This is a genomic window from Corynebacterium sp. (assembly GCF_030532965.1).
Classification (GTDB): domain Bacteria; phylum Actinomycetota; class Actinomycetes; order Mycobacteriales; family Mycobacteriaceae; genus Corynebacterium.
Genome location: NZ_JAUNKC010000027.1, coordinates 1 through 45,606, shown reverse-complemented (window position 1 = coordinate 45,606; position 45,606 = coordinate 1). Strand labels below are relative to the sequence as shown.

The 45,606-nt window shown below is 55.5% G+C and carries 53 protein-coding genes and 1 other RNA gene; 45 read left to right on the top strand and 9 right to left on the bottom strand.

Going from position 1 to position 45,606, the window contains the following annotated elements:
* Positions 1–114 precede the first annotated feature (114 nt).
* The 8 genes from Q4D85_RS11475 (at position 115) to Q4D85_RS11440 (ending at position 7,937) form a co-directional block, all read left to right on the top strand.
* Positions 115–960, top strand: a complete 846-nt coding sequence (locus Q4D85_RS11475) for a DUF4261 domain-containing protein (protein WP_303200559.1) — start codon at positions 115–117, stop codon at positions 958–960.
* 127 nt (positions 961–1,087) lie between these two features.
* Positions 1,088–2,050, top strand: coding sequence for a sugar-binding transcriptional regulator (locus Q4D85_RS11470; RefSeq protein ID WP_303200556.1), 963 nt, complete (start codon positions 1,088–1,090; stop codon positions 2,048–2,050).
* Between the two features lie 83 nt (positions 2,051–2,133).
* The gene (gene deoC / locus Q4D85_RS11465; RefSeq protein WP_303200554.1) at positions 2,134–2,784 is read left to right on the top strand and encodes a deoxyribose-phosphate aldolase; all 651 of its coding nucleotides are present in this window, start codon (positions 2,134–2,136) and stop codon (positions 2,782–2,784) included.
* Positions 2,785–2,786: 2 nt separating this feature from the next.
* Positions 2,787–4,148: an L-fucose:H+ symporter permease gene (fucP, locus tag Q4D85_RS11460; protein WP_303200552.1), complete on the top strand. Its 1,362-nt coding sequence runs from the start codon at positions 2,787–2,789 to the stop codon at positions 4,146–4,148.
* A complete protein-coding gene (locus tag Q4D85_RS11455; RefSeq protein WP_303200551.1) occupies positions 4,141–5,139 on the top strand; it encodes an aldose 1-epimerase family protein in 999 nt (332 codons plus the stop codon). The genes fucP and Q4D85_RS11455 overlap by 8 nt, the downstream gene beginning before the upstream one ends.
* 5 nt (positions 5,140–5,144) lie before the next feature.
* Positions 5,145–6,047: a ribokinase gene (gene rbsK / locus Q4D85_RS11450; protein ID WP_303200550.1), complete on the top strand. Its 903-nt coding sequence runs from the start codon at positions 5,145–5,147 to the stop codon at positions 6,045–6,047.
* Between the two features lie 689 nt (positions 6,048–6,736).
* Positions 6,737–7,405: a DUF4375 domain-containing protein gene (locus tag Q4D85_RS11445; RefSeq protein WP_303200549.1), complete on the top strand. Its 669-nt coding sequence runs from the start codon at positions 6,737–6,739 to the stop codon at positions 7,403–7,405.
* 10 nt (positions 7,406–7,415) lie between these two features.
* Positions 7,416–7,937, top strand: a complete 522-nt coding sequence (locus Q4D85_RS11440; protein WP_303200548.1) for a DUF4240 domain-containing protein — start codon at positions 7,416–7,418, stop codon at positions 7,935–7,937.
* Positions 7,938–8,029: 92 nt separating this feature from the next.
* Here the strand turns inward: Q4D85_RS11440 and Q4D85_RS11435 are convergent, their stop codons facing one another.
* The 3 genes from Q4D85_RS11435 to Q4D85_RS11425 form a co-directional block, all read right to left on the bottom strand.
* Positions 8,030–8,662 (bottom strand): hypothetical protein, encoded by a 633-nt coding sequence (locus tag Q4D85_RS11435; RefSeq protein WP_303200547.1) that lies wholly within the window; start codon positions 8,660–8,662, stop codon positions 8,030–8,032.
* Positions 8,663–8,782: 120 nt separating this feature from the next.
* Complete coding sequence (locus Q4D85_RS11430) at positions 8,783–8,974, bottom strand: hypothetical protein (RefSeq protein WP_303200546.1); 192 nt, start codon at positions 8,972–8,974, stop codon at positions 8,783–8,785.
* Between the two features lie 182 nt (positions 8,975–9,156).
* Positions 9,157–9,735 carry a DM13 domain-containing protein gene (locus Q4D85_RS11425; RefSeq protein WP_303200544.1) on the bottom strand — a complete coding sequence of 193 codons (579 nt, stop codon included), beginning with the start codon at positions 9,733–9,735 and terminating at the stop codon, positions 9,157–9,159.
* A 403-nt stretch (positions 9,736–10,138) separates the two neighbouring features.
* On the opposite strand from Q4D85_RS11425, the gene Q4D85_RS11420 reads away from it, so the two are divergent.
* The 7 genes from Q4D85_RS11420 (at position 10,139) to Q4D85_RS11390 (ending at position 16,586) form a co-directional block, all read left to right on the top strand.
* Positions 10,139–11,620: a methylmalonyl-CoA carboxytransferase subunit 5S gene (locus Q4D85_RS11420; protein ID WP_303200542.1), complete on the top strand. Its 1,482-nt coding sequence runs from the start codon at positions 10,139–10,141 to the stop codon at positions 11,618–11,620.
* A gap of 9 nt (positions 11,621–11,629) precedes the next feature.
* Positions 11,630–13,186 (top strand): acyl-CoA carboxylase subunit beta, encoded by a 1,557-nt coding sequence (locus Q4D85_RS11415; RefSeq protein ID WP_303200540.1) that lies wholly within the window; start codon positions 11,630–11,632, stop codon positions 13,184–13,186.
* An 18-nt stretch (positions 13,187–13,204) separates the two neighbouring features.
* A complete protein-coding gene (locus Q4D85_RS11410; RefSeq protein ID WP_047261448.1) occupies positions 13,205–13,465 on the top strand; it encodes a hypothetical protein in 261 nt (86 codons plus the stop codon).
* Positions 13,466–13,480: 15 nt separating this feature from the next.
* Positions 13,481–13,843 (top strand): biotin/lipoyl-containing protein, encoded by a 363-nt coding sequence (locus Q4D85_RS11405; RefSeq protein ID WP_047261449.1) that lies wholly within the window; start codon positions 13,481–13,483, stop codon positions 13,841–13,843.
* A gap of 104 nt (positions 13,844–13,947) precedes the next feature.
* Positions 13,948–15,030 (top strand): S1 family peptidase, encoded by a 1,083-nt coding sequence (locus Q4D85_RS11400; RefSeq protein WP_303200537.1) that lies wholly within the window; start codon positions 13,948–13,950, stop codon positions 15,028–15,030.
* A 58-nt stretch (positions 15,031–15,088) separates the two neighbouring features.
* Positions 15,089–15,922, top strand: a complete 834-nt coding sequence (locus tag Q4D85_RS11395; protein ID WP_303200536.1) for a hypothetical protein — start codon at positions 15,089–15,091, stop codon at positions 15,920–15,922.
* 37 nt (positions 15,923–15,959) lie between these two features.
* On the top strand, positions 15,960–16,586 hold the full coding sequence (locus Q4D85_RS11390) for a hypothetical protein (RefSeq protein WP_303200534.1): 627 nt from the start codon (positions 15,960–15,962) through the stop codon (positions 16,584–16,586).
* A gap of 127 nt (positions 16,587–16,713) precedes the next feature.
* On the opposite strand, the gene hisN is transcribed toward Q4D85_RS11390, so the two are convergent.
* Together hisN and Q4D85_RS11380 are read right to left on the bottom strand one after the other, a co-directional pair.
* Entirely contained in the window at positions 16,714–17,520 is an 807-nt protein-coding gene (hisN, locus tag Q4D85_RS11385; RefSeq protein WP_303200532.1) for a histidinol-phosphatase, read from the bottom strand.
* On the bottom strand, positions 17,520–18,350 hold the full coding sequence (locus Q4D85_RS11380) for an inositol monophosphatase family protein (protein WP_303200531.1): 831 nt from the start codon (positions 18,348–18,350) through the stop codon (positions 17,520–17,522). The genes hisN and Q4D85_RS11380 overlap by 1 nt, the downstream gene beginning before the upstream one ends.
* 62 nt (positions 18,351–18,412) lie before the next feature.
* On the opposite strand from Q4D85_RS11380, the gene prfB reads away from it, so the two are divergent.
* The 5 genes from prfB to smpB are packed head-to-tail and all read left to right on the top strand — an operon-like array spanning position 18,413 to position 22,252.
* Positions 18,413–19,516, top strand: coding sequence for a peptide chain release factor 2 (gene prfB, locus Q4D85_RS11375; RefSeq protein ID WP_303200530.1), 1,104 nt, complete (start codon positions 18,413–18,415; stop codon positions 19,514–19,516).
* A 38-nt stretch (positions 19,517–19,554) separates the two neighbouring features.
* Positions 19,555–20,244, top strand: a complete 690-nt coding sequence (ftsE, locus tag Q4D85_RS11370) for a cell division ATP-binding protein FtsE (protein ID WP_303200529.1) — start codon at positions 19,555–19,557, stop codon at positions 20,242–20,244.
* Positions 20,245–20,266: 22 nt separating this feature from the next.
* Positions 20,267–21,169, top strand: a complete 903-nt coding sequence (ftsX, locus tag Q4D85_RS11365) for a permease-like cell division protein FtsX (protein WP_303200527.1) — start codon at positions 20,267–20,269, stop codon at positions 21,167–21,169.
* On the top strand, positions 21,151–21,750 hold the full coding sequence (locus Q4D85_RS11360; RefSeq protein WP_303200526.1) for a hypothetical protein: 600 nt from the start codon (positions 21,151–21,153) through the stop codon (positions 21,748–21,750). The genes ftsX and Q4D85_RS11360 overlap by 19 nt, the downstream gene beginning before the upstream one ends.
* A 13-nt stretch (positions 21,751–21,763) precedes the next feature.
* The gene (gene smpB, locus Q4D85_RS11355; protein WP_047261459.1) at positions 21,764–22,252 is read left to right on the top strand and encodes an SsrA-binding protein SmpB; all 489 of its coding nucleotides are present in this window, start codon (positions 21,764–21,766) and stop codon (positions 22,250–22,252) included.
* Here the strand turns inward: smpB and Q4D85_RS11350 are convergent.
* A complete protein-coding gene (locus Q4D85_RS11350) occupies positions 22,242–23,075 on the bottom strand; it encodes an alpha/beta fold hydrolase (protein ID WP_303200524.1) in 834 nt (277 codons plus the stop codon). The genes smpB and Q4D85_RS11350 overlap by 11 nt on opposite strands.
* Positions 23,076–23,161: 86 nt before the next feature.
* Here Q4D85_RS11350 and ssrA point away from each other — a divergent pair.
* Both ssrA and Q4D85_RS11340 read left to right on the top strand, forming a co-directional pair.
* Positions 23,162–23,554, top strand: a transfer-messenger RNA (tmRNA) gene (gene ssrA / locus Q4D85_RS11345).
* Between the two features lie 143 nt (positions 23,555–23,697).
* Positions 23,698–24,936 carry a site-specific integrase gene (locus Q4D85_RS11340; RefSeq protein ID WP_303200521.1) on the top strand — a complete coding sequence of 413 codons (1,239 nt, stop codon included), beginning with the start codon at positions 23,698–23,700 and terminating at the stop codon, positions 24,934–24,936.
* A gap of 329 nt (positions 24,937–25,265) precedes the next feature.
* Here the strand turns inward: Q4D85_RS11340 and Q4D85_RS11335 are convergent, their stop codons facing one another.
* The 3 genes from Q4D85_RS11335 to Q4D85_RS11325 are packed head-to-tail and all read right to left on the bottom strand — an operon-like array spanning position 25,266 to position 26,468.
* A complete protein-coding gene (locus Q4D85_RS11335) occupies positions 25,266–25,739 on the bottom strand; it encodes a hypothetical protein (RefSeq protein WP_303200519.1) in 474 nt (157 codons plus the stop codon).
* Positions 25,736–26,134, bottom strand: coding sequence for an ImmA/IrrE family metallo-endopeptidase (locus Q4D85_RS11330; RefSeq protein WP_303200518.1), 399 nt, complete (start codon positions 26,132–26,134; stop codon positions 25,736–25,738). The genes Q4D85_RS11335 and Q4D85_RS11330 overlap by 4 nt, the downstream gene beginning before the upstream one ends.
* Positions 26,112–26,468: a hypothetical protein gene (locus Q4D85_RS11325; protein WP_303200516.1), complete on the bottom strand. Its 357-nt coding sequence runs from the start codon at positions 26,466–26,468 to the stop codon at positions 26,112–26,114. Before Q4D85_RS11325 ends, Q4D85_RS11330 begins: the two co-directional genes overlap by 23 nt.
* 306 nt (positions 26,469–26,774) lie before the next feature.
* Here Q4D85_RS11325 and Q4D85_RS11320 point away from each other — a divergent pair, with 306 nt between their 5' ends.
* The 23 genes from Q4D85_RS11320 to Q4D85_RS11210 all read left to right on the top strand — a co-directional run.
* The gene (locus Q4D85_RS11320; RefSeq protein ID WP_047261463.1) at positions 26,775–27,020 is read left to right on the top strand and encodes a hypothetical protein; all 246 of its coding nucleotides are present in this window, start codon (positions 26,775–26,777) and stop codon (positions 27,018–27,020) included.
* Between the two features lie 52 nt (positions 27,021–27,072).
* The gene (locus Q4D85_RS11315; protein ID WP_047261464.1) at positions 27,073–27,255 is read left to right on the top strand and encodes a helix-turn-helix domain-containing protein; all 183 of its coding nucleotides are present in this window, start codon (positions 27,073–27,075) and stop codon (positions 27,253–27,255) included.
* A 13-nt stretch (positions 27,256–27,268) separates the two neighbouring features.
* Positions 27,269–27,493: a hypothetical protein gene (locus Q4D85_RS11310; protein WP_303200513.1), complete on the top strand. Its 225-nt coding sequence runs from the start codon at positions 27,269–27,271 to the stop codon at positions 27,491–27,493.
* 572 nt (positions 27,494–28,065) lie between these two features.
* Complete coding sequence (locus Q4D85_RS11305; RefSeq protein WP_303200511.1) at positions 28,066–28,569, top strand: hypothetical protein; 504 nt, start codon at positions 28,066–28,068, stop codon at positions 28,567–28,569.
* On the top strand, positions 28,566–28,949 hold the full coding sequence (locus Q4D85_RS11300; RefSeq protein ID WP_303200509.1) for a hypothetical protein: 384 nt from the start codon (positions 28,566–28,568) through the stop codon (positions 28,947–28,949). The genes Q4D85_RS11305 and Q4D85_RS11300 overlap by 4 nt, the downstream gene beginning before the upstream one ends.
* On the top strand, positions 28,946–29,158 hold the full coding sequence (locus tag Q4D85_RS11295; protein WP_303200507.1) for a hypothetical protein: 213 nt from the start codon (positions 28,946–28,948) through the stop codon (positions 29,156–29,158). Before Q4D85_RS11300 ends, Q4D85_RS11295 begins: the two co-directional genes overlap by 4 nt.
* A 2-nt stretch (positions 29,159–29,160) precedes the next feature.
* A complete protein-coding gene (locus tag Q4D85_RS11290) occupies positions 29,161–29,640 on the top strand; it encodes a hypothetical protein (RefSeq protein ID WP_303200506.1) in 480 nt (159 codons plus the stop codon).
* Positions 29,637–30,797 carry a DUF2800 domain-containing protein gene (locus tag Q4D85_RS11285; RefSeq protein WP_303200503.1) on the top strand — a complete coding sequence of 387 codons (1,161 nt, stop codon included), beginning with the start codon at positions 29,637–29,639 and terminating at the stop codon, positions 30,795–30,797. The genes Q4D85_RS11290 and Q4D85_RS11285 overlap by 4 nt, the downstream gene beginning before the upstream one ends.
* 12 nt (positions 30,798–30,809) lie before the next feature.
* Positions 30,810–31,403 (top strand): DUF2815 family protein, encoded by a 594-nt coding sequence (locus tag Q4D85_RS11280; protein WP_303200501.1) that lies wholly within the window; start codon positions 30,810–30,812, stop codon positions 31,401–31,403.
* Positions 31,404–31,484: 81 nt separating this feature from the next.
* The gene (locus tag Q4D85_RS11275) at positions 31,485–33,482 is read left to right on the top strand and encodes a DNA polymerase (RefSeq protein ID WP_303200499.1); all 1,998 of its coding nucleotides are present in this window, start codon (positions 31,485–31,487) and stop codon (positions 33,480–33,482) included.
* Between the two features lie 213 nt (positions 33,483–33,695).
* Entirely contained in the window at positions 33,696–34,163 is a 468-nt protein-coding gene (locus Q4D85_RS11270) for a hypothetical protein (RefSeq protein WP_303200498.1), read from the top strand.
* Positions 34,126–34,434: a hypothetical protein gene (locus Q4D85_RS11265; protein WP_303200496.1), complete on the top strand. Its 309-nt coding sequence runs from the start codon at positions 34,126–34,128 to the stop codon at positions 34,432–34,434. The genes Q4D85_RS11270 and Q4D85_RS11265 overlap by 38 nt, the downstream gene beginning before the upstream one ends.
* On the top strand, positions 34,427–34,675 hold the full coding sequence (locus Q4D85_RS11260) for a hypothetical protein (protein WP_303200493.1): 249 nt from the start codon (positions 34,427–34,429) through the stop codon (positions 34,673–34,675). Before Q4D85_RS11265 ends, Q4D85_RS11260 begins: the two co-directional genes overlap by 8 nt.
* Before the next feature lie 307 nt (positions 34,676–34,982).
* Complete coding sequence (locus Q4D85_RS11255) at positions 34,983–37,415, top strand: virulence-associated E family protein (protein ID WP_303200490.1); 2,433 nt, start codon at positions 34,983–34,985, stop codon at positions 37,413–37,415.
* A gap of 240 nt (positions 37,416–37,655) precedes the next feature.
* Complete coding sequence (locus tag Q4D85_RS11250) at positions 37,656–37,967, top strand: VRR-NUC domain-containing protein (RefSeq protein ID WP_303200488.1); 312 nt, start codon at positions 37,656–37,658, stop codon at positions 37,965–37,967.
* Positions 37,918–39,273, top strand: coding sequence for a DEAD/DEAH box helicase (locus tag Q4D85_RS11245; RefSeq protein ID WP_303200487.1), 1,356 nt, complete (start codon positions 37,918–37,920; stop codon positions 39,271–39,273). Before Q4D85_RS11250 ends, Q4D85_RS11245 begins: the two co-directional genes overlap by 50 nt.
* Positions 39,270–39,551, top strand: coding sequence for a hypothetical protein (locus Q4D85_RS11240; RefSeq protein WP_303200485.1), 282 nt, complete (start codon positions 39,270–39,272; stop codon positions 39,549–39,551). The genes Q4D85_RS11245 and Q4D85_RS11240 overlap by 4 nt, the downstream gene beginning before the upstream one ends.
* A complete protein-coding gene (locus Q4D85_RS11235) occupies positions 39,548–40,156 on the top strand; it encodes a hypothetical protein (RefSeq protein ID WP_303200483.1) in 609 nt (202 codons plus the stop codon). The genes Q4D85_RS11240 and Q4D85_RS11235 overlap by 4 nt, the downstream gene beginning before the upstream one ends.
* 109 nt (positions 40,157–40,265) lie before the next feature.
* Positions 40,266–40,553, top strand: a complete 288-nt coding sequence (locus Q4D85_RS11230; RefSeq protein WP_303200481.1) for an HNH endonuclease — start codon at positions 40,266–40,268, stop codon at positions 40,551–40,553.
* 358 nt (positions 40,554–40,911) lie between these two features.
* Positions 40,912–41,172, top strand: coding sequence for a hypothetical protein (locus tag Q4D85_RS11225; RefSeq protein ID WP_303200480.1), 261 nt, complete (start codon positions 40,912–40,914; stop codon positions 41,170–41,172).
* A gap of 67 nt (positions 41,173–41,239) precedes the next feature.
* Positions 41,240–42,970: a terminase gene (locus tag Q4D85_RS11220; protein WP_303200477.1), complete on the top strand. Its 1,731-nt coding sequence runs from the start codon at positions 41,240–41,242 to the stop codon at positions 42,968–42,970.
* Positions 42,967–44,436, top strand: a complete 1,470-nt coding sequence (locus Q4D85_RS11215; protein ID WP_303200474.1) for a phage portal protein — start codon at positions 42,967–42,969, stop codon at positions 44,434–44,436. The genes Q4D85_RS11220 and Q4D85_RS11215 overlap by 4 nt, the downstream gene beginning before the upstream one ends.
* Positions 44,437–44,462: 26 nt before the next feature.
* Positions 44,463–45,606, top strand: a 1,144-nt coding sequence (locus Q4D85_RS11210; RefSeq protein WP_303200472.1) for a hypothetical protein, incomplete at its 3' end; no start/stop codon positions are given.

Genomic DNA, 45,606 nt, shown 5'->3' with positions numbered 1-45,606 from the left:
GACCAGCACTTTCATCACCGACATCACCAGAATCCTCACCAACCACACAACCAAATACCAAGCTGCTTAAAAACATCTAGACCCACCAGTGGGTATTGGATAAAATTCGAGGTTATGTTGACGCAAGATTTATCTGGCGACCAGGTAGGGGCAGGGGCGTTTACGGTTGATTTCTATTGGGGTGTGCACCCTAAACGTGGGCTGGATCTTTCGCCTGTTGCTAAAGAACTGACCGAAACGTGCGCCATTGGTTCGATTAAAGATACTGGTGGGGAGCTGCTTTTGTTAGGTTTTGGCGAAAAACATGGATGCCTCATGCCGCCAATGCTCATGTTTAGCGGCATTACACAGGTTGAAGATCCTGGCGCGGTCATTGATTCTTTCGAGCGCACGCAGTTGTGGCGGTTGGGTGGTCGTGAGGATGAGGCGCTAGCGTTGATGAACTTCACCTTGGGAATGACCGAATTGCATTTGCCGTATGCATCTGCCGATTTTCCGCCGGTTGCGCGACTGGAAGTGTATGCGGCGGCGATTCGTGGTGTTATCCGATCCTTGCGCCCCGATGTGGTTCGGATTGCTCATTCTGGGGATGTGTATTTCGGCGCGGAAATGCTCCAGTTGTTGGAGGATGCGCGGTTCCAGCCAGCTCAATTGGCAGTCAATATCCGCAGTTTTAATGTTGCTGGTAAAGGCCAGAATGAGTTTTTAATGGATTCGCTAGGCGCGTATTTGTTTGATTTACCAGATGTGCAGGTGCATGCACACACAGTGGATCAAGACGAAGTGGCTGACCTGGTTTTCAGCATCGTCCACTATTTGTTAGATCGCGGGGATGTCTTTAACGACGGCGACACCATCGGGGCGGAGGGATACAAGGTGCAACATGAGATGTCCTTGGTTCAGCCGCCGCGAGAAGTCATTGATGTGCATTTCGGAGAATTCGCAGCAGGGAGTCGGTGACGTATACATTCGCGCCGAATCGAGTGAACCACAACCTGCATCGCGTTTTAGGTGGGTGCGGTAATTACTCCCACGCGTGCGCCTGTGGGTAGCTGATTGGGTACGGTTATGCGCTATTGTCACTTTTATGGACGATCGTGATTGGAAAGCAATTGACGCCGCAAAGTTGTACTACCAATTAGACCTTTCGCAGTCGGAGATTGCGGAAAAACTCAAAGTCTCACGTCCTACGGTGTCGAAATTGTTAAAACGTGCGCACGATCGGGGGTTCGTGCGGATTGACATTATCGATCCCCGTGAGGTGGGGTCGGATCGCTCGCGGGAGTTGTGTGCACGCTTCGATTTAGTTGAGGTTCAAATCGTCACTGGGCATCCGCGTGACCGCAATGACCTGCTGTTGGGGCTTGGTCGATTGGGGGCAGAGATGCTGCAGGGCTTGCTGCGCGACGGTGATGTTTTGGGGGTTAGTTGGGGAAATACCATGTACGCGGTGGCGAAGCAGTTGGAGCGGCAGAATCTGCGCGGGGTTGAGGTTGTCCAGTTGAAGGGTGGGATGTCGCATAGCGATAAGGCAACGAATGATTTTGAGACGATGGATTTGTTCTGTCGGGCGCTTAACGCCACAGCGAAGTTGTTGCCGTTGCCAGCGGTTTTTCGAAATGCCGAGGTGAAGCGGCTGGTGGAGCAGGAACCGCATATTCGCGACATTATGAAGGCAGGTCGGGAAGCGAATATTGCGTTGTTCACGGTGGGGGCAGCTAACCCCGATTCGATATTGTTTCAGTTAGATTACTTCACAGAGCAAGATAAGAAAGTAATTATTGAAAAGTCCGTTGGTGACATTTGTTCCCGCTGGATCGACCGGGGTGGGACGGTGAGTGTGCCGGAGGTCGATGAGCGAACCGTGGGCATTTCTTTACCGGAGCTTAAGCGAAAGCATACGAGAATATTAGTAGCTGGGGGATTGGATAAGGCGGAAGCTATCTGGGTGGCGCTGCGTGCGGGCTTTGCGACGCACCTGGTGGTCGATTCCGACACCGCGGCGAAGCTGCTGGAATTAGAGGCGGCTGAGGAATCGTCGAAAAGCTAAAACTATGTAAAAGTCACTATTGACAAAATTTCCTCCATTGGTAGCGTGAGGGGTGAAGTATTTCATTATCAAGGAGGAATGTGATGCGCAACTCACTTCTGATCGATCACACCTTGCTTGCCGCTACCGCGCAACAAACCGAGGTGGAAAACCTCATTGACGAAGCCAAACAGCATGGCTTTGCCTCCGTTTGCGTCAACCCAGTCTGGGTATCATTCGCCACGGACCGACTGGCCGAATCGCCGGTAAAAGTCTGCACCGTCATCGGTTTCCCGTTGGGCGCAAACACCTCGGCGGTCAAGGCCTTCGAGGCGGAAGACGCGATACGAAACGGCGCGGAAGAAATCGACATGGTCATCAATATCGGTGCGGCCCGCGCCGGTGACTGGGAGACCGTCGAGGCGGACATTCGCGCCGTAGTCAAAGCTGCGGCAGGGCGAGCACTGGTGAAAGTCATCATCGAAACCTGCTACCTGTCCGATTCCGACATCGTCGAAGCTTGTCGACGCGCGCAGGCCGCCGGTGCCGATTTCGTGAAAACATCAACCGGGTTTGGCACTGCAGGGGCCAAAGAAGAACACGTCGCTTTAATGCGGGAAACCGTAGGGGACAGCCTCGGCGTGAAAGCATCCGGCGGGATTAAAACCGCAACCGATTTCGCGGCCATGGTGGCTGCGGGCGCTAACCGAATCGGCACCTCTAATGGTGTCGCGCTACTTGTGGGGGTGAAATAACAATGTCGTTCGGAATTATTCCTAACAACGCGGTCCAAGAACGGGACGGCTATCTCGATCGCACACCGTGGTTCCAGTTCATTCTGATCTCTATTTGCTTCCCCATGTGGGGCGCGGCCGCCAGTCTTAATGACATCCTGATTACCCAGTTCAAGTCGATCTTCACGCTGTCGGACTTCGCCTCCGCATTCGTCCAGTCGGCCTTCTACGGCGGCTATTTCATCATCGCCATTCCGGCGTCCCGAATCATCAAACGCTATAGCTACAAACTCAGCATCCTTATTGGGTTGTCGCTGTATATCGTCGGTTGTACGCTGTTTTTCCCGGCATCGCACATGGCGACCTACAGCGTGTTCCTGGTGGCGTTGTTCGCCATCGCGGTGGGTTTAAGTTTCCTAGAGACTTCCTGCAATACCTATTCGACGATGCTTGGGCCAAAGAAAACCTCCACCCTCCGGCTGAACATCTCCCAAACCTTCTATCCCCTCGGTTCGATCCTGGGAATTCTGCTGGGCAAGTACTTGGTTTTCACCGACGGCGACGCACTGCATTTGCAGATGGAGTCCATGAGCCATGACGAAAAGGCATCGTTTGCACAGGAAATGCTGCAACGCACCCTCCAGCCGTACCAATTCATCATCATGATCCTGGTGGTGCTGCTGATTATCGTCGCTCTAACCCAAATGCCTACCTGTAAGCCGCTTTCCGACGGCACCCACGTGGCAAAAGCCAAGATCGGCGAAACCCTGGCCTACCTGGCGTCCAACGTGAAATTCCTCCGCGGCATCGCAGTGCAGTTCCTCTACGTCGGTATGCAAACCGCAGTATGGTCATTCACCATTCGCTTGGCACTTAACCTCGATGAATCCTTGAACGAACGTTCCGCTTCCACCTTCATGGTCTGGGCATTCGTGGCATTCTTCCTAGGCAAGTTCTCCGCGAACATTCTCATGACAAAGATGAACGAAAACGTCGTTTTGATCCTGTACTCAGTACTAGGTTCCCTCGCTTTGGTCTACGTCATGCTGGTTCCAAACCTCACCGCAGTCTATGCAGCTGTGTTGGTCTCCGGACTCTTTGGGCCATGTTGGGCAACCATCTACTCCCGTTCCTTGGATGCGATTGAGGACAAACGTCACACCGAGACCGGTGGCGCCGTGATTGTCATGTCGATTATTGGTGGCGCTGTCGTACCGCTTATCCAAGGTTTTGTTTCCGATACAACCGGTTCCTTGCAGTTCTCCTTCGTGGTCAATCTCGTGTGCTTCGTCGCGGTATTGCTGTACTTCCTCATCTTGTGGCGGGAAGAGAAAACCGGTGCCCCCATCGCTTCTGTTCAGAAAGAAGAAACCGCTCATGTTTAAACTTCCACTCACCAAGGAGTGTTTTACAACCGAACCCCGCACGCTTGTCACGCATGAGGAATTCACCGTCACCGGCTGGCAGTATCCCAGTGGGGTAGCGGCGGTGAAGATCGAAAACTCCCGAGGTAGCATTGAAGTCCTTCCGTTTATGGGACAGATCATCTGGGATGTGGTGTTCGATGGCGTGTCGCTGACCATGAAAAACATGTTTAGCGAACCCAAGCCCGCGGACATTATCGTCGACACCTACGGTTGCTTCGCCTTCCACTCCGGCTTGCTCGCCGCAGGTTGCCCCGCACCGGACGACACCCATCCGCTGCACGGTGAATTTCCGTGCGCACCGTTCGAAACCGCCTGGGTTGAGCTTGTCGACGACTCCGTAGCCATCTCCGGAACATACGAATACGTGCAAGGCTTCGGCCACCACTACACGGCCACTCCGACGGTACGGCTTGGGCGCGGCGACACTGAATTCGATATTGACCTCGAGGTGACAAACCTGTCGGCCTACCAGCCGATGCCGCTGCAATACATGTGCCACATGAATTACGCGTATGTTCCAGGGGCAACCTTCGGCGGAAACCTCCCCGATGAGGCCTTTAAAATCCGCCGCACCATTCCCGCCCATGTGCACCCCACCCCGCAGTGGCAGGAATTCATCGAAGAGCTGGCAACCCGGCCAGCCTACACAACGCTAACCGAACCAGAACGCTACGATCCCGAGATCGTATGGTTCGCCGATGACCTGCCACAATACGGCGCAGAGGTCGAAGTGACAATGGACAAATTCTTCGCGCGGTTTAACTCCGAAGAATTCCCGGTAGCAACCAGGTGGGTGCTGCATAACCCGGACCAGCAGGTGGCGGCATTCGTCCTTCCGGGAACATCTCGGCCAGAAGGATTCAACGCAGCCGAAGCCGCCGGAACACTCATTAAGCTTGCGGCTGGCGAAACCAAGAACTTCCACGTCCGCACCGGAATGAAAGGATAACCACAATGACCATCGCCGTCATTGGCTCCAATATGGTGGATCTCATCACCTATATCGATCGGATGCCGGACCCCGGCGAAACCGTCGAAGCCCCCGATTTCCAACTAGGGTGCGGTGGCAAGGGAGCCAACCAAGCAATCGCCGCCGCCCGCAACGGTTCGGAAGTGCTCATGCTCACTCGGGTGGGTAACGACGCCTTCGCTGCGAATACCAAGGCGAATTTCGCAGCCAACGGTATCGATACCACCTATGTGTTGGATACCGACACCACCAGTGGCGTGGCCCCCATCTTCGTGGATAAAAACTCACAGAACTCGATTCTGATCATCAAAGGTGCCAATGCCAAACTCAGCCCCGCCGACATTGACCAGGCGAAAGCTGATCTGGAAAAGTGCTCGCTGATCATTTTGCAGCTGGAAATTCCGCTGGAATCCGTGTACTACGCCATTGAGCTGGGCAACCAGCTTGGCATACCTGTGCTGCTTAACCCGGCACCAGCCACACCTGGATTAGAGCTTGACCGAATCACCGGGTGCGACTACTTCATGCCCAATGAAACGGAACTAGCGCTCATCACCGGCATGCCGGTCGATACCATGGAGCGGGTCAAAGAAGCTGCCAAGACATTGTCCGATGCTGGAATCACCAATGTGGTGGTCACCCTTGGGGCCCGAGGCGTGTACTACTTAACCGAATCCGGTGAAGGGGAAATCCCACCATTCAAGGTCGAAGCCGTTGACACCACTGGCGCAGGTGACGCCTTCATCGGGGCATTTGCGAACGCGATTGAAACGGGTCTGGACCTTGAGGCCGCGCTGACAAGGGCGGCGTTCTACGCGGCAGACTCCGTGACAAAACGCGGCACCCAGTACTCCTATGCTTATGCGAAAGATCTCGATTTTCCTTAAGCCACCTTGCCGTATGATCAAACGGTAACTCCTAAAAACCACGACAGTCCACGCCGAAAGGCAGCGGGCTGTCGTGGTTTTTGTTTATTCCCTGACGTGCGATGCATTCGTGCGAGAAACTGTGGCTATGACCTGCGAAAAAACAGGTAGCCAGTGCCAGCTTCTGTAGGTAACTCGACCTTTTCATGGATCGGTGGGTAGTTTCGGGGCCTAGGGGAGGTAAAAGTCGAGTTGGGTCAACGGATACCGGGCTAGCCGCGCCTTGATATGGGACTTGGGGGAGGGGCTTCGGATGGTTGTGGGGGCGTAGGACAGGTGGTGATGTGCCCAGGCTCGTTCTTTGGGGTGGGGAGTTTTTAGTGGTGTGGATTCCGGTGTTTTTGTGCGTCTATGACCTGCATCAAGGAAGGTAACGGTGCAAGCTTTTGTAGGTAACTCGACCTTTTCATGGTGTGGTCGGTGGTTTCAGGGCCCAGGGGAGGTAAAAGTCGAGTTGGGTCAACGGGTACCGGGCCAACAGCTAGTGTGTGGCGAGGTACGTGGAACTTCGTCTAGAGAAAAAGTAGGGCGGAAAATGAACTTCCGTATCATCAAAACGGCAGGCTATGGCGTAGGGCAATTAACATATTGCCAACATTGTTGTAAGCCAGGAGCGCGCGTATTCTTAGGCGAGACATCAAGGAGGAGACATGCTGGCAGGATTTGCAATCGCTGATGTTGCAGTGACCGAAGAAGCGATAGAGATCACGTTGGAAAACGGGGTGGTGGTGACCGAACCCTTATCGCGGCATGTGACATTAGAGAAAGCAACTAAGGCTCAATTATCCCAATGGGAAAAGACCCCAGACGGCTTTGGGCTGAACTGGCCGGAAATCAAACCACCAACCCCAGACGGAATCATTGATGTGCTGTATTGTCTGCAAAGCTCGCTGTATGATGCGGCGGAAAACCGGTGGGAATCGGTAGGGTGGGATCTCACACAATTAAGCACCGATGACCAACAGCTTGTCGCGCTGTATCTGATGGAGCTTGAAATCAATAACGGTGGGTTCCTGGCGTTCTTCGAAAATGGAGGCACCACAATTTATGATCTCGCACTCGCCGCTTTAACCCGGATGGGGGCGAATGACACTATCAAATTGTTAGAGGCAATGATGGGCCTAATCACCCCAGCCATAACGATCGCTCAGTCCGATGCTTCCCGCGACGTCATGGAGGTCATTCTCGCAACACTCACGGAACAGGACGATGACGCTTTAGAGGAATTGGAAAAGAGATTCTGGGATTATCCCGAAAACCTCCCCGCGTTGGTGGTGGCGACCTATAGTGATAAGGTCACAATGAGCAACCACACATAAAGGGGAGAAAATGACAGAATCTGAGTTTTGGGATCTCATCGAATCCTTCGACTGGGACGAGCTTGGCGACGATGAAGCGGTGGTGGAACCGGCCGTCGAAAAGCTCGCGGCGGGAACGGTAGACAACATTAATGCTTTTACCGAACACTTGCACCGCTTTTTATACACACTCGACACCCGCGAACACGCCCGCTACGCATACCTAGGCGAAGCCGATCCCGATAACGGCGACGACTACATTTCGGCCGACGACTTCCTCTACACCCGGTGCGTCGTGGTGGCAAACGGCCGCGAATACTACGCCGAAGTGCTCAACGACCCGAGCCACATGCCGCGCGAGATGGAATTCGAACACCTGCTATATATCGCGGCCGATGCGTATGAACGCAAGACTGGAGACGACTACGACTACAGCAGTAACTGGGATTTCGAAAGCTTCAGCAACAAGGAAGGCTGGGCACCGAATGAAAACACTCGCCCCGGCACCATGACCGGGGAGAACGTGCCACCTGGAAATCGTCGGCCAGTGTAGCCATCTGCGCTGATTCATTGGGGTAGTGGTGAAAACACCATTCGAAATAGAACTGCGGCTTGGTTAGTTTCGAACCGGCCGCAGTTTTGACTTTATCCAGCTGCAGCCTGAACCCCTTTTGCCGTCAATTCCCCATACCACTTTTCCGGCGTACTGCGATGCGCTACAGTGCTCACCCGAACCAAACCGTGCCGCTCCAGCTCAGCCGCACTGGCTAAAACTTCGTCAAGCGTTAGCCCCGAGACCTGGCTTAAGCGGCTAGCGAAGACCTGGATTCCGCACACTGCGCCCAAGACCAACAGTGTTTGGATCAACAGCGGATTATTTCCCCGAAGCACACATTTCCGCGCGTCATCCGGCACCGGATCTGAAATTGTGCTCAGCGCGCGGCGAGCTCGGTCGCGTCCTTCCATTACTAGTTCGGTCATTCCTGCTTTCAACACCAGGGCGACAACCGGACTGAGAAAAGCCGCAGAAATAAGCGGAGCTAACCACGGCGGCATATCCGGCAAAACCAAGGGCAACCCGAAATAACTGGCACCAGATGCCGCCACCGAAGCTGCAATCGGTAGCACAGCTGCCAGCAGCTTAGCTGCAATTGTGCGATACACCCGATTGCGTGAACGTGAACCAGGCGAAAAATCCAAGGTATTGACATTCATTCCGGACCCAATATCCCGGGGCACCACGAAAATGAAAGCCACTAGTGCCACAGCTGTAGCCACAGTTCCCAAAAGCCACTGGCCGCTCGAGAACAGGAGCATCGAATAGACGCCAGGAAAAGATGGCGCTAACAGCCGGAAAACTGGGAAATCTATCCCTGCGCGCCGGGATAATTCAGCTTTTCATTGGGCTACCGGTAGCGATGATACTGAGACGATGGCACAGTTTTTGCTCGATGTGGCAGCTTGAACGGTATTTTCGGCTGAGTTTTCCTGTGCGGAAGTATGTGCGGAAGCGTGCGTGGAAGCGAGTGCGGAAGACTCGGAGGAAGCCTCCGCAGAAGTCTGCGCAGAAATAGGAGTGGATTCGGTCACGGTTTCCCCTCAGTTTTTCCGTCAGCCTCATGTTCGGAGCATGACGGGTGTCTCTGTGGTTTCTCAGCAATTAGTAGCGCTGGTACTACGGTATCGCATGATAGGTGCTGCCTGCGCATCAAAAAACCGCGCCGGGCGTGGGGTGCCCTGACGCGGTTTCTTTTCGTTTTTATTGGGTGGTGTTATACCGCTTGAAGCGCTGCGGCACCGAAGCTGACGCCGAATTGCTCGCACCATAGATCAACAGTTGGCCAGTCGCTGGGGTTGAAATCGGCCGGAAGATCATAAACCTGATTGCCGACATTGCCCTTGATTGCGCCTAAGGAAAGGTGAGGATGGTCATTCGCGGTGGTCCACCCGGCAACACCCTCAACGACAGGTCCTTGGGAGAACCACACGTTCACGTCGGGGCCGTTGGAGGTTGCGAGGTTTTCCAGGGCTAACTGGTGGCTTCCGTTGGGTAGTTTGAACACCAATGCGCGACCAGTGGTTTCGTGCTCGTGGGAGATGAAGTCCCCTTGGGCGATCAGAACCGGGGTGGTGGGGGTCTCGTTCGCTTCGGTGGTGGCAGTGCCGGGTGTTTCGCTGGTACCAGGTTCGGACTGCGCGGTCGTGGTTGCCGGGGCAGTCTGGGCTGTGAAATTTGGGATCTCGTCGTTGACCTCCTTGTCCACAAACAACAGCCATGGTTTGAAAACCGCTAGGGCGATGGCCAGCGCGATCACCGCTAACGGAGCGCCGAACTTCACTACCTTTTTCATATTGATTGACCTTTCCTATGTGTTCTTTGGTTCTGCATAGGTCAACGCGGCGCTTAAATTTTCTATTCCCAAAGTTTTTAAAAAATTTGAAATCTGCCGGTATTGCGGGTCGGAGAACGGGCAATGGCGCAGGTTCGGTGGTGAATGAGTGGGATAAAATGTGCGATTGTTCACTTTTGAACCGGCACGTGATCGCCCGCTCGTGTCTGGTTAGGGTGTGACGGGGGTAGGGCGACGGAAAAATTGTGCAACAATCCTAGGGATTGAGCAGCGCAGATTTTTTGTTCGGGCATAGCGTTTGGGAAAAACATGGGTTGAATGTGTAAAAAACCAAAAGAAACGGGTGCAAAACTGGACAAAACCGAACATGCGGAAAGTGGAAAACTGCAATAGTCTTGGACGTATGAGTCCACGAAAAATTGGAGTGACCGAAGTTGCACTCCGTGATGCACACCAGAGTCTATTTGCCACCCGTATGGCCCTGGAAGACATGGTGGATGCTTGCGAGGATATTGATAAGGCCGGATTTTGGTCCGTTGAGTGTTGGGGCGGTGCGACTTTCGACGCGTGTATCCGCTTCCTCAACGAAGATCCTTGGAAGCGTCTGCGCACCTTCCGTGAGTTGATGCCCAATTCCCGGTTGCAGATGTTGCTGCGCGGGCAGAACCTCTTGGGTTACCGCCACTATGAAGACTTGGTGGTGGATAAATTTGTGGAGAAATCCAAAGAAAACGGAATGGATGTATTCCGCGTTTTCGACGCCTTGAACGACCCACGCAACCTCGAACGCGCCATGAGTGCGGTGAAGAAAGTAGACGGACACGCCCAGGGCACGATCTGCTACACCGTTTCGCCGCTGCACGATGTCGAAGGCTACGTGAAACAAGCCGGTCAGCTTCTGGATATGGGCGCGGATTCCATCGCGTTGAAGGACATGGCGGCGTTGCTTAAGCCACAGCCGGCATACGACATCATTCGGGGAATTAAAGAAACCTACGGCGAGGACACCCAGATCAATGTCCACTGCCACTCTACGACCGGCGTGACTTTGGTGACCTTGATGAAGGCCATCGAGGCAGGCGCCGATGTGGTGGATTCTGCGATCTCTTCCTTGTCGCTGGGCCCAGGCCACAATCCGACCGAATCCCTGGTGGAGATGCTGGAAGGCACCGATTACACCACCGATTTGGATATGGACCGGTTGATCAATATCCGAGACCACTTCAAGAAGATCCGCCCCAAGTACAAGGAATTTGAGTCCAAGACCTTGGTGGATACCAATATCTTCCTCTCTCAGATTCCAGGCGGCATGTTGTCGAACATGGAATCGCAGCTGAACGCTCAGGGCGCAGGCGACCGCATCGACGAAGTGATGGCTGAAGTGCCGCTCGTGCGTAAGGATGCAGGCTACCCGCCGCTGGTTACACCTTCCTCCCAGATTGTTGGTACCCAGGCGGTATTCAACGTGCTGATGGGGCGGTACAAGGTGATGACCGCCGAATTCGCGGACCTGATGTTGGGATACTACGGCGAGTGCATCGGCGAACGTGACCCCGAGCTGATTAAGCAGGCTGAGGCTCAGACCAAGAAAGAAGCCATCACCTGTCGGCCCGCGGATCTATTGGAACCAGAATGGGATAACCTGCGCGACGAAGCCGCGAAACTGGAAGGTTTCGGCGGCAGCGATGAAGACGTGCTGACGAATGCCCTCTTCCCAGGCGTTGCTCCGGGATTTTTCAAGACCCGCCACGAGGGCCCGAAGAATGTGGGTACCGATCCGGCGAAGTTGAAGAAACGGGAAAACGAACCGGTCCTGGAGCCGATCACCTACCAGGTGACCGTGGGTGGCCGCACCCAAACTGTCCGCGTCGAGCCAGCTGAATAAGGAGACATCATGGCTAACGAACCAACAATGGCCCAGCGCCTTGAGCAGCTGGAAGAAGCACGCAAAAAAGTAGAACTCGGCGGCGGCCAGGCGAAGCTCGATAAGCAGCACGAAAAGGGCAAACTCACCGCCCGCGAACGCATCGCAGCGCTTGTCGACGAAGGCACGTTCCACGAAACCGGCATGTTTGCCAAGCACCGCACCACCCATTTCGGCATGGATACGGCGGATGCCCCAGCTGACGGCGTGGTCACCGGTTCTGGCGCGGTCTTTGGTCGCCCGCTACACATTGCATCCCAGGATTTCACGGTCATGGGCGGTAGCGCTGGTGAGACTCAATCCAATAAGGTGGCCGCCATGATGGAAGCCTCGGCTACCACTGGTACCCCGTTTGTATTCATCAACGACTCCGGCGGCGCCCGCGTCCAGGAAGGTATCGATTCGCTGTCCGGCTACGGCAAGGTGTTCTACCGAAACGTCATGCTGTCCGGCTTGGTGCCGCAGATTTCCATCATTGCGGGGCCGTGCGCGGGTGGTGCAGCGTATTCGCCAGCACTTACCGACTTCATCATCCAAACCCGCCAGGCAAACATGTTTATTACCGGCCCAGGCGTTATCAAGTCGGTGACCGGCGAGGACGTGACCTCCGATCAGCTCGGTGGCGCAGATGCCCACATGATGAAGGCCGGCAATATTCACTTTGTGGCTGAAGATGATGAGCAGGCGATCCTGATCACCCAGAAGCTTCTAAGCTTCCTGCCGCAAAACAACACCGAGGAACCACCGGTGGTCGACCCGGATCCGATTGTGGAGCCAGACCCATACTTGCGCGATATTGTGCCGGTTGACGGCAAGAAGGGTTACGATATTCGGGAGGTCATCGCCCGGATTGTCGACCGTGGCGATTTCCTGGAGGTTCAGGCCGGTTACGCACAATCAATCGTCGTGGGCTTCGGCCGGGTCGTCGGTCGCACTGTCGGTATCGTCGCCAATCAGCCAAACGTGATGTCGGGTGTGCTTGACATCAATTCTTCCGACAAGGGTTCGCAGTTTATTCGCTTCTGCAACGCCTTTAATATCCCGCTGATTACGCTTGTCGACGTCCCGGGTTTCATGCCTGGCGTGGCTCAAGAGCACGGCGGTATCATCCGCCACGGAGCAAAGATGCTCTACGCATATTCTTCTGCTTCGGTACCAAAGATCACCGTCGAATTACGCAAGTCCTACGGCGGCGCTCACCTGGCCATGTGCTCTAAGGACCTAGGCGCAGATCGCGTATTTGCCTGGCCGACCGCCGAGATCGCGGTGATGGGTGCCGAGGGTGCCGTTAACGTGGTGTTCCGTAAGGAAATCGAAGAGGCAGAAGACCCAGCCGCTAAGCGGGAAGAGCTGATCCAGCTGTACAAGGAGACCTTCTCCACACCGTTTATGGCTGCGTCCCGCGGCTTGGTGGATGACATCATCGACCCAGCTGAAACGCGCAAGCACATCGCGGATGCTCTGGAAGTTCTCGCCAATAAGCGGGTTACCCGGCCGCACAAGAAGCACGGCCTCATGCCAGTGTAATAAGGACTGAAAGTAACCATGAGTGAATTATCAAACCAAGAGCTTGCCCAGTTGGTGGCTCAGCTTAGCCAACGCCTGGATAAGGCGGAGGCGGAGCTCATTGAGTTGCGTAAGCGTTCGGATGCTTCCATTCCCGAAGATGTGGTTGTCGCCATTTCCGCGGCGGTGAGTGCGTTCTTAGGAAACAAAGGCCGTGTCAAAGCTGTGCGTTATTCCCGCCACCGTACGTGGGCTGCGCAGGGTCGTCAGAATGTCCAGCAGCGGATGCTGGGTCTGTAGAACAGGATTTAAAACATGAAACTCAACGTAACCGTCAACGGTATTGCGTACTCCGTCGAAGTCGAGGTGGAGGAAGAACAGCGCCAACTTGGTGCCATCGTATTCGGTGGCGGTGCCGCCACGATCCATTCGGAGCCTGCCACTGCCTCCGTGCAAGGTGTTTCTGCCAACGCTGTGGTTGCGCCTCTGGCTGGTTCTGTCTTTAAGATTTTGGTCAACGAAGGCGACGAAATCGAGGCTGGACAGGTGCTGTTGATTTTGGAAGCTATGAAGATGGAAACCGAAATCACTGCACCTAATTCTGGTGTGGTCAACACCATTCACGTTGCTGTCGGTGACTCTGTCCAGGGCGGACAAGCCCTGGTAGAAATTAACTAACCTAATTCGGGGTAGATGTGGAATTTTTCGGCCGAATTTCGTGGCATGATAACCAAGGTCAAACTTTTTTCATCCACCCTTGATTGGTAAAGGAACCCCAGCACATGCGTAGAAAACGTACTACTCGCAGCCTCGCCCTCTCGGCTTTTATCACAGGATTGGCTTTGAGTACAACACCAAGTGCTGGGGCTTTCACTTTGCCAGCCCCTTCCGCAGCATGGGAACAAGCCGTCAAAGACTTGGAGGCAGCCGGAATCACTGTCGATCCGAACACCATCGATCCACAGCTGATCAATGACGCCGATAAGGCCGTCGCTGGGCATAACTACAACATGGAACAGCTCATCGCGGAATACACCGGCAATGGTGCCAAGCCGCAACCAGGCGATGAAACTTTGAAGAAAGTCGGCGAGGAATACCGGCCGATTCTTGATGGGCCAAACTACCACTGGCGGCACGATACTTTTTCCAAGGTAATGGCGCAGCGCCCATTTGCTGACCGGGTGCTGCACCGGGTTCCTGGTTCGTGGTTCGATGCGCCGGATACCCCGCTGGAGTCGGTTTTCGTCGAGCGGGAAGGCAATTCGCTCTATGGGCCTTCCACTCCGGTGTATGTGGATAATAACCAGTTGTGCACCATCGCGGCCACCGGTGTGGATTCTCAGGGCCGTAAGGTGGCGATCACCGCTGGCCATTGCGGTAAGGTAGGTGCCCCGGTGATGTCCGCCGATTCGTGGCGTGTCGGTAAGTCCGGCACGGTTGTCGCACACGGCAAGGACTTGGATTATTCCGTCATTGAGCTTGGTTCCAACGCCAAGATTTCCCGCAGCTACAACGGGGTGACCGTCAATGCTGTCGGCGGCGGTAAACCCGGCAAGTGGAAGCGCGTATGTAAGACGGGTGTTGCTACCGGCACCACGTGCGGCATGGTGTGGGACGCGGATGATCGCGCTAGCATCAGCCAGGTCTGCGCCATGCAGGGTGACTCCGGCGCGCCGTTGATGGAAGGCGACCGGCTGGTCGGCATGGTGTCCGGCGGCGCTATCCCTAATTACGCTTTAGCGTGCCGAAACCCATGGCAGGGTGATGCCTTTATGCCAACCGTTTCCACCAATATGGATGCGGTCATCAGCGACATCAACGCCAAGGGTGGGGTAGGCGCTGGCTTCACGTTGCCGACGGAGTAATTCCACTACTACTAAGGAACCTGGGCGAAGTCCCAGGTTTTTTATTTCGGAAGTTGTCATGGTTTCGCTTTACGACGCCCACCTGACCGCGTTAGTTACCGCCTGCGGTGCTGAATCGGTGTTCGATCGGACAATTATGGTCCCGATCTTCGGCGAATGCTACATTGATGACCTGCTTGATCTTCGCGCCTACCAGGCACTCGCTGACGGTCACCGGTGGTTGCGCACCGGTGACCCTAAGCATTTCCGAAGGCTTATCCGCAGCCAGTATTTCGGCGTGCTGCGTGATTGTGTCCGTGCGATTCTTCACAGCAGCGACCTGCATCTTTCCGCAAGTACGGCTAGTTTATTCACTGCGCTGGCGATAGGGGAGCACGATGACATCGTGTGGAATGCCCGCCACATTGTGGCGTGCTGGGATGATGACGCTGCGATGATCGCTGATTACGGCGGTGCAGCCACATCCACCACCATGCCACTCGCGTTATCCCTGGCATTGACCGTGATCGATGATCCAGACATCCGAACCCAATGTGTCGCACTTATAGAAACGCTGGAAATCTCCCCGCCGTATCTAGGTGCCATGCGCCGATGGGATGACGAGAATATCGATGACATTGTGGCTGGCATCGTCGATTTCCGCAGTACCCTTACCAACACACCAGGCTTCCATTACGAAGCAATTGACGGCGCGATCTGTTGGGAACTAATCGCGATCTCTGCTTTACGAAAACGCGCAGGTTTAGCCCCTATTGCCCCCAATCTGCGGCATTACCAGTCGGCCCTGAATTCGATGTGCTGGCAGTCGGCGATAACCCCAACCCAGCACCAGTTAAGGGATGCGATTTTTCATTCCTCAACCGATCTGTCACATTCCTTTACTGGTATATGATTTTTTCGAATATCACGGTTAGTGAAGGAGCATCGTTGTGGATAGCCAGCTATTGGAGCGTTTTGTCGGGTGGGTTAGGTTAGGTCAGGATAATCCGCAGGTAAGTCTGGTAGACGGTCGAGAGCTCAGTGGGATAGCCCCATTGTTTTCTCAGCTCACTGGAGATATCGCTGAGTTTTACAGCCGAGTTGTGTTTGACAAAAGTCTGTTCTCAAGTACATCCCTGTTTCTTAGCTTTGAACCTTTCGAGTCACTACGTGAACTTGCAGTTGGTTGGGTGCTTTTTAAAAATCGAGAAACTGGACAGTATGAGCTTGACCCGGCGTGGGACTTCGGGGAGTGCGTCTTTTTTGCTAGGGAAATTGGGGATGGTGTCGTTTTTGTGCAGTTAGATTCGGGGATTGTCTATGGGATGATTCCTGGTGGCTGGGAAAAGGACAAACTTGCCCCGAGTTTTGAGCTGTTCCTCCGGGCTTTTTTGGACATAGCGGATGCAGAAAACGAAGTCCCAGCATATCTGGACGACGACACTATTTACCTCAACCCGGCATTCGTGCAGCGAGCAGAAGAAATCGGAATCCAGATTCTTGGGGAGGAATACTGGCCGGAATTTCGTGAGTTTTTTGGCATCGTGGTCGACAGTGATGACGACGATGACTACTAATTGGGTGCCCGGCGCGGTGGTAAACGTATAAGAAAATATGCATGACGACATGTAGCGGATTCGGCTCTCTATATTCCCATGTCGTCACATTCGCTACTTGCTACATGTCGTCCTCTGTTTGATTGGATCAATCGTGTTTGGTGGTGCTGGAAGAGCGATCATCACCGAGATAGGCTAATGCGGCTGTATGGAGTAGCCCATTGGTAGCTACGGCGTCGCCGCCGTGGGGGCCATCAATGCCGCTCAGGGAGGTAAACCGGCCGCCTGCTTCTTCCACCAGAATCGCCAGGGGGGCGAGGTCCCAGAGTGAGACCTCCGGTTCGGCGGCGATATCCACTGCGCCTTCGGCCACCAGGCAGTAGGAGAAGAAATCGCCGAAGCCTCGTAGTCGCCACGTGACGTCGGAGAGCGCAAAAAACTGATCGCGTAGGTTGCGGTCGCGCCACCCGTCGAGGGAGGAAAACGATACGGAGGCGTCGCTTAAATCCTTAACCTGGGACACCTTGAGCGTTTTAACGCTGTTATTGAAGCTGCGGTGTGCCCCGAGGTTTTTTGCCGCCCACCAGCGTCGACCCAATGCGGGGGCGGAGATGACGCCGACAACCGGGACGCCGTCGACAAGCAGGGCGATGAGCGTTGCCCACACTGGAACCCCACGCACATAGTTTTTGGTGCCGTCGATGGGGTCGATGATCCATTGTCGGCCGGTGACCGTGGCGTCGCCGCCGAATTCTTCGCCCAGGATTTCGTCCTCGGGGCGGTGGGCTTCGATAAGGGCCCGGAGGGTACGTTCGCATTCGATGTCGGCGTCGGAGACCGGGGTCATGTCCGGCTTGGAGTCGATGACCAAATCGCTTGCTTCAAAGCGGGAAAGTGTTAGCGCGTCGGCGGCGTCGGCGAGTGTTAACGCGAAATCCAGATCAGCCTGAAACATTAATTTCCTTCCAATAGTGCGGCGACCTCGGCAACGGCCTGGGCGTTGCCAGCGATCGACCATTCTACGCCGCCTGCTGTGCATTTAATGCCGACTCCGCCTGCGCCCTCGATCAGGGCTTTGCCCGGAAGCCAATCCCAATCGGCGACGCTGTGCTGCATCCATACCCCGAGGCTGCCGTCGGCGACTGATGCCAGGTCGATGGAACCAGCACCTAACATGCGGATGGTGGCGGCTTCGGCGGCAACGCGAAGCCACACGTCACGAACATCTGGTTGTGTCATGAACGTGGGGTGAATATAGGTGGCCAGACACAGCTGCGACAGGGGTGCGTCGGCAAGCGGCGTTACTGCCTTACCGTCGCGGGTTGTGGGGATGTTCGCGCCGCCGAACCAGGTGTATCCCATCGCCGGGCGGTGCACCGCGCCGAATGCCACGCCGTCGGGGGAACTAAGCGCAAGAGCGGAGCAGAAATAATCGGAACCGGACGCGAAATTATAAGTGCCGTCGACTGGGTCGATGTGCCAAACGTTTCCGCTTGTCGACGCCTTAGCGGTGCCCTCCTCACCGATGATGCCGTCGTCTGGGCGGAGTGCTTCGAGCGCACTGGCGATGAACTGTTCTGCCGCGTGGTCGGCTTCGGTGACCACGTCGGAGACGGAGGTTTTTTCTTTTGTGCTAATGCCTGCTTCCCGCAGCCGCCAGGCGAGCCGACCTGCGTTATAGACGAGTGCTTGGGCGAGGTGTTCATCGCTGTCGGTTTCGTGGGCAATGACAAAGGTTTTGACTATTGCCGGAATCATGTCTGATAGCTGCTGGGAGTTCTCCATGTTCTTATTGTGCATGCTGTGGCTTAGTCCAACTAAATGGGGGTGGGTTAGACTAGTGTGTTATGCGACCAGAGATTTCCGCTGAACTTACTGCTCTTGATACGACGTTAACCACAATTGAAAAGGTATTAAACCCCGAGGAAATGGAAACCCGGGTGCGGGAGTTGGAGGCCCAGGCTTCCGACCCATCATTGTGGGATGATCCGGATCATGCGCAGCGGGTCACGAGCGAGCTTTCTCAGGTGCAGGGGCAGTTGAAGAAATTGTTGGGGATGCGTAGCCGGTTAGAAGACATACCCGTGATGTGCGAATTGGCGGAAGAAGAAGGCGAGGACGACCACCTCGTCGAGGCCGAGCTTGAGCAATTGCGGGAGGAGATTTCTTCCCTTGAGGTTAAAACCATGCTTTCTGGTGAATATGATGCCCGGGATGCGGTGGTCAATATTCGCTCTGGTTCCGGTGGTGTGGATGCGGCCGACTGGGCGGAAATGCTGTTTCGCATGTATGTGCGTTGGGCGGAAAAGCGTGGTCATAAGGTAGATATTCACGATGTTTCCTACGCCGAAGAGGCCGGGATTAAATCGGCCACGTTTACCGTTCATGGCGATTATATGTATGGCACATTGTCGGTGGAGCAGGGGCCGCACCGGTTGGTGCGGATTTCGCCTTTCGACAATCAAGGCCGTAGGCACACGTCCTTTGCCGAGGTAGAGGTGTTGCCGGTGGTGGAGATTACCGACCATATTGATATTCCCGATTCGGAGATTCGGGTGGATGTGTATCGCTCATCGGGTCCGGGTGGACAGTCGGTGAATACGACCGATTCGGCGGTGCGGTTGACGCATATCCCTACCGGTATCGTGGCAACCTGTCAGAATGAAAAATCCCAGATCCAAAATAAGGCCTCCGCTATGCGGGTGTTGCAGGCGAAACTCTTAGAGCGCAAACGCCAAGAGGAGCAGGCTGAGCTTGATGCGCTCGGTGCCGGTGGTAATGCGTCGTGGGGTAATCAGATGCGGTCCTATGTGTTGCATCCGTATCAGATGGTGAAAGACCACCGGAACCAGTTTGAGACGAATGATCCCGCTAAAGTGCTTGACGGGGACCTGGATAAGTTCCTGGAAGCGGGAATCCGGTGGCGCATGACGCAACAACAGTCACAATGATCTACAAATTTCACAATTGTTTCGCTACAGTGGTGTAGGTGATTAGGTTTGAAAATGTCACCAAGCAATACAAAGCATCAACCCGGCCAGCGCTGGATAATATTTCGCTGAGCATAGATAAGGGTGATTTCGTCTTTCTCATTGGCCCCTCCGGGTCCGGAAAGTCCACCTTTTTAGAATTGATGATCCGCGAAACGAACGTCACCAGCGGTGACATTTATTTGGATGAATTCCACGTGAATAAACTGCGGGGAAACCAAATTAACAAACTGCGGCAAAAGATCGGCTACGTCTTCCAGGACTTCCGCCTGTTGCAACAAAAAACCGTGTACGACAACGTGGCGTTTGCATTAGAAGTTATCGGCACCAAGAAGGATAAAATCGCCAAAATGGTGCCGGACACCTTGGAGCTAGTCGGACTCTCCGGCAAAGCCAACCGATTGCCGCAAGAACTCTCCGGCGGTGAACAACAGCGGGTGGCGATCGCCCGGGCGTTTGTGAACCGGCCACTGGTATTGCTTGCCGACGAGCCCACTGGCAACCTCGACCCAGATACTTCCGACGGGATCATGGTGCTGCTTAATCAGATCAATCGCACCGGCACCACCGTGGTGATGAGTACCCACAACGCCCGGGCTGTCAATGACATGCGCCGCCGGGTCATCGAACTAAACCTGGGAACATTAGTACGCGACGATGCCCACGGCGTCTACGGCGAAGCGCAATAACGAGGGGAGTGAATTTAAGGAAATGGGACTAGCATTTGTATTCCGCGAAGCGTTTCGCGGCCTAGCGCGAAATATCACCATGACCATCGCGCTGGTCATCACCACCGCGATTTCCCTGGCATTGCTCGCCACCGGGTTCCTCGTGACCAATATGACCGACCGCACTAAGGACATTTACTTAGAGCGCGTTGAGGTGATGGTGCAGTTTGATGAGGAAATCTCGGCAACCGACAAAGACTGCTCCTCCGCAACCTGTAAAGAAGCACGAAGCATCTTGGAAAAATCAGATGGGGTGAAATCAGTTACCTTCCGCTCCAGGGAACAGTCTTACCAGCGGTACGTGGAATTATTCCAAGACTCAGACCCACTACTGGTCGCCGAAACCTCCGAGGATGCACTTCCTGCCGCCCTCCATGTGCGGTTAGTTGATCCGCTCGACACCACACCACTGAATCCGGTACGCACGATCCAGCACGTGGATACCGTCATCGACCAGGTCGATGATTTGAAAGGCGCTACCGACAATCTCGATGCGATTCGGAACTCCACGTTCCTATTCGCCGGCATTCAAGCCATTGCGGCGATCTTCTTGATCGTCAACATGGTGCAAATCGCGGCCTTTAATCGTCGTCAAGAAACCGAAATCATGCGCATGGTCGGTGCTTCCCGGTGGTACACCCAAGCACCATTCGTCTTAGAAGCAGTATTCGCAGTGCTGGTGGGTGCGATCCTTTCCGGCCTGGCGCTCTTCGCTGGTAAAGCATGGGTGGTGGATAAAACACTCGCCGGACTCTACGACAGCCAATTAATCGCCCGAATAACCACGGCCGACATTTGGACAGTGATCCCCATCGTCGCCCTGGTCGGCATCATCTTCGCGGCACTAACCGCCCAAGGTACGCTCCGATGGTACGTCCGAAAATAACCTGGACATTGGGACTTTCGGTCATGGCAGATGCAGTAGCCATGGCCGTTTCCTTTCAGCCGGGGGTCGCCGGGATGGCGCTACAGATCGGCGAATTCCGCAGCATCGAACGCGCCGTCTCCGCCGCGGGTACAGTCGGCCCCGGCTATCCGCCCACCGCAGTCCGCATCGTCCACTCCGCCGCAACCCCCACCGACGCGCTCGGCGAACTCTACGCCGCCGCGGTACGCACGGGGCTCAGCGCCGATACCATCGCGCTGATCTCCGATATCCAGATTTTGCACGACGTTTATGGCACCCGGATTTTGCTTGTCGACGGTACCACCATCATCCACGGCGCCCACCCGCCCGCGCCCTTTGACCTAGCCACCATTCAGGATTGGCACAGCATCGATCCGTTCAACGCCACCGTCGTCATACTCTCCGCAACCAACGACCACGACTACCTGGATCCATTGCTGATTACGCTGAAAGACTACGGACCTTTGATCGTCGACAAGCGGACACTGGCTGCGCTCGCCGCCGACCAAGAGGTAACGTCCGCCCCAATCAGCTGGTATCAACGACTATTTCGCCATTAGAATAAGACGAATTATGGCGAAAAAGAAAAAGAAAAACCCCTCACCAATCATCGCAACCAACCGGAAAGCAAAACACGACTACCACATCTTAGAAACCTACGAATGTGGCGTTGTATTAGTAGGCACCGAAGTCAAGTCGCTGCGGGAAGGCAAATGCTCGCTTGTCGACGCCTTCGCCACCATCGACGACGGCGAAGTATGGCTGCGCAACCTCCACATTCCCGAATACTCCATGGGGCACTGGACCAACCACAGCCCCCGACGAGTACGCAAACTCCTGCTGCACCGCCGCGAAATCGACTCGCTCATGGGCAAAGTCCGCGACGGCAATAAAACCCTCGTACCACTAAGCCTCTACTTCAAAGACGGACGGCTCAAATGCGAACTGGGGCTAGCCCAAGGTAAACAATCCTACGATAAACGCCAAGACATCAAACGCCGCACCGAAGAACGCGAAATCATCCGCGACCTCGGACGACGCATCAAAGGCATCAACGGTTAATCAAAGCGATAAACTGCCCCAACCCCGGTTGCTCCACCGGAAAATGCCCACACGAATCAAGCAACACCACCGACCTCGGCTTCAACCGCACGCTCAACCACGCCGGGGTCCAATGATCATTCGCCGGGTGCGCCAACTCCACGCTGCCCGGATCAAACTTATGCCGAAACTTAAGCAACGATGCCAAAAACCCCAACGGCACGTACACCCCACCACTTTTCGGATCGAAAGCACACAGCCGTTGTAACGCCTGATCACTACTCATCCGGCTAAACCGTGCCACCCACCGCATCGGAATCCGCAGCCGCGCCACAGGCCCCACCACCAGTGGTGCGAACACCGCACCCGCAACACCGAACACTCCAAACCTAGTGATAAACAACTGCGCGAGCAGACGGCGCGGTTCCACCAGACAGGTCGTGATCGTGCGCACCACATTCGGGCACCGTGTGGCCACATTGGCCGCCAACACGCCACCGATGCTAAACCCCACCAACACCACATCACGCGGCCAGGCGGCGACAAAGGCAGTCAACGCCGCCACCCAATCCGAATAACGGATCGCGCCGGGATCAGGGGCAACACTGGCACCGAACAGCGGCAAATCAATAACGACCGCATCGAGCGCACACAACTGGGCATACGGCCACAACGCCGCCGCATGCGCACCCGCCCCGTGGACAAAAATAACCGTGCGATCAGTTGCCCGCTGTCGATGCAGATAATGCAGCCTGATCCCACGCCAATCAAAGAACGTAGAATCAGAAGCACCCGGCGGGGCAAGCTCAACCGACGACTGAAAGAAATCCTCATACCCGCGCATAGATCGAAAGTATAATTGCACAAACCGGGGCACCGGGACTACCATGAAAGAACTTGTTGGAAACGCACAATGCCCGCCAACAACACGGGGTCGATTTTGGTTTCGACTGCGTACATTACGCCAGGGGAAGCGTGCCGGTGCAGGCTAGAGACCACCGTAAGCGTCGTAGCACATTGATAAGCGCCGAGAACACTCAGCGCGACTACGCCCTCGCTGCCTAATAAAGAATAGCCAGCGACCTGCGTGTCTGTCAGACCAGGGCTGTCCCTGACCTGGATTCTGGCATCGACTAAGGGACTTTACCGATTCATCGGGTCAACGAGGTGAATTGGGACAGTTTTCGTTGACTGTGGCTCATCATCCGGGAGTGTTCGTCCAAGCCGGAGAGTCAGAGTAAAAGATCCATTGCGCGAACTGCGCACGGAGAAGCCCTGGCAAGATGACGTAGGACCCGGGTTCAATTCCCGGCGGCTCCACTGGTTGTGATTCCCCTGCCCCTTGTGGGTGGGGGTTTTCTTGTTTTACCTGGTGTTTTGTTTTTACTATTAACCCACTTATGTGGTCTGGGGTAGTCTTGAGTTGTCTTATATTTGGCACGTTTTTGGCACGAAAGACCCCCACAATGGCACAATTCGGAAACATACGTAAACTCCCCTCCGGGCGCTGGCAAGCCCGCTACAGCCACCACGGTGGTCAATACAAAGCACCTGGCACCTTCAAAACCCAACGGCTTGCCATAGCCTGGCTAGCGGAGGAAGAAAAACTCATCACATTCGGAGGGTGGACACCGCCCAGCCAACGCGAAGCTCCCACTACTGGGGCCACAGCCGCCCTAACGGTCGGTGAGTGGGTAACCGCGTACAACGAGGGGCTCCGCACCCGAATTAACCCGATTAAACCCTCAACACACGCCAACTACGTAAAGGTCACCGAGAACCGCATCACCCAGCCGCAACCACCTGGCGACGCCGATCTCCGCATCACCGGCCTAGCCGCAACACCCCTAGCGGAGCTAACAAAAACCAAGGTGTATGCTTGGTGGTCCGCCATTTGCGAGACATACGACTCCCCGACAGTAAACCAACAGGCGTACAAACGCCTGAAGGCCGCATGCGCGGAGGCGGTCGAGCGCGAAATGATACCCCGCAGCCCCGTCGAAATTAAGGAAGCAGGTAGACGAGTCAAGGGCGACGAGAAGTATTTACCTACTGACGCGGAGCTGCACGCCATTTTGGGGCATATGAACCCGAGATATAAAGCTCTAACCTCGTTGGTTCTTTTCCACGGGCTGCGGTTAGGCGAAGCTCTCGCGCTGGAACAACACCACGTAAGGGTTACTGGGGAGGTGCCTTTTGCGCCTCGTGTGGTGGTGCGCGTGGAGCAGAATGCGCAGCGGATCAATAAACGCGGCGAGCGGACGTACATGCTATGGCAGTCGCCTAAAACCACCGCCGGGTACCGCGAGGTGCCCATCCTGCGGAGCCATACGGGGATATTTTTAGACCACCTCGCTCACTACGCCCCCACTGAAACGTGCGCCGTGCAGGTGTTTGAGAAAAGCCGCGAAGCACGGCAAGAAAAGCTGCTGCTGACAGTGACGGAGAAAGGTGCTCCGATGATGGATACCAGCTATCGCAGCGTGCTAGGCCGTGCGAAAGAACGCGCTGGGGTGTGCATGGATATCGACCCGCACTGTGGTAGAAACTGGCTGATTACTAGGTTGGCGGAGCAGGGGGCGCACTTGAAAGAGATTGGCCGACTGCTAGGACAAGAGGACATTTCGACGATCCTGGGGGTGTATATGAAGGTGCGTGCGGGGCGGGTGGACACGCTGATGGATCGCGTGGACGACTCGCTGTAGCCGAAAAAAAATAGGGCCCTCTCCAATCCGGGGAGGGCCTTTCATTTTATTGGTTTATTTGGTGCGCGGGGTTTGCGGGGTGCACACCTGCGGGCATCTGTGGCCTTTGCATACCCGACGGGATTCTCGGAGGCTCTGGTAGTCGGTCTGCGATTTCGCACAGAACCCACAGTATCCCTGAGCTCATGAGGCCGGTCACCATGGTGGTGATTATGGATATCCCTTCTTCCGGATAGGCGAAGAAGGTTAGTATGCCGATTACTATTCCTATGGCGCTAAGGCTTCCGAGCCCTATCGCGAGGTTTTTAAACAACTTGATCATGATTTTCTTAGATATTTTCTTGAGTTATATGTTCACCAGCACCGTTTTCCACGATTATATAGCTGGCAGATTCCGCCCACTCGGGGTTGTCTGTATACCGAATTTGATTAGCATATAGCTTAGCAATCGTCTCTGCCACGGCTTTGTCGGCTTGTCGGTCCAGTTGTACATTGAATACAATGTTTCCGCCCTTGCTGTAGTACACACGATTAACGGTGTAGGCCCAGGCCGGTGCTATGCCGTTTGACGCCACTGATGTCCAGGGCTCGTTTTCGGGGCCGCCTAGGGCGCTTTTTGCCCAAATTTCTATTTCCTCATCGGAGACGACGGGTTGGGATTCGACGCTAACTTCAGTTTCTGCGGTGACGGCGGTTGAAAAGCTATAGGTTTCACGCGTCGCTTCACCTTTATTCGGCGCTGAACAGCCGCTCAAAGTCGTGATCAATCCTACGGCTATCAATGTTTTGGTAAGTGCTTTCACACTAGTTTCCTTTCGTAGATCCGTCTCCAAATGAGTACTGTTTGGCGGGCTACCCCGAGTTCGTGGGCTATCGCTCCTGGGTGCTCTCCGTATAGTTTCTCAGCTTCTGCATATGCTAGCGGATCTATGAGCAGCTCCGCAGCAAAACGGTCTGCTTGCCATTCCTGCCGGGTGTCGAAGCACCCCTCGTGCCCGTGGTAGGCGTGGCCTAGTTCGTGTGCGAGTGTGTGTAAATAGTCGCCCCTACCTAGGTCTTTGGCTAAGAGTATGGTACGGGCTTGCGGGAACCAGCCGCCGAGGTCTAGGGGGTGTAGCACCCCTTGGGTGTCCGTGAGGACTTGGATTCCTAGGTCTTCGGCTAGCTGGAGGAGTTTAGGCTCCTGATCCGTAGTCATCGTCTCCTTCTTGTGGTTCTCTCATTCTCCTATCAGCAGCATAGCGGCTACCCCTTACATGAGACAGGTCGTCGATGTGGGTGACGCTCGCCGGGTTGAATTCTGCCTGGTCTTCGGCCAGGTCGATCACGTTCGGGTCGGCGTCGTTTGTGAAAAGTAATCGTGCTTCGGGGTCGGAGCGTTTGAGTATTTCGTCAAGTATTTGCTGGTTGGTTGCTTTTTGTAGCGCGTAGGGTATCCCGACACCTTCGGTTTCCCATTCGTTGAGGTATCCGGTTTCGATGAGGCCTGTGACGGGTGATTTACCGTAGCCGCGGCATAAGGCTATGACCATTTCAGGGGACAGCTTCCCCTTTTCTAACTGCCTAGAAAGGGTGCTTTGTGCGTATCCAGCTTTCTTGGATGCATTTTTTCTAGAGTCGGGGCGTATTAACTCGTCGAGCCATGTTTCAAAGTCCATGTACTTATTATGGTTGCGTTTTGTGTACCTGTCAATTCTTGCAGTTCAGGGAGTTTTTGGGGGTGCTTTACGGGGGTGGGTTGCGTACGCTAGTTGCGTTTTGTGTTCGATAGTGGCATTCTGTGTACCAGCGGCGCAAGAGCGCAACAGGAAACACAAAAACCGAAAGGAGAACACCCCGTGCAAAAAGCACCACGATACCGCTTCCGACCAGGCGCGCTAGACCACATCATGCGATCGAGGAACCTCACCACAGACGAGCAACTAGCCGCCTGCATCGGAGTAAACCCAGATGACATCACCCAGCTACGCGCCGGGGCAGAAGTCACCCCGCGCGTAGCCCTGAAAGTCGCCACCATCCAAGGCGACCCGACCTTCATCAGCGGATACTTCGACCTCGTCAACGACCCCCTAGTAGCTGCTTGAGACAAGCGCCCACCACAACCACCATCAATTCCGCATACCAGGGAAATAGCCAATGACAACCGAAATGCCCCCATGGCTGACGGTAACCGCAGCCGCCGACTACATGGGCTGCTCCAAAGAAACCGTCCGACGCCTCATCAACGAAAGAAAACTCGTGGCCACATATTTCACGCCACGCACACTTCGAGTAAGCCGCGAATCAATCGACAACCTCGCCGCAAAAAACACCGCATAGAAAGCGACTGACCATGACCCTCCTACTTGCAATCGCACTGCTACTCACAACAATCTTCCTCGCCGCGTGGGTGGCCGACGCCGACCGCAAAGCAGAACAAGCCCTCGACTACATCAACGAGCTAGAACTCCAACTCATCCGACAAGAAGCCCGAACCCATGGAACCCCTAACCGCCTTCATCGTTCTATGCACCCTAGTCAACGTGTTGTTACTGACCGTCATTATCCATCTACGTAGCCACGTGAAAAAGCATTTAGCGCAATTAATGCCGGAGCACCAGCGGTGAACCCTGGTGCGGCCTGACCCGGTCGGTAACACACGTGTGGGGTTCGACTCCCCACCCAGGCACCCAGCCCCCAAGAACCACCCCACAGTAAAACGTCTGGGCGGAACTCGGGTGGGCACGCTTTTTGAAAACTCGATAGTGAAACGCCCCTCAAAGGAAAATACTGGCGGGAGAGCGCACCACGTGAGTGCGCCACGACCCCGCAAGCCCACCAACGTACTGGGCAGGAACCCCGCAGTGGCACGCGGGAGGCAACAACCGAGGGGCAGTACAAATGAAGAACCTTCACGGCCAAGGTACGGAAAACAGATTGGCCGAAAAATGGCATGAGCATTTTTTTCAGTTATGCAACCCCCGGGTGCAACCCCTGGGCATGCCACGAGGCCACCCGGGTGTGACACCCCGCCGGAACAGTCACCAGCGGGGTACAAGCGCCGCCATGAACCCCAGCTCTCGAACAGGGGGAGCGGAACCGCTGCACCCGGGCAGCCCCACCACACACAACAAAGAATAGGGAGCCCTCATGCATGAACACCTTATTAACACCCTCGCAGCCGCGTTACCCAAACACGTAAAAGACGCGGCCAACAAAGTAAACATACGCCTCACACGATCAACCATGGGCGCGCCAAACACCTATGAAGTACAGCAAGACATGATGCTCGCCGTAGCGGCACGTAACATACACGCCCGCGACGACCTCATAGACCAATTGGGTCACGCCTTAAGCGTTCTGCATTTTGACTACGAATCAACGCAAGATAAGAACGGCCAACTGAAAAGCAAAATCGATAACCAAAGAGACGAGCTGTCAAAGATTATCGAGGAGCGCAAGACGCTCCAGATCGAAATACGGAATATAGGAAAGCGACTCACGGTGTGGCACCAACGCCAAGCCAAAGCACAAAAAGCCCTCGACGCGCTCCGGGAAAAACACCCCGAGGTGGATTACACCGACCTTGCTGATGCGCTCAGCCTCACCCTCGAAGAACACGTCGAACCGGGTAGTGAGGAGGTGGGGGAGTGAGCACGAAACCCAACCCCCTCGACCTGCTAGCCAAGGCCAGCCAGTGCATCGCAATGGCTAGGACACTCTCGGGGTTCACGGCGAAAAACCACGCGGAACTCAACCAAGCAGAACGCTCACTCGCACGAGTGCAGCAACGCATATTAGCTGAGAAACAACCCCCGGTTAAACACCAACCGCACCCCACACAGGTGCAGCTGATGCACACCGAACGCGCCCTTATCCTCCGCGAAAAGCAAATGGAACTGGCCGCGATCGCCACTAAATGGACTGCACCCCAGCGCACCATATCGGCCATGAGTGATGCGATCGACGCGCTCACTTTGGAGATCAACCGGATACACCAGCTGCAGAAAATCCCACGGAAGGAAGCCTCATGACCGTAACAACCGCCCTGATACGCGCCGCCCAGGAGCACCTAGAAAACCTCGATGATAACCAGCTGCGGAAAATGCAAGAGTACGGCACCCTGCCGGACGATCTCACTTGGGAAGAAATCGACGACGCGATCAAAGACATCGACCTTCTGGACTTGTACTACAAGGCCGCCGCATTTGACCAAATAACCCGCACACCACAAGAGGACTAACCATGACGCCCACCAAGCAGATACAAGATTTCCTCAATGCCGCAGCCCTGGTGAAAAACGGGCTGAGCCAAATGTTCCAAGCGTTGTCGGCTATCGAAGCGGTCGCCCTCGACTGGGCGGAAGCGTCCGGAAACCTGGGGGAGTACAACACCCCACCAGCACCGGAACCAGTGGCGACACCAGAACCCGAGCCCACCCAAACAACCATGCCGGCCGAAATCGAAAACACACCACAACCAGCACAAACAACCCTGCCGGCCGACGTGCCGGCCGAAGCCGAAAAACCAACGCCGGAACCCACACCCACAGCACCAGAGCTGACCTTCGAGGACGTAAGAACCCGACTCGTCGACATAGCCAAACACGGCCACGCCGACGCGGTGAAAAACATGCTCACCAACCTAGACGTCAGCAAACTATCCGACATCCCACCAGAACGCTACCCAGAAGTCATGGCACTAGCAGACGGGATCATCCAATGACCGAAACACACCACGCAGACCGAGACCACGCCGTACTATCCGCATCCGGATCACACCGATGGCTCAACTGCACCCCCTCGGCAACCATCGAAGCCGACCTACCCGACACCACAACAACCGCCGCAGAGGAAGGAACCGCCGCCCACGAACTAGCCGAACACAAACTCAAAAAGAAACTCAAACTCCTCAAACCCCGCACACGGAAACCAAAATCCGAATACGACAGTGCGGAAATGGACCAACACACCGACGACTACGTCACCTACGTCCTAGAGGCATACAAAGAAGCCCAGAAACTCAGCAAGGACGCTGAAATAATCTTGGAACACAAAGTCAACTTCTCCCACCTCGTACCCGACGGGTTCGGAACCGCCGACTGCATCATCATCGCCGACGGAACCCTCACCCTCATCGACCTGAAATACGGGAAAGGCGTACTCGTCGACGCGTGGGAAAACCCCCAGCTGAAAATATACGCCCTAGGGGCACTCAACGACCTCGGCATGCTCTACGACGTCGAACGCGTCAAAATGGTCATATTCCAGCCGCGCCGGGAAAACATATCGGTTTTCGAACAAACCGTGGAGCAGCTCAACACCTGGGCGCAGGAAACCCTCGTACCCCAAGCCCAACTAGCCGTAAACGGCGACGGGGAATTCAAAGCAGGCGAGTGGTGCACCTTCTGCAAAATCCGAACCACCTGCCGGGCTAGGGCGGAAAACACCCTAAAGCTAGCAAAGCTGGAGTTCAAAGACCCTCCGGAGCTCACCGATGAGGAAATAGCCGACGCGCTGAAGATCATCCCCGATCTGAAACGCTACGCCGAAGCGCTTCTCAACTACGCGACGGAAAAAGCCATGCAGGGCCACAACTGGCCGGGCTTCAAAGTGGTCGAGGGGCGAAGCATACGAAAGTACACCGACGAGCAGGCAGTCATCAGCGCCTGCGAAGAGGCCGGGTTCACCGACGTTTTCCAAAAGAAGCTCCTCACCATCACGGCGATGCAGAAGAAGCTCGGCAAGAAGCAGTTCGAAGATCTTCTCGGTGATCTGGTGCATAAACCAGCAGGTAAGCCCGCCCTGGTGGAGGCTAGCGACCCGAGGCCACCGCTCCATATCCCTACAGCTGCGGAAGAATTCGCAGAATTTCTCAACTAGAAAGGTACATCCATGTCTGTCAAACTTGTAACCCCTGATGAGGTTCGTTTCTCCTACGCTAACGTGTGGGAGCCCCGTTCGATCAACGGCTCCAAGAAGGAAAAGTACTCCTGCTCGATCCTGATCCCGAAGACAGCTACCCGCACCCTCGCCCTGATCGAGCAGAAGATCAAGGAAGCACTGGAAGAAGGCAAGGCCAAATTCAACGGCAAAATCCCACCAATAGGCTCGCTGAAGCTCCCCCTGCGGGACGGCGACCTGGAACGAGAAGACGAAGTATACGCCGGGCACTACTTCATCAACGCAAACGCTAATGCGGACTATAAGCCACAGATCCTCAGCCCCGACGGTACCCCCATCATTGACCGCAATGAGTTCTACTCCGGATGCTACGGGCGCGTAAGCCTGCAGTTCTACGCTTTCAACGTCAACGGTAACCGGGGTGTGGCCGCAGGTTTGGGGAACATCATGAAAACCCGCGACGGTGAGAACCTCGGCGGCGCGGGTGTGCGCGCTGAGGATGAGTTCGCTGAATACATTCAGGCCGCGCCGAGCATGGTCGCTACGGATGGGTTCGGTAACTCTCTCGGCGGGATGCTCTCTTAAACCGAACCCCGGTTAAGCACATCAGCCCCAACAGGTGCCAGGCCTGTTGGGGCTGATGTGCTCGGAAAAAGGGAAACCACCATGGAACTAGCTATAGACATCGAAACCTTCAGCGGAACCCCAATCACACACGGAGTGTACAAATACGCCGCCGACCCAGACTTTACACTGTTGCTGTTCGCCTACAGCATCGACAACGGCCCCGTCACCCTCATCGACGTGGCATCAGGTGAGAAAATCCCCCAAGACATCCTCGGGGCGTTAACCTCCCCGATGGTGCACAAGTGGGCATTCAACGCCCAATTCGAACGAGTATGCATATCCCGCCACCTACGAGACCACCACGGCCTGGACTTCGACCTGTCACCAAAAGGGTGGCGCTGCTCCGCCGTATGGTCCAGCGCAATGGGACTACCAGCCAACCTCAAAGACGCGGCCAAAGCACTCGACCTGGACGCCCAAAAACTCGACACGGGTAAAAACCTCATCAAGATGTTCTGCGAACCAACCAACAAAAAACAACCATGGGAACAGCAAACCGGGCTTTTCGCCATAGAAAGCGCGCAACGGCGCAAGCCCACTAACCACCCGCAAGAGTGGGAAGAATTCAAAAAATACAACATCCAAGACGTCGTCGTGGAAAACCAGCTACGGCAACACCTCACCCATCTAGGTGCCCTGCCCGACTGGGTGTGGCACCAATACGAGGTAGACCAGCATATCAACGACCGTGGTGTGCGGGTCGACACCACCCTAGCCGAGGCCGCGATCCACATCGACCATGTGCATAAAGAAGAATGCCTAGACGAAGCCCGGGAACTGACCGGCCTGGAGAATCCGAACAGCCCCATCCAGGCACTCGCCTGGTTCAGGGACAACGGCGTGGCGCTTACAGACCTGACGAAAAACAGCGTCGAACAAGAACTTCAGCACACCACTGGCACGGTGAAGCGCGTCCTGGAGCTACGACAAGAGCTATCCCGGTCGAGCGTGAAAAAGTACCAAGCGATGCTCAACGGCGTGTGCCCCGACGGGCGCGCCCACGGGTTGCTGCAGTTCTACGGTGCGGGGCGTACGGGCCGGTGGGCTGGCAGACAAATCCAGGTGCAGAACCTTCCGCGTAACTATCTGGAAGACCTCGACGATGCTCGGCAAACCGCCCTCATGGGTGATGCGGATCTTATGGGCATGCTGTATGGGAGCATTCCGGATACGTTGTCTCAGTTGATTAGGACGGCGTTCATACCCGCCGATGGGATGCGCTTCATTGTTGCTGACTATTCCGCCATCGAAGCGCGGGTACTCGCCTGGCTGGCGGGGGAGGAGCATACTTTACAGGCGTTCCAGGACGGCAAAGACTTGTACTGTGCGACTGCGTCCCGCATGTTCGGTGTGCCCGTGGACAAACACGGGCCCAACGCCGAACTACGGCAAAAAGGCAAAGTGGCAGTTTTGGCCTGCGGCTACCAGGGTGGTGCTGGGGCGCTCGAAGCGATGGGTGCGCTGCGTATGGGTATCCCCGAAGCCGAACTTAAGCCCCTCGTGGAATCGTGGCGGTCTGCTAACCCCAACATCGTGAATTTCTGGTACCAGGTGGAAACCGCAGCCAAAGCGGCCATATCAACCCCCGGGCTTCCCATACCCCTACCCGATAACGGCCTTACGCTCCAGGTTGTGGAAGACCAACTGCTTATTACTTTGCCCAGCGGTAGGAACCTCGTGTACCCGCAGCCCCAGATGGTCACCAACCGGTTCGGTAAACCCTCCATCACGTGCATGGGTTTCGACATCAACCGGCGCTACACCCGCATTGAAACCTACGGCGGAAAGCTGGTGGAGAACATTACACAGGCGGTGGCTAGGGATCTACTGGCGCACGCGTTGACAGTTGTCGCCGACGCGAACCTTCGGACGGTTATGCATGTGCATGACGAAATCGTCGTAGAAGCCCCCACGAGTACTCAAGTTGAGACCGTGTGCCGGTTGATGACATCCAAACCGGAGTGGATTAGCAAGGTACCAAGAGATCTTCCGCTGGATGCTGACGGGTATGAGTGCGACTACTACAAGAAAGACTAGAAAGACCTGCAGGGTCTAGGAAAGGTAGAAAACCATGAAAATCATACGAAAAGCCAGAATATACCAAGGCTGCCTAACCAAAGACTGGATAGTTCGGTTCCTCCAGCACTACCCAGAAGTGAAGAAAACTGACACGGTTGGGGCACTGCAAATGAAATCACACACCGAAGCCCTACACTTCGCCCACACCTGGGTAAAAAGCGGGGAACAACCATGAGCAACTACACCATCACAGACACCGAACTGCTCCAACGACTCTACGAATACTCACAAAAAGCCGTAGGCTACGACCCCGACAACGCCACCAAAGGACACATAGTTGACCCCGGGGCAGACGAAAGGGACACGTTCCTACAACTCCTCACCAACCCCGAATACCTAGTCGAGTATTTCTTAAGCACACCTAACCGCATCGACACCCACCTGCCGAAAGATCCATCCGGGCCGAAACTCAACCGGGGCGAGAAAATCGTCATCCTCGGACTCGGAGACACCCACAGCGAAATATATAACCGCCAATGGGAAACCGACGAATACCCAGAACCAATATTCGAAAACCTCACCCCGTCACAACTACTAACCATCGGCATCGCCTGCATCAGCGGCGCAATCATCCAGCACCACAACCTAGAAAGGAAGCCTCGTGGCCAACATCGACATCATCAAGAAAAAGATAGCTGAGAAACAGCAAGAAATAGCCGACCTTAAAGAACAACTACGTTCAGCCGAGACCCCCGGCTTCCACCTAGGTGCAGGCTACAACGGCCTGCAACTACTCAAAGCCCCCGCCGGAACCGTTGTACGCGACCGGCTCGGCACCGAATACATTTGCGCCGGACACCCGGTAGACACCAAGCAGACATCGTGGGTGCGCCTCGGGCGCCAACTATCTCACGGCGCAACCTACACCATCATCTACCTACCCGAAGCCGAGGTCCCTAGCCATGCCTGAAGCCGCCTTCACATTCCTCGCATTCTTCTTCAAACACGCACTAGACATGGGCGAAAGCCTCAGCGACGTCAAAAAAAAGTTCATCAAAACAGTATCCGAAAACTGCAGCGAAGAACTCCAAGCCCTCGAACGCGCAATCAACCGGCTACAAGACCGAGAAGACCGGGAAGACCTACCCGAAATCGACATCGCGATACGCACAACCAACATCTCCATGGCACTGCTACTACTCCGAGGATAACCAACAACCCCACCATTCGAAGCGCCCCAACCACCTGGTTCTAGGGGCGCTTAAACATTCAACCAACACAAAAATGAAAACCAACGCCACGAAGCCCGCGGATTGTGCAAATGCTGCTACAACCACGTACGCGAACACCGCGCACAAGGACTCACCCTCGACGACTTCCCACTACAGAGCAATCACCGCAAGCCCCACACGGCACCGATAGGCATACGAAAAGACCCGGGTTTCATACCCATGCGGGAAGCCCGCAAATACTACCAATAACCAAACAAAAACCAAGAACAAAAAGGAGAAAACCCTAATGACCATCACGAGCCGAGAAATCAAACTAGCCACAGCCCCCACTCGGCTCGCACGCCGCTGGGAAAACACCCTCACAACCTGGCCACACCTCAAACAACGACTCCAAACCCCCAGCATCAGCCAAACCACGGTAGAAAAATACCACGCCCTCCCCAAAGCCCAACAAGCAGACCTCAAAGACCACGGAGGATTCGTCGGAGGCCACCTCCAACACGGACGCCGCAAAAAAGACGCAGTACTCTCCCGAAGCATCCTATGCCTCGACATCGACGACCCACCCCACAACCTCCTCACCACACTACCCGACACCCTCACCTGCGAATGGGTCGCCTACAGCACCCATTCCCACACACCAGCCAACCCCCGACTACGGCTCATACTCCCACTCACGCGCGACGTCACCGCCGACGAATACGAGGCCATCGGACGCCGCATCGCCCAAGACGTCGGAATCGATTTTTTCGACGACACCACCTACCAAGCCCACCGGCTCATGTACTGGCCCTCCAAATGTATCGACGGCGAATACCTCTACCAAGAAAACCACGGCACCTGGCTCGACCCAGACAAAACCCTCAACCGGTTCGACGACTGGCGGGACGTCACCACCTGGCCCGTATCCAGCCGACAAGCAAACATCATCAAACACACCGCCGACCGGCAAGCCGACCCGCTAGAAAAACCCGGCATCGTCGGCGCATTCTGCCGCGCCTTCACCATCCACGAAGCCATCACAGAATTCCTAGACGACACCTACGCCGCATCCACCATCCCCGACCGATACACCTACAAACCCGGCGAATCCGCCAACGGCGTCGTAACCTACGACGGAAAATTCTCCTACTCCCACCACGGCACCGACCCCGCAGGCGGCCAACTCTGCAACGCCTTCGACCTCGTCCGCATCCACCTATATGGCGGCGAAGACGACGACACAAACCCCACCACCCCACCAGCAGCCAAACCCTCCTACCAATCCATGGTACGGCTAGCCACAAACCACCCCGTGGTGAAACAAGTACTCGCCGCCGAACGCATCCAACAAGCACAACAAGAGTTCGACGGCCTAGACGCGGACACACCCACCGAAGCAGGCGAATGGGAATCACTACTAGAACTCAACAAGAACGGAAAAGTCATCGATGTTTTATCCAACTACGTCACAATCCTCACCCATGAGGCCACCCTCCAAGGCATCGCCCTGAACGAACTCACCGGAGGGGTAGACATCCACCCAGGCAAACCAACCCCCTGGGCACAAACAAAACCCAGCTGGTCCGACACCGACAACGCCCACCTACGCGTACTCCTACAAAAACGCTGGGGCCTCTACCACGTCGGCAAAACCAAAGACGCGCTTGCAGCCGTATCAGCACAGCGCTCCTTCCACCCCGTCCGCGACTATCTCGACGGGCTACCCGCCTGGGATGGTGTGACACGGGTGGACCGCCTGTTCGTCGACTACCTCGGCGCAGACGACACTGAATACGTACGGGCTGTCACCAGAAAAACACTCGTCGCAGCAGTAGCTAGGGTACGCACCCCCGGAATCAAATTCGACCAAGTGCTCATCCTCAACGGCCCCCAAGGCGTGGGCAAATCCACGATCTTCGCACGGCTAGCCGGCAAATGGTTCTCCGACGCCCTCACACTGCTCGACATGAAAGACAAAACCGGCGCCGAAAAACTCCAAGGCTACTGGATCCTCGAACTCGGCGAACTCGCCGGAATGCGAAAAATGGAAGTCGAAACCGTCAAAGGATTCCTCTCCCGCACCGACGACAAATACCGCGCCGCCTACGGCACCGTCGTCGAATCCCACCCACGCCAATGCATCATCGTAGGATCCACCAACGCCGAAAACGGCTTCCTCCGCGACAACACCGGAAACCGCCGCTTCTGGCCCGTCACAGTCACCACCCACGCCACCAAAAAAGCCTGGTCCATGACCGACGCCGAAGTAGACCAAATCTGGGCAGAAGCCCAACACTACTACCAGAAAGGAGAACCCCTCTACCTCACCGGAACACTAGCCCACATAGCCACCCGCCAACAAGAATCCGCCATCGAAACCGACGACCGCGCTGGGCTAGTAGAAGCCTGGCTCGACATCCCCCTCGCTGATAACTGGGAAAACCTCACCCTGACCCAGCGCCGACAGTGGTTCCAAACTATGGACGACTTCGGACACGTCGACGACTACACCGGGGCACTCGTACGCCGCGAAACCGTCACAAACCCGGAGATATGGGCGGAATGCTGGGGTCAAGACCCATCCAGGCTACGACCAGCCGACTCCTACGCGATAGCGGCCATCATGCAAAAAATGCCCGGCTGGGAAAAACAAGGAATCAGGCAAAAAACCAAATTATACGGGCAGCAGCGAGCGTATAAGCGATGCGATGAATTCGAGGATCAACCACCATTCTGAAACGGGTGACAACCTCTGGGTGACAACTTCAAAACGCTAAAAGTTGTCACCAAAATCCAGGTGACAAGAAAAAGTTGTCACCCTAGTTGTCACCCAATAAAACCCCAGGTGTAGGCGCAAAAACCCGCAACGGGTGACAAGTTGACAACTAATTCTAATGAGCAAACAAAAACCTGAACGTATCTGCGCGTATACGCAGAACTCCGCGCGCGTATAGAAAAACGAAAGAAGTTGTCACCCGTGAACGAAAAACACGTAGAACAAGCACTCACACGAGCCGTCAAAAACCTGGGCGGCCTATGCCTGAAATTCACAAGCCCCGGCCTCGCTGGAGTGCCAGACCGACTCATACTCCTCCCCGAAGGGCACATCGCCTTCGCCGAACTCAAAGCACCCGGCAAAAAACCCAGACCAATCCAACACGTACGCAAACAGCAAATAGAAAACCTCGGAGTGCCCGTCCACATCATCGACCACCCCAACCACATCCCCGGAGTGCTACATGAAATACAAACCACACAACTACCAGCAAAAAGCCACAAACTTCATTGAACAAACCCCAGAATGTGCAGTGTTTTTAGGCATGGGCTTAGGCAAAACCATCATCACCCTCACCGCCATCAACAACCTCATCTACGACCACTTCGACATACGAAAAGCCCTCATCATAGCCCCCCTGCGAGTAGCTAGAGACACCTGGCCCGCAGAACTCAAAAAATGGGACCACCTAGGGAACCTCCGCATGAGCGTCATCGTGGGAAGCCCCCAAAAACGACTCGAAGCACTCGCCACCGAAGCCGACATCTACGTCATCAACCGAGAAAGCATCCCCTGGCTAGTAGACCACTACCAGCATGAGTGGCCCTTCGACATGGTCATCATCGACGAACTCTCCAGCTTCAAAAACCACCAAGCCAGACGATCCAAAGCACTCCAAAAAATGCGGCCCCACATCAAACGCATCATCGGCCTAACCGGAACACCCAGCCCCAACGGACTCATGGACCTATGGGCCCAATTCCGACTACTCGACGGAGGCAAACGACTCGGCAGATACATAACCCACTACCGCAACCAATACTTCAACCCAGACAAACGCAACGGCATGCAAATCTTCTCCTACACACTCAAACCAGGAGCAGAACAACAAATCTACAACCAAATCGCCGACATCACCCTCAGCATGAAAACCACCGACTACCTCCAACTACCACAATGCACGCACACCAACCACGTAGTACACCTCACACCAACACAAACCAAAACCTACAACCGGTTTAAACGCGAACTCGTCCTAGAACTAGGAGACGAGACCATCGACGCAGCCAACGCCGCAGCCCTCTCCGGAAAACTCCAACAACTCGCATCAGGCGCCATCTACACCAAGGACGGACACACCGAGATACACGACAAAAAACTCGACGCACTAGAAGACATCATCGAAGCCGCCAACGGCCAAACCGTCCTATGCGCCTACTGGTTCAAACACGAAGCAGAACGCATCCTGAAACGCTTCCCCCAAGCAACACACCTCGACACCGCCGAAGACTTCCACAAATGGAACCGCGGAGAAATACCCCTAGCACTCATACACCCAGCATCAGCAGGACACGGCCTCAACCTCCAAACCGGCGGCCACATCATGGTCTGGTTCACAACACCCTGGAGCCTAGAACTCTACGAACAAGCCAACGCCCGCCTATTCCGACAGGGGCAAACCGAGCCAGTCAGCATCATCCACATCCAGGCGAAAGACACAATCGACGAAGACGTACACAAAGCACTAAGCCAAAAACACGCAACACAAGACGGCCTCATCACCGCCGTCGCAGCACAGCTACGAAAGGAAAACCAATGACCAGCAACCCGCTCACCGCAATCATCTACAGCGCACCAGGATGCATGAAATGCCGCTACACCAAACGCGGACTAACCCGCCTCGGATTCACCATCATCGAGGAAAACATCCACGAACACCCCAGCAAAATACAACTCATGGCGGACATCAAAGCCGCCGAACTCCCCCTCGTCGAGGCCACCATCCATGGTGAACCCCACACATGGACCGGGTACAGCGACACACGCATGAGAAACCTAGCCGACACCATCAACACCATTCAGGAAGCCGACCAGTGAGCAACCTCAACAACAATCTCACAAACCTACTGTGGCTCGTCATCGAACTAGAGCACATGCTAACCCTCCCACGGCTACCCGGAGGTGGGCGCAACCCAGGACCCCCGGGGCCTACCGCACCAGTACCCGCCTCCGACATCGACCTCAGGCTAGAACTCGAAGATGAGATACGCGATGTAGTCACCCAAATCCACAGCGCAAACGAACAAAGCTACGTCCACCTAGTAGGCAAACCCCTATCAGCCTGGGTCCGGTGGCTAGTCGAACACCAACACTGGCTATACGCACACCCGGAGCCGCAAGCAGTGGAGGACACCATAGCGTACTGGACACACCGACTAGCAAACCGTATCGACCCCCGTGACGAACGCGAGCTAGCTAACCAGCCAGAGCCATGGCTCAGCAGCCGAACGATACGCATAAAGCTAGAACGCAAAGGTCACCGCGTCAGCGCCGACCGGCTACGCCAATGGGCGCACAGAGGACACATAGCATCCAAACCAATGCAGATAGGCGGAAGCGAAGAAGTCCGCTACAGGCTAAGCGACGTACTGTCCTACCTGCTTAAACCCGACCGCAGCGCCCCCAAAAGTGCAAAAATTTGACAGCACTGTCACGCCTGTTGATATAATCGACGCGACGACAACGTATATCTACACAACAAACCCCTAACCCTCCGGTTGGGGGTTTTCGGCGTTTCAAGGGGGTCATCATATGTGGGACGAAAACAACCCTCGGTGCAGGACACCAGAATGGAAAGCCTTAAAACGACAGGCCAGACGGCAGCTCCCAAATGGGTGCGCCGATTGCGGGCAGCGCGAGGGGCTGGAGCTGGATCACATAACACCGCATTTCGAGGGCGGGGCCGACAACCTGGAAAACCTCCAATGGTTATGCGGTCCGTGCCATAAGCGGAAGACCGACGAGGAGTCGCTTCGGGCGAGGGCGAGGAAAGCGGCGACGCTTCGGCGGGTGCCGCGGTTGCCGTTCGGATTGGCCTAGGGACGGGTATCGAAAATGAAGCCCAATATCGAATGTGAAGCACTTCACATTAGCTACCCCCACCCGGGGGAGTATCCCCCTCCCGAGCCTCGGCGGCGCCGGAGGGCATAGGGCCTGACAGTCTGTACGGGTTTCGGTACTAAAGGGTTTTCTTAAGCTTTTCCACGGGATCGTGTTTGGTTAGGAGGTGGTTTCATTGCCAGGGCCGCCGCCGAAGAAAAACGCCCGCAGGCGTAACGCACGCCCAGACTGGGTGACGCTACCAGCGGAAGGGCGCAAAGGCAGGGCCCCAAAATGGCCCCTGAAGGGGCGCAGCCCAGCGGGGTGGACGGCACTATGGAGAAAACCACAAGCAGTAATGTGGGAGCGCAACGGCGACGAGCTTCTAGTGGCTAGGTATTTGCAAATTTCAAACCTGGTGCAAGAAAACCTCAGCAGCGGGAAGGTACCTACCAATGCCTTGGCCGAACAGCGGCAGCTTGAGGATCGCCTGGGGTTGTCGCCGATGGCAATGAAGCGGCTGCAGTGGGAGATTTCGGAGGACGTTTCGGAGGTGAAAAAAACCTCGGACAGCGGTGTTGTGATTGAGGCGGGTGATCGATTTGCAAACCTCATCTGACTTGATGGTCCCGCGTTCGGAGCTGGAGTTACCTCCGGGGTATCGGAGAGGCTCGCTGGGTGAGTGGGTGACGCTTCCGTGGCCGTCGTCTCCGGAGAAGCGGAAGGCGCTTCTGCGTAACTCCTTGGGGCCTGGGTTGATTGATTGGGCGGAGTGGCGCACCGACGAGCCGGGTCTTTTAAATGATGAGGGTCAGCCGTGGCGCTACACCGATGGTCAGGCTAAGTTTTTGATCCTTTGGTATGCGTTTAATCCGGATACGGGTAGGTTTTTGTACCGCCGTGGGGTTCGCCGGGGGGCGAAGGGCACGGGTAAAGATCCTTTTGCCGCTGCGGTGATGAATAGTGAGTTTCTTGGGCCTTGTGAGCTGTATTTTGATGAGGAGCTGGGTCGTTGGGCGGGGCGACAACGGTACATGCCGCTGGTGCAGGCGGCCTCGAACTCGGAGACACAGTCTAAAGACCTTTTGCGTGTGGCAAATTCGCAGCTCGGTGCGGAGGCAGTGGCGTATTACAGGCTTGATAAGGGTCAGACGGCGACGATGGTGAAGGATTCGCCCGCCCGTATGGAGGTTTTGACGGCTTCGGAGTCGTCAGCTGAGGGCGATCCGGCCACTTTTGCGGTTTTGAATGAAACTCACCATATGACGGATTCGTCGGGAGGGACTCGTGTGGCAGCTGTGGTTCGCCGGAATGTCGGTAAGTCTAAGCGGTCGGTGCAGGCTCGGGTTTTGGAGCTGACGAACGCCCATATGCAGGGCTCGGATTCGGTGGGGGAGCGGACTTTTGAGGCGTGGCAGAAGCAAATGTCGGGCAGGTATAAGGGTCTTACCCGGGATATTCTTTATGATTCGATTGAGGCCGACCCCCGGTTGGATTTCTACGATGCTAAGAAGCGTGATTTGGCGCTCCGTCAGGCGTATTCGGATGCGTGGTGGGCTGATATCGAGCGGCTTAGCAGTGAAATCGTCGATCCGGAGCTGGCCGCAGCAGATGCGATCAGGTTTTATTTGAATGGTGTCGCGGAATCCGAGGACGTTTATGTGTCGGCGCAATCTTTTGCTGCGCTTGCGGATCCAAGCAGGAAGCTTCAGCCCGGCGACGACATCGCCATGTTCTTGGATTGCTCAAAGTCGGAGGACGCCACAGGGTTTATGGCGTGCCGCATTGAGGATGGGTTTAACCAAACTCTTGGCGTGTGGTCTCGGCCCCGCGGCGAGCGGGGTAAGGGCTTTTTGGTCGACCGGAACGCGGTTGATGCGGAGGTTCGTGAGGCGTTTGCGCAGTACCGAGTGTGGTGGTTTGGTGTGGATCCGTCACCGGCTACGGATGATTCGACGGAGGCTGCGTATTGGGCGGACATGATCAGTACGTGGCATCGGGATTTTGGCCGTAGGTTATGGGTGCCTGCCACGCCTGGGCCGAGGGGTAACGCTGTGCTGTGGGATATGCGGTTGTCTGCCCCGGGTGGCGCGGACCGTAACCGGAGATTCAGTCAGGAGGTGGAGGTTATTCGTGCACTGATTGAGGACGAGGGTTTGAATGGTCCGTTTAGGCATGATGGTGATCCAGCTTTGGTGGCGCATGTGAATAATGCGAAGTCTCGGTGGAATAAGTTCGGGCCTACGGTTGGTAAGAAAACTCGTGATTCTTTACGTTCGGTGGACCTATGCGTGGCGATGATCGCTGCGAATGTTGGGCGCCGCATGGTGTTGGAATCAGGTAAGTACCGGAAAAACAGTAATGGTGGCGGGCGCTCGGGTAGGTCCCGTCGATCTCGAAGGGGGGTTGTGGTATGAGTCGGGTCGAGGACATCGAGAACGGGCTTCTTGGCCAGTTGCGGTCGCAGTTGCAGCTGCATAGGCCGAAGAATCAGCGCCAGTGGCGGTTTTACGACGGCAAGGAGGCCGTTAAGAATCTTGGTATTGCTATCCCACATTCGATGGTTGGTATCGAGGCGGTTATGGGGTGGCCTGAGATCATCGTTGATGCGCTTTCGGAGCGTATTCAGTGGGAAGGCTGGACCACTACTAGCGGTGAATCTGATTTTCTTCGGAGCTTATGGTTAGGCTCGGATCTTGCGGATCAGTTCAACCGGGTGAAGCTTGATGCGCTTTGCACTGGTGTTGGTTTTATGGCTTTCACTAGTGCGGAGGATGCGGCGGAGGAGGCTGTTACGGGCCCGGTGATTGCTACGGCAGTTTCTTCGCAGGATGCCACTTTTATGTGGGATGGGCGCCGTAATCGGGTTCGTGCTGCGTATTCGGAGCAGACGCTGGAGTCCGGTGCGCTGCTTCGTCGGCTGTATTTGCCTTCGGGTACGTGGTTTGTTGAGGAGCTTAATGGTGCTGAGGAGCGCCGGTGGGTGTCACATGATCATGATCGGTGTAACCTCGTTGCGTTTCCTAACCAGCTTCGGGCTGGGGAGTATTTAGGCAGGTCGGAGATCACGTCTACGATTCGGTATTACACGCAGCATGGTATGCGCACTATTTTGGGCATGGAGTATAACCGCGAGATTTATACCACTCCGCAGAAGTACATGATTAATGTTCTTCTCGATCAGGTGGGTATCGACCCTGAGGCTCCTGCGGATGTGCAGCGCCAGCAGGGTATGAGGGCGGCGATGACGAAGGCTTTGGTTATTGAGCCTGAGGATCCTGGTGAATGGGGGCCGTCTGGTCCTCCTGAGCCGAAGGTGGGGCAGTTTACGGCTGCGCCGCCTACGCCGTATATCGAGGAGTTGCGTATGGTTGCGCAGCTGGTGTCGGCTCAGTCGGGGGTTCCTGCGACGTATTTGGGTTTCACGCATGATAATCCGCCGTCTGCGGATGCTATTCGGGCGTCTGAGGCGCGTTTGGTGAAGCGTGCTGAGGATAGGCAGAAGGCGTTTGGTCGTGTTTTGCAGCGCGATGTAGCGTATCTCTGCCATGCGATAGGTAAGCGGGCGGTTCCGGAGTCGTCGTTTGTTGCGTCGGTGGTTCCGCTGTGGCGTGATCCTTCTACTCCCACTTTGGCGTCCAGTGTGGATGCGGCTGTGAAGCTGGTTCAGGCGGGTATCGCCCCACCAGGTTCCGAGGTTGTGTGGGACATGATCGGGCTGTCTACGCAGCAGCGGGAGACGTTGAAGCGTGAGTTTGCGGAGCTGCGGGCGGCGCAGCGGGCATCGTCTCTGGTGGAGGCGGTTCGCGCTACGCAGGTTTCGGAGGACGTGGCTAGTCTGGCGCGGGCTAACCGTCCGGTGGGTGAGTCTGGTTTGGGCTGAGGCTAGCCCGGAAAGAGGGGCGAGTTTTGGCTAGGGATCTGGTTGCGGAGCGGGAGTATCAGCAGTCGCTGGATATGCTTCGGATTCTGGCGCAGCGTGATTTCGTTGCGTGGTGGGAGCAGGCGTATCGTTTGGGTGTTTTGGAGCGGCAGAAGCAGGCTGTGGAGCTGTTGCATGCGGTAGCGTCGCAGTATGGTGAGCAGGCTGCGTATGCTGCGGCGGATTATTTGTTTCGGTCGCGGCAGCTGGATGATGTGCTGGCGCGTCTTGATTATCCTGAGGTGGCTGATCCGGCTGGTTTTGAGCAGGCGGAGGCGTCGTTTGGGTGGGCGTTGAACACGTCTCGTAAGGAGGGTGTTCTTGATGTGGAGTTGGCGAAGCGTAAGTTGGCTGGGGTTTTGAACCGACTGGTTTTGCAGCCCGCTCGTGAGACAGTTGCGGAGGCAACAGGTGCGGCGGGCACCCGGTTTGCTAGGGTGCCTCAGCCCGGGGCGTGTAATTTCTGTTTGATGTTGGCCTCTCGCGGTGATGTGTACTCGGAGAAGACGGTTTTGCAGCGGTCCCGGGGTGGGTCGTATCACGATAATTGCTCGTGTCTTGCGATCGAGGTGCAGACTCCGGCGGATTTACCGGTGATTAATCAGCAGTTGGAGGAGTTGTGGGCGGAGTCTACGGCTGGGGTTTCTGGGTCGCAGGCTCAGCGGGATGCTTTCGCGGCGGCGGTGCAGGAACGGCGGTCTAGAGTTAGCGAGCGTGTTAATCGTGAATACCGGGAGCACATGGAGTCTGTTAAAGCAGCCCATAAGTTCACAGTGGCTAAAATTGTTAATGAGTCACGCAGCATTTCGGGCAAGGAGGCTGAGCTTAGGCGAAAGTTGGGAACACCGGGGTGGATCCCAGGGGATGCTTTCAGGGTCGTCACTTCTCCTTTGGAGGAGGTGAAGGCTAGTGAAGTGTTATCGGCAGATCAGATCAGGAGCTTGGGTTTGCTGACTGATCCTCGCGATTTGGTTAACTCTGTTTCGGTAGATAAAGAAGCCAAAGTCCGTGACTGGCTGCTAGCGAACGGGGCCAGAACTGTGGATTTCGTTACTCCAGCGAACCAAAGCGCGGCGATACACGATAAGTTGTTAAAAGCCACGGGTAAGCTTTCTACACCTGATTTTCTTA

Coding starts and splice junctions, on each gene's coding strand:
- Q4D85_RS11340 (WP_303200521.1), top strand. CDS start 23,698: ATGGCACAATTCGGAAACATACGTAAACTCCCCTCCGGGCGCTGGCAA.
- Q4D85_RS11475 (WP_303200559.1), top strand. CDS start 115: ATGTTGACGCAAGATTTATCTGGCGACCAGGTAGGGGCAGGGGCGTTT.
- fucP (WP_303200552.1), top strand. CDS start 2,787: ATGTCGTTCGGAATTATTCCTAACAACGCGGTCCAAGAACGGGACGGC.
- Q4D85_RS11225 (WP_303200480.1), top strand. CDS start 40,912: ATGTGGGAGCGCAACGGCGACGAGCTTCTAGTGGCTAGGTATTTGCAA.
- Q4D85_RS11455 (WP_303200551.1), top strand. CDS start 4,141: ATGTTTAAACTTCCACTCACCAAGGAGTGTTTTACAACCGAACCCCGC.
- Q4D85_RS11310 (WP_303200513.1), top strand. CDS start 27,269: ATGACCCTCCTACTTGCAATCGCACTGCTACTCACAACAATCTTCCTC.
- Q4D85_RS11260 (WP_303200493.1), top strand. CDS start 34,427: ATGCCTGAAGCCGCCTTCACATTCCTCGCATTCTTCTTCAAACACGCA.
- Q4D85_RS11380 (WP_303200531.1), bottom strand. CDS start 18,350: ATGGAGAACTCCCAGCAGCTATCAGACATGATTCCGGCAATAGTCAAA.
- Q4D85_RS11405 (WP_047261449.1), top strand. CDS start 13,481: ATGAAACTCAACGTAACCGTCAACGGTATTGCGTACTCCGTCGAAGTC.
- ftsX (WP_303200527.1), top strand. CDS start 20,267: ATGGGACTAGCATTTGTATTCCGCGAAGCGTTTCGCGGCCTAGCGCGA.
- Q4D85_RS11315 (WP_047261464.1), top strand. CDS start 27,073: ATGACAACCGAAATGCCCCCATGGCTGACGGTAACCGCAGCCGCCGAC.
- Q4D85_RS11360 (WP_303200526.1), top strand. CDS start 21,151: ATGGTACGTCCGAAAATAACCTGGACATTGGGACTTTCGGTCATGGCA.
- smpB (WP_047261459.1), top strand. CDS start 21,764: ATGGCGAAAAAGAAAAAGAAAAACCCCTCACCAATCATCGCAACCAAC.
- Q4D85_RS11325 (WP_303200516.1), bottom strand. CDS start 26,468: ATGGTCATAGCCTTATGCCGCGGCTACGGTAAATCACCCGTCACAGGC.
- Q4D85_RS11420 (WP_303200542.1), top strand. CDS start 10,139: ATGAGTCCACGAAAAATTGGAGTGACCGAAGTTGCACTCCGTGATGCA.
- Q4D85_RS11215 (WP_303200474.1), top strand. CDS start 42,967: ATGAGTCGGGTCGAGGACATCGAGAACGGGCTTCTTGGCCAGTTGCGG.
- Q4D85_RS11270 (WP_303200498.1), top strand. CDS start 33,696: ATGAGCAACTACACCATCACAGACACCGAACTGCTCCAACGACTCTAC.
- Q4D85_RS11280 (WP_303200501.1), top strand. CDS start 30,810: ATGTCTGTCAAACTTGTAACCCCTGATGAGGTTCGTTTCTCCTACGCT.
- Q4D85_RS11305 (WP_303200511.1), top strand. CDS start 28,066: ATGCATGAACACCTTATTAACACCCTCGCAGCCGCGTTACCCAAACAC.
- Q4D85_RS11445 (WP_303200549.1), top strand. CDS start 6,737: ATGCTGGCAGGATTTGCAATCGCTGATGTTGCAGTGACCGAAGAAGCG.
- Q4D85_RS11240 (WP_303200485.1), top strand. CDS start 39,270: ATGACCAGCAACCCGCTCACCGCAATCATCTACAGCGCACCAGGATGC.
- Q4D85_RS11415 (WP_303200540.1), top strand. CDS start 11,630: ATGGCTAACGAACCAACAATGGCCCAGCGCCTTGAGCAGCTGGAAGAA.
- Q4D85_RS11350 (WP_303200524.1), bottom strand. CDS start 23,075: ATGCGCGGGTATGAGGATTTCTTTCAGTCGTCGGTTGAGCTTGCCCCG.
- hisN (WP_303200532.1), bottom strand. CDS start 17,520: ATGTTTCAGGCTGATCTGGATTTCGCGTTAACACTCGCCGACGCCGCC.
- Q4D85_RS11290 (WP_303200506.1), top strand. CDS start 29,161: ATGACGCCCACCAAGCAGATACAAGATTTCCTCAATGCCGCAGCCCTG.
- Q4D85_RS11425 (WP_303200544.1), bottom strand. CDS start 9,735: ATGAAAAAGGTAGTGAAGTTCGGCGCTCCGTTAGCGGTGATCGCGCTG.
- Q4D85_RS11230 (WP_303200481.1), top strand. CDS start 40,266: ATGTGGGACGAAAACAACCCTCGGTGCAGGACACCAGAATGGAAAGCC.
- Q4D85_RS11470 (WP_303200556.1), top strand. CDS start 1,088: ATGGACGATCGTGATTGGAAAGCAATTGACGCCGCAAAGTTGTACTAC.
- rbsK (WP_303200550.1), top strand. CDS start 5,145: ATGACCATCGCCGTCATTGGCTCCAATATGGTGGATCTCATCACCTAT.
- Q4D85_RS11295 (WP_303200507.1), top strand. CDS start 28,946: ATGACCGTAACAACCGCCCTGATACGCGCCGCCCAGGAGCACCTAGAA.
- Q4D85_RS11330 (WP_303200518.1), bottom strand. CDS start 26,134: ATGACTACGGATCAGGAGCCTAAACTCCTCCAGCTAGCCGAAGACCTA.
- Q4D85_RS11245 (WP_303200487.1), top strand. CDS start 37,918: ATGAAATACAAACCACACAACTACCAGCAAAAAGCCACAAACTTCATT.
- Q4D85_RS11285 (WP_303200503.1), top strand. CDS start 29,637: ATGACCGAAACACACCACGCAGACCGAGACCACGCCGTACTATCCGCA.
- Q4D85_RS11255 (WP_303200490.1), top strand. CDS start 34,983: ATGACCATCACGAGCCGAGAAATCAAACTAGCCACAGCCCCCACTCGG.
- Q4D85_RS11440 (WP_303200548.1), top strand. CDS start 7,416: ATGACAGAATCTGAGTTTTGGGATCTCATCGAATCCTTCGACTGGGAC.
- Q4D85_RS11275 (WP_303200499.1), top strand. CDS start 31,485: ATGGAACTAGCTATAGACATCGAAACCTTCAGCGGAACCCCAATCACA.
- Q4D85_RS11400 (WP_303200537.1), top strand. CDS start 13,948: ATGCGTAGAAAACGTACTACTCGCAGCCTCGCCCTCTCGGCTTTTATC.
- Q4D85_RS11395 (WP_303200536.1), top strand. CDS start 15,089: ATGGTTTCGCTTTACGACGCCCACCTGACCGCGTTAGTTACCGCCTGC.
- prfB (WP_303200530.1), top strand. CDS start 18,413: ATGCGACCAGAGATTTCCGCTGAACTTACTGCTCTTGATACGACGTTA.
- deoC (WP_303200554.1), top strand. CDS start 2,134: ATGCGCAACTCACTTCTGATCGATCACACCTTGCTTGCCGCTACCGCG.
- Q4D85_RS11410 (WP_047261448.1), top strand. CDS start 13,205: ATGAGTGAATTATCAAACCAAGAGCTTGCCCAGTTGGTGGCTCAGCTT.